A 56,023-nucleotide genomic window follows, 5' to 3' on the forward strand; every position below is an offset into this window, starting at 1 on the left:
CAGGTGGCGCCCGCGGTGGGCAGGGCGCTGTCGGGCATCAGGTAGAGCTCGGCGAGGCCCTCGCCGCCGCCGGCGTCCCGGTAGGGGGTGGTGCCGACCCACTCCTCGCCGGCCAGGGTGCGCTCCAGCCGGGTGCGGCCGCGCTGCCAGAGCTCGCGGGGGACGAAGGTGGTGATCGGGTCGGCGCCGACGGCCTCGGCGGCGGGGACGCCGAAGAACTCGGCGGCCCGCTCGCTCCACTGGCTGATCCGCCCGTCGGGGCCGATCGCGAAGGTGGCGACCCGGATGTAGTCGTAGATCGAGCCCGGATCCCCGGCACCCCACGGCCTGGCCTCGGCGTCGGGGTGGGCACCGCGGGCCGTCCCCGCGGCCCCGGTGCCCGGCAGGGCCGTCGACCCGGGCAGGTGCGGCGAACCGGCCTGCCCGGGTACAGCGGCATGACCGCTGCTGCTCGGCGCGTTCCGCGCCGGAGTGCTGTTCAACGGACCGACCCCTCCAACCCGCGACCGTCCGGATGTCGAGAAGACCGAGTATTCATCATCGAGGGGTGCGTTCACACGCCCTCAACATCACAACATCAGATCGGGCGAAGGTTTTTGTCCTACCGCCCGCGCAACCACAATGCCACGCTCGCGCCCCCTTCCGGAGCGCGCGCTCCCCCGGGGCGCCCCATGGCATGTGCAGCACGGTCCTCCTGCGGCTCTACTCGCGTCGCTACTCGTCCGCCTCATTACCCGGCAGCGACAGCTCGAACCAGACCACCTTGCCGATCCCCTCGGCCCGGGCGCCCCAGTGCAGCGCCAGCCGGTGGACCAGCTCCAGGCCCCGGCCGCCCTCGTCGGCCTCGGCCGCGTGGCGCTCCCGGGGCGGGTCCGGCAGCGGGTCGGAGATCTCGGCCAGCAGCGTCTCACCGAGCGTCAGCCGGACCCCGATCGGGGCGCTGGCGTACCGGACGGCGTTCGTGACCAGCTCGCTAACCAGCAGCTCGGCGGTGTCCGTGAGGTCCTCGACGCCCCACTCGGTGAGCGTGGCGCGGACCAGCCGGCGGGCCCGGGAGACGGCGGTGGGCTCCGCGGGCAGCGTCCAGCCGGCCGTCGGGGTGCCGGCCTGGCCGTGCCCGAGCCGGGCCAGCAGCAGGGCGACGTCGTCCGGCTCGCGGCCCTGCTCCATGGTGTCGAGCACCGCCTCGCAGGCGGCCTGGATCGAGGCGTGCGGCTCCTGGAGGACGGCGATCAGCCGGCCGAGGCCGACGTCGAGGTCCTTGTCCCGGGACTCCACCAGGCCGTCGGTGCACAGCGCGAGCAGGCTGCCCTCGGGGATCTTCAGTTCGACGGATTCGAACGGAACTCCGCCCACGCCGAGCGGGGCGCCGGAGGGCAGGTCGAGGATCCGGCCGGCGCCGCCGGGCAGCGGGCCGCCGGTGCGGGTCGGCTCCCCGGCCTCCTCGCCCGGCACCACCAGCACCGGCGGGATGTGCCCGGCCTTGGCCACCGTCAGATTGGCCGTGCCCGGGTCGAAGACCGCGTAGACGCAGGTGGCGAGCAGCGCCTCGTCCGGGCCCTGGGCGAGGTCGTCGGCCAGCTCGTGGACGTGCCGCAGCAGGACGTCCGGCGGCAGGTCGAGGGCGGCCAGCACCCGGACCGCGGTGCGCAGCCGGCCCATCGTGGCGGCGGCCCGCAGGCCGTGCCCCATCACGTCGCCGACCACCAGCGCGGTGCGGTCGCCGGGCAGCGGGATGACGTCGAACCAGTCGCCGCCGACCTCGGTGCCGCTGCTGCCGGGCACGTACCGGTAGGCGACCTCGACGCCGGTGGGCTGCGGGACCTGCTGCGGGAGCAGGGTGCGCTGGAGGGTGAGCGCGGCGGTGCGCTCGCGGGCGTACAGCCGGGCGTTGTCCAGCGAGCTGCCGGCCCGGTCGGCGAGTTCGACGGTGAAGGCGAGGTCGTCGCGGTCGAAGCCCTCGCGGTAGCCGGCCCGGCTGACCAGCAGCAGGCCGATCACGATGCCGCGGGCACGCAGCGGGACGACCAGCATCGAGTGCACGCCCAGGTCGTGCGCGGCCTGCATCTTGGGGTCGCCGGGGTAGGTGACGTCCTCCAGCTGGTCGCCGCCGGAGAGCAGCTCGGGCACCCCGGTGCGCAGCACCCGGCCGCAGGCGGAGTCCTCCGCGAAGGTGATCCGGGCGCCGCGCCGGAGCATCACCTCGACCTCGGGGCCGTCCTGGACGGAGGCGGTGCCGAGCTGGAGCAGCGAGGTGCGCCGGTCGTGGCCGTGCCGGGGCAGGTCGTCGCCGTGGGCAACGGCCTGGAGCAGGATCACCGCGGAGTGGTCGGTGAGCCGGGGGACGACGGAGCTGGCGAGTTCCTGGGCGATCCGGGCGGCGTCCAGCAGGTCGCCGACCCGTGAGCCGAACTCGTTGAGCAGCGAGAGCCGGCGGCGGGCGTGCTCGACCTTGGCCACCGCCCGGTAACGCTCGGTCACGTCCATCACGGTCCCGGAGATGCCGAGCACCCGGCCGGAGCGGTCGGTCATCCGGCTGTAGGAGATCGAGCGGTAGCCGGGCCGGGTGGTGACCGGCGAGGCGAGGGTGACGTCGATGACCGGCTCGCCGGTGGCCAGCACCTGGCGCTGGATCGCGGTGATCTCGTCGGCGGCCCGCTCGGGCAGGGTCTCGCCGGTGGTGCGGCCGACGTGGTCCTCCAGGGCGACGCCGTTCATCTCGGCCAGGGTCTGGTTGACCGCGGTGTAGCGCAGGTCGCCGTCCAGGATGGCGATGCCCAGCGGGGACTGCTCGAACAGCGCGTCGCGCACCGCGAGGTCCCGCTCGACGGCCCGGACGGCGGCCGCCTCGGCCAGGTTGACCTGCAGGAACGGGGTGCCGTCGCCGTCCACCAGGAGGGAGATCCGGGCGTCCACGGCGACCGGCAGGCCGTCCCGGTCGCGCAGCTCGGCGTTGCCGGCCCAGCGGCCGTTGCGCAGGGTGCCCTGGATCGCGGCCCGGATCCGGGCGACCTGCTCCTGGTCCGGGATCAGCTCGTCGATCCGGCGGCCGACCAGCAGCTCGCTCGGCCAGCCGAGCAGTTCCTCGGCGGCCGGGCTCCACAGCACCACCCGGCCCGAGGTGTCCAGGATCGCGATGGCGACCCTGAGCATGTCCAGCAGGCTGCCCCCGGGCGGCGCGGCGAGGCCGGGCCCGGCGTCGGCCGGCCCGCCGGGGAACGGCCGGCCGGGGCGACCGCGCAGCCCGGCCTGGACGCCGGACGCGGGATCGGCCAGGGTCGTCGCCGGCTGGACGGGCCCGGGGTCGGCGAGGCTGCCGCGCCGGCGGCCGGACGGCGGCTGCGGGGCGGCCGGAGGGGCTGCGCGGCGCAGCCGGGCGCGGGCGGCGGCGCCTCCCGCGGTGCCTGTCCGCCGCGCTCCCCCGCCACCGTTCCCGGTAGTCGACACCGACGGGGCCTCCGGCTCTGGTCGGGATCGGCGGCGCCGGCTGGGGCGGCTCACCGATGGTGACGAATAGTGCCGAAAAGTGACATACCCAGCAGGACCCAGGCTATCCCGGCTGCCGGGTCGGCTTGTCCGATTGACCTATCCGGCGGCTTGCGCGTCGTCCGTCGGCGCGAGCAGCCCGGCGACGTGCGGCAGCACCTCGCGGTCGTGCTCGATCCAGTCCACCGAATCCAGCTCGGCCGCGCGCAGCCAGCGCAGCTCGTCGTGGTCCGCCAGCGGGCTCGGCTCACCGGACAGCAGCTCGGCGGCCCAGAACCGCAGCTCCAGCCCCGGGCGCACGGTCCACGCGCCGGGCAGCCGCCGCAGCGCCCGCGCCCGTACGCCCAGTTCCTCCAGCAGTTCGCGCTCCAGCGCCTGCGCCTCGGTCTCCCCGGGCTCGGCCTTGCCGCCGGGGAACTCCCAGCGCCCGGCCACCGGGGCGGGCGCGCTGCGCCGGGCGGCGAGCACCCGGCCGTCGCGGATCAGCGCGCCACCGACGACGATCCGCAGCGGGGTGGCTTCGGGGGTCCGGGCGGTCTGTTCCATGCCGTGACCCTACGGGGCGGGGTCGGCGGACTCCGACTCGACCCAGTACATCTGCTTGTGGCCGCGCGCCTCGAACTCGGCGGCGAGGCGTCGCGCCTCGGCCTCGGCCAGGCCCTTGTCGACCGGGAAGCGGTTGCCGTTGTCGTCCTGTCGCATCACCCGAAAGGTGCCCATGCGGGGAGAGTACCGGCCTGCCCGCCCCCTGGTCTGCCCGGCCCGGTGTGCCTGCCCGGTGTCCCCGGCCGGCGTGGGGGTCGGGCCGGGGACACTCGGTCACCGTACGGGCCTTGCGCTACCGGCAGGTACGGGCGGTGTTAACGCTGCGTAACCGGTGATCCGGCTCAGGCCCGGGGCTCGGAACCGGCTCAGGCCCGGAGGTCGGGCACCTGCTCACCGGTGGACAGGCCGAGCGAGCGCCGGATCTCCACGCTGACCGGCACCGTCTTGGCGATCAGCGCCCGGGCCCGGCGCAGGTCGCCCGACACGTCGGCGCCGGAGGCCGCGGCGTCCCAGACGGCGGCCGCCTGGGTCTGGGTCGTGGCCAGCTTGTCGACCTTCGGCCGGATGTCGGTCGGCCACTCGGCGGTCGGCTTGCCCAGCGCGGCGGCCTCGGCCCGGGAGGCGGCGGCCATCCGCCGGGCCCAGGACCGGTACTCGGCCTCGGCGACGGTCACATCCTTCTTCGGCTCGTCCGCGTAGACCGCGCCGAAGCCCCGGACGGCGTCGAGATAGGCCAGCTGGACCGAGGTCAGGGTGCGGCGGTCGGTGCGGACCGTCCCCAGGTGCTGGTCGTCGCGGTCCTCGAAGGCGCAGGTGACGTACCGCTCGCCGGCCGCCCAGTTGCCCGCGCTCGGGTAGAGGTAGACGTCGTCCATGCCGTCCGGGACGGCCCACTGGTCCAGCGCGTAGTCGTCGAGCACCGTGCGGCACAACGTCGTGGCGCGCTCGCGGACGACGGTCGCACCCGGGTACGGGCCACTGCTGTCGGGGATCCTGGCGGTGCCGGCCACCTCGCCGTGGTGCGGGTCCGAACAGGCCACCCGGCGCACCCAGAAGACCGTCTCGTCGCCGTTCTCGTCCGTCTTCCCGACCGGATCGGACGAGTTGTAGCAGTCCCCGGCCTTCAGCGCGGACCAGCGGACGGATCCGGCCGGCTTCTGGGCGTACCCGCCGCGCCCGTCCCGCGCGGGGCCGAAGTTCCCGGCGCCCAGGGCGAGCGACAGCAGCAGCGTGCCCGCCACGCCCAGCACCAGACCGGTCACCGCCATGCCGCGGCCGCGCTGCCCGCGGCGGTTGATCTGGACCAGGGCGACGATCCCGAACACCAGGGCCACCGGTGAGAGCAGGCTCAGGCCGGTCGCCAGGGAGCCGACGGCGAAGCCGTTGGTGCGCGGCTCCGGCTGCGGGTTGTACGGGTGGAGGTACTGGGGGTGCTGGACGTACGGCGGGTGCGGGTCCGGATTCGCGTTCGGGGCCGGACTCGGGTTCGCGTACGGGTGGCCGGGCCGGGAACCGGACTCGGCGGAGGGCGACACCGACGCCCAGCCGCCGGCGGGCAGCGGCGGGGGCGGCGGCTGGGGCGGGACCTGCGAGGAGGCCGGGGAGGCCTGCGCGGGCCGGTCGGCCGGCGGGGCCCAGGGGTCGGCGGGCTCCCGCGGCTCCGCCGGCTCCGGGCCCTCGGCCTTCGGCTCCGCGGGCGTCGGCGCCTCGGGCTCACGGTCCCCGGCCGTCGGCTGCCCGGCGTCCGGCTCCTTGCGGAAGTCCACCCGCGGGTCCGGCCCCGGAGCGGCGGGCAGCTCGGACTCAGGCTTGGACACGTGGACTCCCCCGGCCCGCCGGGGCGGGCCTCGACTCGGCGTTTCGGCTTCGGCGCCGCCGCCCGGGCCGGACGGGCCCGATGCGAACGGTCGCGCGACTTTACCCGATCTTTCCGAACACCCGCCCGGGCGTGAGCGCCCCCGCCCGTCCGCTCAGACCCGGGCCAGGATCTCGCCGTGGATCATCGAGAACCACCCGTCTTCGGCAGCACTCCACTCCCGCCAGCCGTCGGCGATCCGCGCCAGCTCGGCCCGGTCCGCGAAGCCCCGTTCCACCGCCGTCCGGCCGAAGGCCGTGCCGGTCACCCGGTCCGCCCACATCCCGCCCCACCAGTCGCGCCGCTCGGGCGTCGCGAAGGTCCAGGTGCCGGCGCTCACGGTGACGTCGGTGAGGCCGGCCGCGCGGGCCCAGGACAGCAGCCGGCGCCCGGCGTCCGGCTCGCCGCCGTTGGCGCGGGCGGTCCTCCGGTACAGCTCCAGCCAGCTGTCCAACGCGGGCACCTCCGGGTACCAGGTCATCGAGGCGTAGTCGACGTCCCGGGCCGCGACCACCCCGCCGGGCACCGTCACCCGGCGCATCTCGCGCAGCGCGGCCACCGGGTCGGCCAGGTGCTGCAGCACCTGGTGGGCGTGCACCACGTCGAACTCGCCGTCCCGGTAGGGCAGCCGGTGCACGTCCGCGACCTCGAACACCACGTTGGACAGGCCGCGCCCGGCGACGTACCCGGCCGCCTGCTCCAGCACCTCGGCGGAGGTGTCCACGGCCACCACCCGGCCGCCGGGGCCGACCAGCTCGGCCAGATCGGCGGTGATCGTGCCGGGGCCGCAGCCGACGTCCAACAGCGCCTGCCCGGGCCGCAGTCGGTCCAGCAGATAGGCGGCCGAGTCGGCGGCGGTACGGGAGCGGTGCGAGCGCAGCACGGCCTCCTGGTGGCCGTGGGTGTAGGCGGCGGGCTGTGAGCCGGACATAGATCCCCCAGAGGCGTGGTCGGTCTTCCGTTTCCGCGACACCTCGGACGCTACGCCTCATCCCACATGTCAAGAAGAACCGTCTCACATTCCGACCACTGCGCGCCCCCGCCGCACCCGGGCGCCGTACCGTGGAGGCGCCCGACCGAACGACCCGACAGAACGGCCCCGACAGATCGGCTCCGCCCATGCCCGGCCCCGGCCAGCGCCCCTTCGTCCTGCTGAGCGCCGCCGTGTCGCTCGACGGCCACCTCGACGACGCCTCCCCCGAGCGCCTGCTGCTCTCCAACGCCGCCGACTTCGACCGGGTCGACGAGGAGCGGGCGGCGGCCGACGCGGTCCTGGTCGGCGGCAACACCCTGCGCGCCGACAACCCGCGGCTGCTGGTCAACGACCCCGCGCGCCGGGCCGCCCGGCTGGCGGCCGGGCGGCCCGAGTACCCGCTGAAGGTGACGCTCAGCGCGAGCGGTGCGCTCGACGCCGGCCTGCGGTTCTGGCACACCGGCGGCGCGAAGCTCGCCTACACCACGGCGGCGGGGGCGGCCGCGCTGCGGCCCCGGCTCGACGGGCTGGCCGAGGTGGTCGCCCTCGGCGGCTCGGTGGACCTGCGCGCGGTGCTGGACGACCTGGGCGCGCGCGGGGTGCGCCGGCTGATGGTCGAGGGCGGCGGCGGCGTGCACACCCAGTTCCTCGCGCTGGGACTGGCGGACGAGCTCCAGCTGGCCGTCGCCCCGCTGCTGGTCGGCCAGGCCGAGGCGCCGCGGTTCGTCCGCCCGGCCGCGTTCCCGGGCGGCCCGGCCCGGCGGATGCGACTGCTGGAGGCACGTACGGTGGGCGACGTCGTCCTGCTCAGGTACGCCCCGAAGGAGCCCGCGCCGTGAACCGCCCAGCGACGAACCACTTCTCGACCGCCGACCTCGACCACCTGCGCCGGGCCGTCGAGCTGTCCCGCCGCTGCCCGCCCTCCGGGACCGCCTTCTCGGTCGGGGCGGTGGTCGTCGGCGCCGACGGCCAGGTGCTGGCTGAGGGCTTCAGCCGGGAGACGGACGCACACGACCACGCCGAGGAGGCCGCCCTGGCCAAGCTTCCAGCGGGCGACCCCCGGCTGCACGGGGCGACCGTCTACAGCAGCCTGGAGCCCTGCGGCCAGCGCGCCTCGCGGCCGGTGCCCTGCGCCCGGCTGATCATCGCGGCGGGCGTGCCACGGGTGGTGGTCGCCTGGCGCGAGCCGGACCTGTTCGTCACGGACTGCCAGGGCACGGCGCTGCTGGAGGCGGCCGGGGTCGAGGTGGTGGAGCTGGCGGAGCTGGCGGAGGAGGCCCGGGCGGTCAACGCCCATCTGCTCGGATGATCTTTTGTATCATCTAGAAACAAAAGGCTCGTCCTTGCGGACGCCCACCGCCATTCTCCTCCCAGGAGCCGCCTCGTGCCCGCCACCCCCGTCCGGTTCACCGCCCACGCCCTCCTCCTCGACATGGACGGCACCCTGGTCAACTCCGACGCCGTGGTCGAGCGCTGCTGGAGCCGCTGGGCCGAGCGGCACGGCCTCGACCCGGTCGCGGCGCTCGCCGTCGTCCACGGCCGCCAGGGCCACGCGACCATGGCCGAACTGCTGCCGGACCGCCCGGTCGAGGTCAACCTCGCGGAGAACGAGCAGATGCTCGCCGAGGAGCGCGCCGACACCGAGGGCGTCGTCCAGGTCCCCGGCGCCGACGTCTTCCTCGCCTCGCTGGCCGGCCTGCCGCACGCCCTGGTCACCTCCGCCGACCTGCCGCTCGCCCGGATCCGGATGGACGCCGCCGGCCTGCCGATGCCGCCCGTCCTGGTCACCGCCGAGTCCGTCGGCGCCAGCAAGCCCGACCCCGAGGGCTTCCTGAAGGGCGCCGCCGCCCTCGGCTTCGCCCCCGCCGACTGCCTCGCCTTCGAGGACTCCGGCGCCGGCATCGCCGCCGCCCGCGCGGCCGGCATGCGCGTCATCGGCATCGGCCCCCGCGCCGCCGCCCACCACCCCGATGCCCTCGCCCTGACCCTCGACGCCGTCACCGTCACCACCGCCCCCGACGGCACCCTGACCCTCACCGTCCGGGCCTGACCCGGGAACGCCGCAGGGGCCGGACTCCGCGAGGAAGTCCGGCCCCCGGGGCGGGAGTTGGGAGGGCCGGTCACACGTTGAAGCGGAACTCCACGACGTCGCCGTCCTGCATGACGTACTCCTTGCCCTCGATGCGGGCCTTGCCCTTGGCGCGGGCCTCGGCGGTGGAGCCGGCCTCGACCAGGTCGGCGAAGGCGATCACCTCGGCCTTGATGAAGCCCTTCTGGAAGTCGGTGTGGATGACTCCGGCGGCCTCGGGGGCGGTGGCGCCCTTCTTGATGGTCCAGGCGCGGGTTTCCTTGGGGCCGGCCGTCAGGTAGGTCTGCAGGCCCAGGGTGTCGAAGCCGACGCGGGCGAGGGTCGCGAGGCCGGGCTCCTCCTGGCCCATGGACTGGAGGAGTTCGAGGGCCTCGGCGTCGTCGAGCTCGATCAGCTCGGACTCGATCTTGGCGTTGAGGAAGATCGCCTCGGCCGGGGCGACCAGCTCGCGCTGGGCGTTCTTGAACTCCTCGTCGGCCAGCTCGTCCTCGTCCACGTTGAAGACGTAGAGGAAGGGCTTGGCGGTCAGCAGGTGCAGCTCGCGGATCGGCGTGGTGTCGAAGCCCGCCTCGAAGAGGGTCTTGCCGGTCTCCAGGATCGCCTGCGCGGCCTCGGCGGCGGCCAGCACGGAGGCGGTCTCCTTCTTCAGGCGCGCCTCCTTCTGGAGCCGCGGCAGGACCTTCTCGATGGTCTGGAGGTCCGCGAGGATCAGCTCGGTGTGGATGGTCTCGATGTCGTCCTTGGGCGACACCTTGCCGTCCACGTGCACCACGTCCGGGTCGGTGAAGGCGCGCACGACCTGGCAGATCGCGTCCGACTCGCGGATGTTGGCGAGGAACTTGTTGCCCAGGCCCTCGCCCTCGCTGGCGCCGCGCACGATGCCGGCGATGTCGACGAAGTCGACGGTGGCCGGGAGGATGCGCTGCGAGCCGAAGATCTCGGCGAGCTTGGCCAGCCGCTCGTCCGGGACGCCGACGACGCCGACGTTCGGCTCGATGGTGGCGAACGGGTAGTTGGCCGCCAGCACGTCGTTCTTGGTCAGGGCGTTGAACAGGGTCGACTTGCCGACGTTCGGCAGGCCGACGATTCCGATCGTGAGCGACATGAAGCGCAGTCCCGTGGGCTTGGAGGAGTTGGGTCGGCACCGTACGGGCCGACCCCCAAGTCTACGGGCAGCTCCTCCGCTCCCTCACGCCTCGGTCGGGGCCGGCAGCGGCTCAAGGAACTCCAGCCGGTTGCCCAGCTTGTCGGCGGAGTAGAAGCGGCGGTGGCCTGGGTGGTTGTCGTCCCAGGTCACCTCGTGGCCGTGCGCGGTGAGCCGCTCGGCCAGCGCGTCCAGCGAGCGCACCAGGATGCCGGGGTGCCCCTTGCGGGCCGGGCGGAAGTCCGGTGTGACGCCCAGGTGCACCTCGACGCCCCCGCCGCGGAACCAGCAGCCGCCGCGCGCCGCCAGCACCGGCGGCTTCTGGAGCTCGGTCATGCCGAGCACACCGACCCAGAAGGCCCGGCACTCGTCCTCGGCGCCGGCCGGGATGTCGAGCTGGAAGTGGTCCAGGCGTTCGAAGGTGAAGTCGGCGGTCATGCCAGTCCCCCGTGCGGTCATCAGATGATCATTGCGTCGACTCGGCCGCGCAGGTCGGCGCCTTGAGCGACGATCACAGGAGTACGCCATCCGGAGACACGGGACAAGGCCTGAACGGTCCATTACACAGTGTGGCGATGATCGGACCGTACGTTGGGCGGGTGGAGCAGAGCATCCGTACCCAGCCGCCAGCGCCCAGACGCCGCCCGCCGAACGGCGCGGCCCCGGCCGCCGTCCCCGGTCCCGGCCGGGCTCCCGAGACCGCCCGGGGCCCCGGCACCGCCCCCGCCCGGCTGCGCCCGGTGGCCGACCGGCCCGCGGTGGCACGCCCGCCCGCCCGGCGCCGGCTGCGGGTGTACGGGCGGCGGCGGACCGGCCGGCCGACCCGGCTGACCGCGGTCGGCACCGGCGTGGTCGCGGTGCTGGCCACGCTGGCGGTGGCGGGCCTGGACCGGCTGCTCTCCGGCGACCTCGGCTGGCTGTTCGGCCTCGGCTACCTGGCGGTCTGCTTCCAGTTGGCCGTGCGGGTCCGCTACGCCGACCTGCTGGCCGCCCCGATCAGCGGACCGATCGGCTTCGCGCTGGCCCTGCTGGTGCTCGCGCCGGTCGGCTCATCGGGCATCACCGCCCAGGTGGTGGGGCTGGCGACCGGGCTGGCGCTGCGGGCCGGCTGGCTGTTCTCCGGCACCGGGCTGGCGGCGCTGATCGTGCTCGCCCGCTTCGTCGCCCAGCGCCGGATCCACCGCTCCCGCTGACCTCCCGGCCGCCGGGGGCGCGCCCGTCAGCGCGCCGCCCGGGCCGCCGCCATCGCGGCCCCGACGATCCCCGCGTCGTTGCGCAGCTCCGCGGGCACCACCCGCGCCTCGCGGTCCTTCAGCAGCGGCAGGAACTTCTCGTGCTTGCGGCTCACTCCGCCGCCGATCACGACCAACTGCGGCGAGAACAGCATCTCCACCAGGTCCAGGTACTCGTCGACCCGCCCGGCCCACTGCTCCCAGCTCAGGTCGTGCCGCTCCTTGGCGGCCGAGGAGGCCCGGCGCTCGGCGTCCTTGCCGTGCAGCTCCAGGTGGCCCAACTCGGTGTTGGGCACCAGGGTGCCGTCCACGAACAGCGCGCTGCCGATGCCGGTGCCGAAGGTGAGCACCAGGACCACGCCCGGCTCGCCCCGCCCGGCGCCGTGCACGGTCTCGGCCAGGCCGGCCGCGTCCGCGTCGTTGAGGACGGTCGCGGGCAGGTCCAGCGCCTCGCGGAACAGCCCCGCGGCGTCAAGGCCGATCCAGCCCTTGTCCACGTTGGCCGCGGTTCTGGTGTGCCCGCCGACCACCACCCCGGGGAAGGTCAGCCCGACCGGGCCCTGGTGGCCGAAGTGCCGGACCACCTCGCGGACGGCGGCGACCACGGCCCCGGGCTCGGACGGCTGCGGGGTGAGCACCTTGTGCCGCTCCTGGGCGAGCACACCCCGGACGAGGTCCACCGGGGCGCCCTTGATGCCCGAACCGCCGATGTCCACGCCGAATACCGCCGTCATCGCTCCACCCTCCGCCGTCCGGCCGCGGACCGGGTCGTCCACGGCCCGTGCATGAAAGCAGTCTGGACACAAAACTACGAGAGCCCCGGCGGGCGCGCACAGCAGAGGACCCGGTGCCCGCACCGGGCACCGGGTCCGTCGCGTTCGGCTTACAGCTTGCCGGCGGCCTCGGCGCGCAGGTCGCGGCGCAGCTCCTTGGGCAGCGAGAAGGTCAGGTGCTCCTCGGCGGTCTTGACCGTCTCGACCGTGTCGTAGCCGCGGGCGGCCAGGAACTCCAGCACGCCGTCGACCAGGATCTCCGGCACCGAGGCGCCGCTGGTCAGGCCGACCGTGGTGACGCCCTCCAGCCAGGACTCCTGGATCTCCTCGGCGAAGTCGACCAGGTGGGCCGCCTTGGCGCCGTACTCCAGGCCGACCTCGACCAGGCGGACCGAGTTGGAGGAGTTCCTGGAGCCGACCACGATCAGGAGGTCGGTCTCCGGGGCCAGCTGCTTGACCGCGACCTGGCGGTTCTGGGTCGCGTAGCAGATGTCGTCGCTGGGCGGGCTGACCAGCGCCGGGAAGCGCTCCTTCAGCTCGCCGACGGTGGCCATGGTCTCGTCCACCGACAGCGTGGTCTGGGACAGCCAGACGATCTTGGACTCGTCCCGCACCTGCACGTTGGCGACGTCCTCGGCCCCGTCCACCAGGTGGATCCGGTCCGGGGCCTCGCCCATGGTGCCGATGACCTCCTCGTGGCCCTCGTGGCCCACCAGCAGGATGTCGTAGCCCTCGTCGGCGAAGCGCACGGCCTCCTTGTGCACCTTGGTGACCAGCGGGCAGGTGGCGTCGATGGTGGCGAGCCTGCCGGCCCGGGCCTCGTCGTGGACGGCCGGGGCGACGCCGTGCGCGGAGAACACGACGATCGAGCCCTCGGGCACCTCCTCCGTCTCGTCGACGAAGATCGCGCCCTTCTTCTCCAGGGTCTGCACCACGTACTTGTTGTGGACGATCTGCTTGCGGACGTAGATGGGCGCCCCGTACTGCTCCAGGGCCTTCTCCACGGCGATCACGGCGCGGTCGACGCCCGCGCAGTAGCCCCGGGGGGCGGCGAGCAGGACACGGCGCTGCGCGGTGTTGGACATGGCTCCATCGTACGGGCGAGCGGGAGGCCCGCCTCCCCTGGAGGGAAGCCGCGCCGCTGGCGGGCACTTTCCGGTCGTGATGGATCGCGAATGCTCAAGTGTGGTGCCTATGAGCGCTGCGATCGACCAGCCGACACCGAGCGGCCTGCGCCGCACCCTGGGCGTCCGCGACCTGATGGTCTACGGACTGCTGTTCATCGCCCCGATGGCCCCGGTCGGCGTGTTCGGCGTGCTGGACGCCAAGAGCCGCGGCGCCGTCGCCACGGTCTACCTGGCGGCGACGGTGGCGATGGGGTTCACCGCCTTCTCGTACGCCCAGATGGTGCGCGCGGTGCCGCAGACCGGTTCGGTGTTCGCCTACGCCCGGGCGGGGCTGGGCGAGGGGCCCGGGTTCATCGCCGGGTGGATGGCGATGCTGGACTACCTGCTGATCCCCGCGGTGGCCTACCTGTTCTCCGGGATCGCGCTGAACTCGCTGGTGCCGGGGGTCTCCCGTTGGCTGTGGACGGCGATCGCGGTGGTGGTGACCACGGCGCTCAACCTGATCGGGGTGCGGACGGCGGCCGCGGTGGGCTTCGCGGTGCTCGCGCTGGAGATCGCCGTGCTGGCGGTGTTCGTGGCCGCGGCCGCGGTGGTGCTGGCGCAGGACGGCACCCGGCGCGGCTGGGACACCCCGTTCACCGCCGTCGGGGACTTCTCGCTCACCGCGGTGCTCTCCGCGGTCTCCGTGGCGGTGCTCTCCTACCTGGGCTTCGACGCGATCGCGACCTTCGTCGAGGAGGCGGTCGGCGCCTCGGCCGCGGTGGCCCGGGCGGTGCTGTGGTGCCTGGTGCTGGCCGGGCTGCTGTTCGTCGCCCAGACCTACCTGGCCGCGGTGCTGGAGCCGACGACCCCGCAGCGACTGGCCGCCGACCCGGCCGCCCAGGGCTCGGCCTTCTACGACACCGTGGAGGGCGGCATCGGCCACTGGCTGCACGTGCTGGTGGCCACCAGCAAGGCGATCGGCGCGGCCTTCGCGGCGCTGGCCGGGCAGGCGGCCGCCGGGCGGCTGGTCTTCGCGATGGGACGGGACGGGCGGCTGCCGCGCCTGCTCGGCTCGGTCGACCCGGGCAGCGCGGTGCCGCGCCGGGCGCTGCTGACGGCCGCGGTGATCACCATGGCGGCGGCCGTCTGGGCGGCCGACCGGGACGACGGGCTGGACCAGCTGACCTCGGTGGTGAACATCGGCGCGCTGACCGCCTTCGCGCTGCTGCACGCCTCGGTGGTCGGCTGGTACACCGTCCGGCACGGCTCCCGGGACCGGCTGCGCCACCTGGTCGTCCCGGTGCTGGGCATCGCGGTGATCGGCGCGGTGGTCCACGAGGCCTCGCCGACCGCGCAGCTGGGCGGGCTGGTCTGGCTGGCGGCCGGCCTGGTGGTGCTCGGCGTCCAGGGCAGTACGGCGCACGGCGCGGGCGGGCGCCGCTGAGCCGACGGGGCGTCTCCGGCACGGGCGGGCACCGCCGGGCCCGTACGGCGGACGGTGTCGGCGGGCGCCGCTAGCCTCGTACGCATGGCCAACACCAGCTCCCCCGAAGCCCCGCTCCCGGTCGGCAAGGTCTCCGCGCTGATCGGCGGCTGGATCGACCGGCTCGGCGCGGTGTGGGTCGAGGGGCAGATCACCCAGCTCAGCCGCCGGCCCGGGGCGGGCGTGGTGTTCCTGACCCTGCGCGACCCGCAGGCCGACGTGTCGCTCACGGTGACCTGCTTCCGCTCGGTGTTCGACCAGGTCGCGGACGTGGTGCAGGAGGGCGCACGGGTCGTCGTGCACGCCAAGCCGGAGTGGTACGCGGCCCGCGGGCAGCTGTCGATGCGGGCCTCGGAGATCCGGCCGGTGGGCCTGGGCGAGCTGCTGGCGCGGCTGGAGCAGCTGAAGCGGCGCCTCGCTGGGGAGGGCCTGTTCGCGGCCGAGCGCAAGCGGCGGCTGCCGTTCCTGCCGCAGTGCGTCGGGCTGGTGACCGGGCGCGGCTCGGCGGCCGAGCGGGACGTGCTGGAGAACGCCCGGCGGCGCTGGCCGGCCGTGCGCTTCGAGGTGCGCAACGTCCCGGTGCAGGGCCTCAGCGCGGTGGAGCGGGTGAGCGCGGCCGTCCGGGAGCTGGACGAGCACCCCGAGGTGGACGTGATCATCGTGGCGCGGGGCGGCGGCAGCGTGGAGGACCTGCTGCCCTTCTCGGACGAGGGCCTGGTGCGGCTGGTCGCGGCCGCCCGTACGCCGGTGGTCAGCGCGATCGGGCACGAGCCGGACCAGCCGCTGCTCGACTTCGTCGCCGACCTGCGCGCCTCCACCCCGACCGATGCCGCCAAACGGGTGGTGCCGGACGTCGGCGAGGAGCTCGCCAAGGTCCGCCAGCTGCGCGACCGCGCGCGCCGGCACGTGCAGTCCCGAATCGAGCGCGAGCAGCACGGGCTGGACGGGCTGCGCAGCCGTCCGGCGCTGGCCGCCCCGCACCGGATGCTGGACGGGCGCGGCCAGGAGGTCGAGGGGCTGCTGGAGCGGGCCCGGCGCACCCTGCGCCACCGGCTGGACCACGCCCAGAGCGACCTCGGGCACACCCTGGCCCGGGTGGTCGCGCTCTCCCCTGCGGCCACCCTGGAGCGCGGCTACGCGGTGCTGCAGCGGGCCGACGGCACGGTGGTGACGGCCCCGGCGCAGGTCACGGCCGGGGAGGGGCTGCACGCCCGGGTGGCGGGCGGCGGCTTCGACGTGGCCGTCGCGGGCGACTGACCGTCACCCAGGGCGGCCGGGACTCAGTAGGAGCGCTGCCGGGAGAGCGCGATCGAGTGCTCGCCGAAGCCGAGGCTGCGGTAGAGCGCCTCGCCGCCGCTGCTGGCGTGCAGGTCGATCCGGCCGGCCCGGCGGGCGTCGAACCACTCCATCAGCGCCTCGGTGCAGGCCCGGGCGTAGCCGCGAAGGCGGTGGTCGGGGTCGGTGCAGATGTTGAAGACGAAGCCGAACAGGCCGTCCGGGTTGCCGGGGGCGGGCAGCCGTTCCTCCAGGGTGCCGACGGCGCAGGCGGCGAGCCGTCCGGGCCGCTGCGGGTCGTCGACCACGAAGGAGGGCATGGTCAGCTCCCCCGGCGGGACGGCGAGGCGCTCGCGCAGGATCCGCTCGGCGTTGGCCTGCCACGGCCCGGGGCCGGCCAGGACGGCCGTGCCGGGCATCGCCTCGAACATCAGGTTGCGCAGCCGGACGAGTTCGGGCGCGTCGGCGGGGACGGCGGGTCGGACCTCGGTCATGCGGCGGAGGCTAGCGCCGCCGGCCGGCCGGACGCACCCGGATTTCGGGCCGTGCGGGGCCCTCCCTGTCGGCGCCAGCCCCTACGCTGGCTCGCATGGCAGAGCAGCAGGAGCAGCAGGACGCGACGGCGCCGACCCCCGACGACGCGCTGGGCTACGAGCACGCCCGGGACGCGCTGCTGGACGTGGTCCGGCAGTTGGAGAACGGCGGGACCTCCCTTGAGGAGTCGCTGGCGCTGTGGGAGCGTGGCGAGCAGCTGGCGAAGGTCTGCCAGCGGTGGCTGGACGGCGCCCGGGCCCGGCTGGACGCCGCGCTGGCCGCCGAGGAGGGCACGGGCCAGACCGGGGAGTGACGCGGGTCACATCCCCTTGGGGAATCGTTGAATCTTCACCTATGTTGGAGGAACTGATCGGCCGCGCCGGTCACACCGACGAACCCCCTCCCGCATGAGGTGCAGAAGCATGACCACCGACGCCCTGGTACTCGACGCCGCCGCTCAGGACCTGCTGTTCCGCGAGGCCCGCACCGCGAACACCTTCACCGACGAGCCGGTCACCGAGGAGCAGGTCCAGGCCATCTACGACCTGGTCAAGTACGGCCCGACCGCCTTCAACCAGCAGCCGCTGCGCGTCGTCCTGGTCCGCTCCGCCGAGGGCCGCGAGCGCCTCGTCCAGCACATGGCGGACGGCAACAAGCCCAAGACCTCCACCGCGCCGCTGGTCGCCATCCTGGCCGCGGACAACGAGTTCCACGAGGAGCTGCCGACCCAGTTCCCGCACTTCCCGCAGGCCAAGGACGTGTTCTTCTCGGAGCGCGCCGTCCGTGAGCAGTCCGCCAAGCTGAACGGCGCCCTGCAGGCCGCCTACTTCATCATCGGCGTGCGCGCCGCCGGCCTGGCCGCCGGCCCGATGACCGGCTTCGACGCCGAGGGCATCAACAAGGAGTTCTTCGGCGACGGCGACCACTCGGTGCTGGCCGTGGTCAACATCGGCAAGCCGGGCGAGGACGCCTGGTTCCCGCGCTCCCCGCGCCTGGAGTACGACCAGGTCGTCACCACGGTCTGATCGCACCCCGCGACGGCGGAGGGCCCGCACCGGTTCGTCCGGTGCGGGCCCTTTCGCGTGCCCGTGGGAGGCCCCGCCGCTACTTGAGCGCCTGGGCCAGCTCGGCCAGCTCCTCGTAGGAGGCGGTCCCGGTGACCAGGGTGGTCGCCGAGCCGTTCTGGGCGGTCAGCGCACGGGCCTTGTCGCCCTGCACCCGCTCCCAGGTGCGCCCGGCGGTGTCCGAGGTGCCGTCCGGCTGGGCGCCCGTGACCTTGTCGGCGAGCAGCTTGTCGCGCGGGACGTCGGCCTGCTCGACCGCCGCGTACTGGCCGGAGGGCGTCACGAAGCCCAGGTGCCAGGTGTTGCCCTTGCCGCCGCTGAGGTCGGCCGGCGTGTAGCCGACCGAGGTCGCCCGCCACTTGTCGGACAGCCCGTCCGGGGACAGCAGCGGATAGGGCGCGGCGCGCTTCGCGGAGGCCGCCGCCACCTTGTACTCGACCACGTGCACCGGGTCGCTGTTCGCGTCGTGCGGGAGGAACAGGTACCCGACCCAGACGACGAAACCGACCGCCAGCATCGACAGGACCATGTCCCGTACGGTCTGCCGACCCCTCATGCCCTTGCTCTCTGCAGCCACCCCCTCATGGTGACTCATCCACATCCCGGCACGGCCACCCGGGGTGCGCACGAACGGGTGAAGCCGTACGAATCGTCGCTTTTCGCCACAGGGTGGCGACCCGCGCCACAGACAGTCATCTCGTGGGCAGATACGATCGCATCACCCTCACCACGGCGTTCGACCAGGCAGTAGTCGGGCGCTCACTGGCCGTCGCGTACAGAGAGGTAACGACGATGACCACGCAGTACCCGCACCACCTTCCCAGTGCCCTGGAGGTCGCGCCCGAGGCTCCGGACCGGAACCTCGCGCTCGAACTCGTCCGGGTCACCGAGGCGGCCGCGATGGCCGCCGGCCGGTGGGTCGGCCGGGGCGACAAGAACGGCGCGGACGGTGCCGCCGTCAAGGCGATGCGCACCCTCGTCTCGACCGTCTCGATGAACGGCGTCGTCGTCATCGGCGAGGGCGAGAAGGACGAAGCCCCGATGCTGTACAACGGCGAGCGGGTCGGTGACGGCACCGGCGCCGAGTGCGACGTCGCGGTCGACCCGGTGGACGGCACCACGCTGACCGCCAAGGGCATGAACAACGCGGTGGCCGTGCTGGCCGTGGCCGACCGCGGCACCATGTTCGACCCCAGCGCCGTGTTCTACATGGACAAGCTGGTGGCCGGCCCGGAGGCAGCCGAGTTCGTCGACATCACCGCCCCGGCGGCCGTCAACATCCGCCGGGTCGCCAAGGCCAAGGGCAGCGCCGTCGAGGACGTCACCGTCGTCGTGCTCGACCGCCCGCGCCACGACGGGCTGGTCCGGGAGATCCGCGAGGCGGGCGCCCGGATCAAGTTCATCTCCGACGGCGACGTCGCCGGCGCCATCATGGCCGCCCGCGAGGGCACCGGCGTCGACCTGCTCATGGGCATCGGCGGCACGCCGGAGGGCATCATCGCGGCCTGCGCGATGAAGTGCATGGGCGGCGTGATCCAGGGCCGGCTGTGGCCCAAGGACGACGCCGAGCGGCAGAAGGCCCTCGACGCCGGACACGACCTGGACCGGGTGCTCACCACCAACGACCTGGTCAGCGGCGAGAACGTGTTCTTCGTCGCCACCGGCATCACCGACGGCGAACTGCTGCGCGGTGTGCACTACCGCTCGGAGACCGCCACCACCAGCTCGCTGGTGATGCGCTCCAAGAGCGGCACGATCCGCGAGATCAATTCCGTCCACAAGCTGTCGAAGCTGCGGGCCTACAGCGCGATCGACTTCGACCGCGCCAACTGACCCGGACGCGACACCGGCTCACCACGCGGCCCCGGCGGAATCCCCCTCCGCCGGGGCCGCGAGGCATTTCCAGCCGGTTTTCCGGCCAGGTCTCCGACTCGCCGTCAACCGGCTATCCGGCGCCCCGCCGTGGCGACCCTGGCCGCCTCGCGCAGCTCCGCGTCCCGGCGCCGCCGCCGGGCCAGCACCACCCGCCGCTCGGCGGCCGTCAGCCCGCCCCAGACCCCGTACGGCTCCGGCTGCGCCAGCGCGTGCTCACGGCACTCCAGCAGCACCGGGCAGCGGGCACACACCTGCTTGGCCTGCTCCTCGCGCGACAACCGGGCCGCCGTCGGCTCCTTCGAGGGCGCGAAGAACAGCCCCGCCTCGTCCCGCCGACAGGCCGCACCGGTGTGCCACGGATTGTCCTCACCCGCGGCGGCACCCGCCGTGCCGCCCGGGGGCTGCGACCGGGGGCGGACGGCCGGACGGCGCTCCAGCAACTGGGCGGCGGCGACTGGCGAGGTGGTGCGGGACTCGATCGGATGCAGCACGGCCGTACTCCTGACGAGGCTCTCGGACACGGGGAACCCCGCTCCCCCGCCCGGCTGCGAGCCCCCGCTGTCCAACGCCCGGGGCGGCCACTGGGCCACCACCGGTGCACAGCCGTACGAGAAGCGATGTGCGGAAGGAACTACCCCGTCCGGCCGCGATTCATGCACACTGCACGCAATCGACTACGGAGTGCACCGGGAACAACGTCGAGTGCCCGGCCGGGAGTTGATCCCCGGCCGGGCACTCGACACGTCAATTCGGGCTATTCCGTATCGAGTTGCTTGCGCACCCACTCCCTGAGCTTCTTGCCCCGGCGCGGCTTGGCGTTGCAACCGCCGAACAGGGCAACGCCCTTGACCCGCACGACCGGAGCGTACGGGTCCGCCACGGTCTGCTCGCGGACGTCGAAGCCGCCGAAGATGCCGACCCCCGAGCCGAGCAGGCTGACGTTCTCCGGCACCCGGATCTCCACCCCGCCGAAGATCGCGGTCACCGTGATCTCCACCTCGGGGGACTCGAACACGGCGTCCGTGAGGTCGATGTCCACCCCGCCGAACGCCGTGAAGGCCGTCAGGTGCGAGCCGACCCGCCAGCGGCCCTTCCGGGCCGCGCCGCCGAAGATCGCCACCACCGACGGGGCCTCCTGCCGCGCGGGCGGCAGCGGCCTGGCCGGCGCGGGGGCGGGCTCCTGGGCGCCCAGTGGCGGCTTGTCGAAGGACACCGAGCGGTGGGCGGGCAGGTCCCGGGTCAGCGGGGCCAGGTCACCGAAGGTCCTGGCGGCGTACGCGGCCTCGATCCGCTCCGCGTGCTCCTCCGCGTCCAGGCGCCCCTCGGCGTAGGCGTCCCGCAGAAGTTCCGCGATCCGCTCGCGGTCGGCGTCCGAGACCCGCATCTCGGCGTCCGCCACCGGGGCGGCCGACGGCCGCGGCGCGGCGACGGGCTCGGCCACGGGCTCGGCCACGGGCTCGGCCCGGGGCTTGAGTTCGGGCTTGGTCAGGGGCACGGGCGCCGGCACCGGCGGCTGCCCCGGGTCGTCCTGCGACGGCGAGTTGTCCACGGCCCAAGCCTAGTGGCTCGCACTCCTGGCCGAGTGAGCCCGGTCACGCAAGGCTGACCTGTCCGCGTGCCCGCCCCGACCGGGTCCTACCCTGGATGGTGCTTCGCCGACGCAGCCGGACCACTGGACACCTAAGGACCGCCCCGATGGCTCCCACGCCAGACTTCGAGTACAGCGACCTGCTCCCCCTGGGCGCTGACCCGACCCCGTACCGCAAGCTCACCTCCGAGGGTGTCTCCACCTTCGAGGCCGGCGGCCGCACCTTCCTCCAGGTCGAGCCCGAGGCGCTGCGCCTGCTCACGGCCGAGGCGATGCACGACATCTCGCACTACCTGCGCCCCGCGCACCTCGCCCAGCTGCGCCGCATCCTGGACGACCCGGAGGCCAGCCCGAACGACCGCTTCGTCGCGCTCGACCTGCTGAAGAACGTCAACATCTCGGCTGGCGGCATCCTCCCGATGTGCCAGGACACCGGCACCGCGATCGTCATGGGCAAGCGCGGCCAGAACGTGCTGACCTCCGGCGCGGACGAGTCCGCCATCGCGCGCGGCGTGTACGACGCGTACACCAAGCTCAACCTGCGCTACTCCCAGATGGCCCCGGTCACCATGTGGGACGAGAAGAACACCGGCAACAACCTGCCGGCCCAGATCGAGCTGTACGCCACCGACGGCGACGCGTACAAGTTCCTGTTCATGGCCAAGGGCGGCGGCTCCGCCAACAAGTCGTACCTGTACCAGGAGACCAAGGCCATCCTGAACGAGGCGAGCATGCTCTCGTTCCTGGAGCAGAAGATCCGCTCGCTCGGCACCGCCGCCTGCCCGCCGTACCACCTGGCCATCGTGATCGGCGGCACCAGCGCCGAGTTCGCGCTCAAGACCGCCAAGTACGCCTCGGCGCACTACCTGGACAACCTGCCGACCTCCGGCAACGCCAGGACCGGCCACGGCTTCCGGGACCTGGAGCTGGAGGCCAAGGTCACCGAGCTGACCCAGAAGATCGGCATCGGCGCCCAGTTCGGCGGCAAGTACTTCTGCCACGACGTGCGCGTGGTCCGGCTGCCCCGCCACGGCGCCTCGCTGCCGGTCGCGATGGCCGTCTCCTGCTCCGCCGACCGCCAGGCGCTCGGCAAGATCACCGCCGAGGGCGTCTTCCTGGAGCAGCTGGAGACCGACCCGGCGAAGTACCTGCCGGACACCACCGACGAGCACCTCGACGACGACGTGGTACGCGTCGACCTCAACCAGCCGATGTCCGCGATCCGCGCCGAGCTGTCCAAGTACCCGGTCAAGACCCGGCTCTCGCTCACCGGCACCCTCGTCGTCGCCCGCGACATCGCCCACGCCAAGATCAAGGAGCGTCTGGACGCCGGCGAGGGCATGCCCAAGTACCTCCAGGACCACCCGGTCTACTACGCCGGCCCGGCCAAGACCCCCGAGGGCTACGCGTCCGGCTCCTTCGGCCCCACCACGGCCGGCCGGATGGACTCCTACGTCGACCAGTTCCAGGCCGCCGGCGGCTCCATGGTCATGCTCGCCAAGGGCAACCGCAGCAAGCAGGTCACCGACGCCTGCGCCGCGCACGGCGGCTTCTACCTCGGCTCCATCGGCGGCCCCGCCGCCCGCCTCGCCCAGGACTGCATCAAGAAGGTCGAGGTGCTGGAGTACGCCGAGCTCGGCATGGAGGCCGTCTGGCGCATCGAGGTCGAGGACTTCCCCGCCTTCATCGTCGTCGACGACAAGGGCAACGACTTCTTCCGCGAGACCACCGAGGGCCCGCTGATCACCAACCTGCGGATCCGCTCCAAGGAGTAGCCCCTCCCGGCTCCCCCGACCGCCTCGTCGCGCCCCGCCGCGACGGGGCGGCTTTCTCGTGGCACCCGGTACCGAAACCTCGTACCATCGAGGTACCAGGGTCCGGTACGCATTGGAGGCACGTCGATGGCGATCAGCGCGAGCGAAGCACGCACCCAGCTCTTCCCGTTGATCAAGAAGGTCAACGACGACCACGCGCCGATAAGAATCACCTCGAAGAGCGGGGACGCGGTCCTCATGTCCGCCGAGGACTACGACTCGTGGCAGGAGACGATCCATCTGCTGCGCTCCCCTGCCAACGCCCAGCGCCTCATGGAGGCCGTTGCCCGCGACAAGGCCGGCCACCCCGGAGTCACCAGGACGATGGAGGATCTGGAAGCTCTGGCGGGTGAAGTGTGAGGAGCGTCCGATTCGACCCGGACGCCTGGGAGGACTTCCTCTTCTGGCTCGGATCGAACCGGAAGATGGCCCGGCGGATCGCTCGCCTCATCGGCGAGATACAGCGCGAGCCGTTCAACGGGATCGGGAAGCCGGAGCCGTTGAAGGGTGACCTGGCCGGCTACTGGTCGCGCCGGATCGACGACGAACACCGCTTGGTGTACCGGGCCGACGAGAAGGAAGTGAAGATCCTCAAGGCTCGCTACCACTACCAGTAGCACCGATCGGCCCCGCCGCCGTCCGGCTCAGGCGTCGAAGTCGTACTCCAGGACGTAGGAGGCGGCGTCGAGGATCATCTCGTTGAGTTCGACGACCTGGCCCTCGTCGGCGAAGGCGGTGCGGCAGATCAGGATGACCGGGGTGCCTGCGGAGAGTTCGAGGCGGGTCGCCTCCTCGGCGGCGGGCATCCGGGAGCGGACCTCCTCGCGGAAGTGCACGGGCTTGGCGCCGATCTCGGCCAGGCGGGCGTAGGTGCCGCCTGGGCCGGTGTCCTCGCGGGTGATCGCGGTGCCGGCGACCAGGACGGCCGGCAGGTAGGAGGTGGAGAGCAGCACCGGCTTGCCGTCCAGCACGAAGCGGCGGTGCCGCACGCACATCGGGGAGCCCGCGTCCACCCCGAGCACCCTGGCCACGTGTTCGGGGGCGCCCCGCTCGGTGACGGACACCTGGTCGACCACCAGGCTGCGGTTGTCGATGTCCGCCGACCATATCGACCGGCCGGAGCCCCACTGCCCCTGCGCCAGCCGCTGGATGCCGCGCCGGCGCAGCGGCCGGAAGTCCCGGACGAACACCCCGGCACCCCTGCGGGCCTCCGCGATGCCCTCGCTCTGCAGCACGCCCAGCGCCTGGCGGGCCGTCATCCTGGCCACGCCGTACTCGTCCATCAGGTCGTTCTCGCCGGGCAGCCGGTCGCCCGCGCGGTAGCGGCCGGTGTCGATGGCCGCCTTCAGGGAGTCGGCGATCCGCTGGTACTTGGGCTGCTTGTCGCCACTGCTGCCGGTCATCGCCGCTCCCTCTCCCCCGGACAATCGTAGGCGCGCCCGCGGTCGCCGGTAAGGAGATACGACCGTTGACATCTCTAGAGATATTAGCTTCTCTAGAGATGTCTGCCAGTCGCTGACGGAGCGAAGGAGCAGTGCGGTGACCATCCGACAGCGCAACACCCCGGCCTACCGGCCGCACGTGGGTGAACTCGTCTACGACCGCAGGACCGGACGCACCGGCATCTACATGGACACCATCGGCGGCGAGCACTACCTGCGCCCCGAGCACGGCGGCCGCGAATGGACCGCCGAACCCCATCACGTCTCACCGGCCCCCGAGCCCCGCGATTCGACTGAATGCCTCCAGCCCCGGTAATTGCGGCGAAACCCACGCAAACCATGGCATTCGGGCGCCCGTAATCTCCCCGGTGAATCCGGAATTCCGGAACGCTTCGGGGGGCGCCGCCGGGCACGTTACGGATGACCCCGGTCACCACGGGTGCGTCGAGGACGGGAATCGGCCACCGGCCGGCCCGCACACGAATTGGCGCGCACAAAACAGCAGTGCCCCGGCGCCCGGACGGGGGCGCGGGGGCACTGGGTCGGAACGACTTACGGGTGGCCCATGATGATGTTCTCCGGTTCGAACGTCTTGCCCGGCTCGCCGGTGGCCGGCGCCTTGGGGTCCTCCGCACCCTCGCCACCGAACAGGTCGTTCTCGATCGCCGTCTTCTGCGCGTCGGAGGGCGCGGCGTACTCGGTCGGGTTCGAGGACGCGGTCACCGCGCCCTCGACAGCCTTGCCCGCTTCCACAGCGGCGGCCGGAGCCTCAGTCGTCGTCCCGTTCTCGGGCGTCGACAGCACCGGGGTCTCGCTCTGGTCGTTGGCCATTGGGCGGCCGCCTTTCGGTCATCAAATGTGTTCAGCCCGACCTCCGTGGCGCGGGCGCGGGGACAGTATCGTAGGGTTGATTAAATGTCCGATAAACATCGTGCGGCTTGCGGTGCCGTCCGGCAGAGTCGGGCGTCCGCCTAAGCTGAAGCATCACGGCGGACCGCCGAGCGCCCATTCACGGAATCGACACCACAGGCCATCGGGGGACTTCATGGAGTTTCGGGAGACGCCGCAGGCACCTGCGCTGCGCTTCCAAGTCCTCGGTCCGGTCCAGGCCTGGCTCGACGGCAAGCCCCTTTCCCTCGGTTCTCCCCAGCAGCAGGCCGTGCTGACCACCCTTCTGCTGCACTCCGGGCGCCCGGTCACCACGCAGGACCTGGTCGACTCGCTCTGGGGCGAGCGTCCCCCGGCCCAGGCCGTGGCCGCGCTCCGCACGTACGTCTCCCGTCTGCGCTCGGTGATCGAGCCCCAGCGGGAGGTGCGCCGCCCCGCCGAACTCCTGGTCTCGGTCGCCGACGGCTACGCCCTGCGCATTCCCGGCGAGGCCCTCGACCTCTCGGTCTTCGAAAAACTCTCCGCCGAGGCCGCAGCGGCCCGCACCTCGGGTGACAAGCACAAGGCGCACCGACTGCTGGCAGAGGCGCTGGACCTGTTCAGCGGCCGTCCGCTCACGGGCATCCCCGGTCCGTACGCAGACGCCCAGCGGTTGCGGCTGGCGGAGCGCCAAGTCGCCGTCGCCGAGGAACTGTGCGCCGCCGCCCTCGACATCGGCCTGCACGCCGAGATCGTCGTCGAACTCAACAATCTGACGGCCGAGCACCCGTTGCGCGAGCGTCTGCGCGAGTTGCTGATGCTGGCGCTGTACCGCTGCGGCCGTCAGGCCGAAGCGCTCGGTGTCTACACCGACACCCGCAAGCTGCTCATCGAGGAGCTCGGGGTCGAACCGGGCGTCGGCCTGTCCTCGATGCACAACCGCATCCTGGCCGCCGACCCGACACTCGCCGTACCGGCCGCCCAGGCCTCGGTCACTCGCGAGGACAGTCCGGCCGCACCGCCCGCCCCGGCGCAACTCCCCGCCGACGTCTCGGATTTCAGCGGGCGATCGGAGCTGGTGGGGGACCTCTCGACGGTCCTGATGAACGCCACCGGCCAGGCCGTGGTGGTGACCTCGCTGGCAGGCATCGGCGGCGTGGGCAAGACCACTCTCGCCGTGCACGTCGCCCACCGCGTCCGCGCCGAGTTCCCGGACGGTCAGTTGTACGTCGACCTGCGCGGAGCGGGCGCCTCACCCGCCGACCCGGTGGTCGTCCTGGGCGACTTCCTGCACGCGCTCGGGGTCACGGAGACACCCGACTCACTCGAACAGCGCGCGGCTCTCTACCGCTCGCTGCTCGCCAGCCGGCGGATGCTGATCCTGCTCGACAACGCACGGGACGCCGACCAGATCCGGCCGCTCATCCCCGGTGTCTCCGGCTGCGCGGTGCTCGCCACCAGCCGTTCCCGGTTGGCCGGCATCCCCGGCGCCCAGCTGTTCGACGTCGAGGAACTAACTCCCGCCGAAGCGCTCACCCTCTTCTCGGCCATCGTGGGCGAGCAGCGGGTCGCCGCCGAGCCCGAGGCTGCCATGAAGGTGGTCACCGCCTGCGGCTTCCTGCCACTGGCGGTCCGCATCGCCGCCGCCCGGCTGGCCAGCCGGCCGCGCTGGAGCGTCTCCGACCTGGCCAGTCGGTTAGCCGACCAGCGGCGGCGCCTGGACGAACTCCAGCTCGGCAACCTCGCCGTGGAGACCACCATCGGGCTCGGCTACGGACAGCTGTCCGTGGACGAGGCCCGTGCCTTTCGGCTGCTCGCCCTGATCGACTCCCCCGACATCCCGCTGGTCGCCGCCGCGGCGCTGCTGGGTGTCGACGAGTACACGGCCGAGGACCTCGCCGAGGCGCTGGTCGAGGCGAACATGCTGGAGTGCTTCACCCCCGGCCGCTACCGCTACCACGACCTGCTCCGGCTCTACGCTCAGCGGAAGAACGAGCGGATCGGGGACACCGAGGAGCAGGAAAGGGCAGTGGCGCGGCTGCTCGACCTGCTGATCCCGACCGTCCGCAACGCTGCCCGAACCATCGAACCGGACGACGCCGAGCCCGAGCTGCTGACCACACCCTCCTCCCCGGGCATGGGCCTGCCAACCAGCGGCTCCGCCCAGGACTGGCTCCGGACCGAGGGCGCTCTGCTGCTCAGTGCCATGGCCACGGCGGCGAACGGACCCATCAGCTCGCAGCACGCGGCGATCGACCTGCTGATCCTGCTGTACGGTCTCGGCCCCGACCCCACCCACGGCCCGCAGGTCCGCCCGATCCTGGAGACCCTCAGCCAGGAAGCGGAGCAGCGGGGCGACTCCGCCGCTCTCGCACGGCTTCATTTCGCTCTCGGCGCTCTGAAGTCCGTCGCCAGCGACTTCCAGAATGCCGAGCACTCACTGCGGCGCAGCCTCGACCACCAGGCTCCGGACGAGCCGACCGTCCTGCTGCTGGCCACGGCCAACACGCTCGGCGTGATCCTCAGCGTCGGCAACCGACCGGCCGAGGCTCTGCCGTTCCTCGAACAGGCGCAGGCCATCAACCGACAGGTCGGCACGGCGTTCGGTGAAGCGCGGATCGTCAGCAACCTCGCCCGGGTCCAGCATCGACTGGGCATGACCGAGACGGCGATCAGCTCGGCCGAAGACGGTGTCGCAGCGGCTCGGGCGTCCAAGAACGGTCCGCTGCTCGCCCAGACCCTCTACCAGCTGGGCGTGGTGCTCTCCGGCGGCGAGGCCGTCCCCTACTTGCAGGAGGCGCACCGGCTCTACCAGTCCCAGCGGAATCCCCTGTGGGAGGGCTACACCCTGGCCCGCCTCGCCTCCGCGCTGCTCGCCGCCGAGCAGTACCCCGAGGCCGCCGAGGCCGCCGGTCAGTCACTCGCGATCGGGCAGGACATGGATTCCGTCTACTGCCAGGGCCTGGCCAACGCTGCCCTCGGCGAGGCGCTGCTCGCCCTGGCCCAGCCGGCCCGTGGCCTGGCCTGTCTCCAGGAGGCGCACGCGATCTTCACGCGGCTCGGTGTGCCGGAGGCCTCCCCCGTGGCGGACCTCATCTCCCGACAGCACACCGAGCCCTTCTCTTCTTCCCCCGCGCCGTGAGGCCTCCGCCCCCCCACGGAGAACCTCCCCCGATCCGCGCGTCGGCGCTCCCGCAGCCCCCCGGCTGCGGGAGCGCCCTCAACGCTTCCCCGGCGCTGGACTCAACTGTGCACTCCGCCGATTGACATTCGATAAACGTCCGATTGTCAGCCTGCGGACCGGCAAAACCGCAGGTCAGCGCCGTCGCCCCGGCGCTCCGCACGGCGTGCGGCACCGCACGCACCACCCTGCCCGCACCGAAGTGCTTCCGCGGACCCGACCCACTTCGGCCCAAGCATGACGAGTTGGCCGGAAAGGGACCCCATGGCGCAGTGATCGCGCATATTCTCAGATGCCAGTACGCACACGAGTGTCTGCCGACAACGTGTCGGGGTGCAGGCCGTCTGTGTGACGCGGGGAGCGTGACGTACCGCCACCGGCAGCGGCCCAGGAGGCTGCGGAGGAGCCGACCGGAGGCCACGGGTGGAAGGGTGCCTCTCAACGTGACGACCGGACAGATATCCGACCCGTTCCCCGTCGGCGAGGACGCTGGCGACGACGGGCCCGACGTGCGACGACGCCGGGCGGCACGGGCCTTGCAGGCGGTCGCCTTCGACACCATCGGAGCCGGGTACGGCGAGGCGTTCCCCGCCAAGGACGGGCAGCTGGAGTGCGGGCGGCGGCTGCTCGCCGCGCTCGAACCCGGGGCCCGGGTGCTGGACGTGGGCTGCGGCACCGGTGAGCCGACGCTCCGCCAGCTGACGTCCGCCGGGCTGCGGGTGACGGCGGTGGACCTCTCGGACGTGATGCTCACGCTGGCCCGTCGAGCCGGGGACACCGGCCCGTTTCCGGCCGAGTTCCACCGGATCGACCTGTACGATCTGGCCACCGAGCGCGCCGGCCGGGTCTGGGGCGCGCCCGGACTGGGCCCGGCGGGCCACGGCTCCTTCGCCGCCGTCACCGCGTTCTTCTCACTGATCCTGCTGCCGCAGGACGAGATCCCGACCGTGCTCGTCCGGCTGCGCGAGCTCCTGCGACCCGGCGGACTGCTGGCCCTCGGCATGGTCGAGGCCGACCTGGATCACGTTCCGCTTCCGTTCCTTGGCAGAGAGCTGCGGATCAGTGGGTATCTGCGGGAGGATCTGGAGCGGGTTCTGGTTGACGCGGGTTTCGCCGTCGAGGATCGCTCGGGGCATCCGTACGCGCCGGCCAGTACCACGCTGCCGCCGGAGGAACAGCTGTTCCTGCGCTGTCGACGCGTCGGCTGACCGACCAGCGGACCGGGCCAGCGGACCGGGCCCACCGAGCACACCTCCACACCACACCGAATCCAGGACAGGCAGCCGTGCGCGACCAGCTCAAGACCGAGGCGGAGCCGCCGTCCGCCGTCCCGGGCCAGCGCCGCCAGCTCCCGGCCCGGGCAGCGGCCCCGGCGAAGCCGCCGACGGCACGGCCGGACCGCGCGGGCGCGGCGGGCGGGGTGGCGGACCGCCTCGCCTACCTCGACGCGGCGACCCGGCGGATCAACAGCGCCCTCGACCTGGCCGCGACCCTGCGCAACATCGGCCGGGTGCTGGTTTCGACCCTCGCCGACGCCGCCGTCGTCCACCTGCGCGACCCGCTGCCCAACGTCGAACGCGAACCCGGCTTCCCGGAGGAGCTGCGGATCCACCACAGCACGGGCACCCGGATCGGCCGCCGCGGCCGCAAGAGCGGCGCGGACGACCGGCACCGCTCCCGGTACGGCTCCCGGTCGACCGCCGACACCGGCCCGGCCACCCCGGTCACCCGCGGCGGCGCGCTGGCGCACATCCTGCTGAGCCGCCGCCCCGCCGAGTCGGCGGTCCTCGGCACGCCCGCCGCCGAGCGCACCGAGGCGCTGCTGCGCGAGCTGTACGGCACCCGGGGGCTGGCGCGGCTGGCCCCCGGCACCTCGGTCGTCGCGCTGCCGCTGCGCGGGCGCAAGGCCGTCCTCGGTCTGCTGGTGCTGATCCGCCGGCCCCCTGAACGCACCGGCCGGTCGGCCTTCGACGCGGCCGACACCGCGACCGCCGCGCACCTGGCGACCCAGGCCGGGCTGGCGGTGGACACCGCGCTGCGCTACGCCCGCGAGTGGGAGATAGCCAACGAACTCCAGCGCAGCATGCTGCCGTTGCGCCTGCCCCAGTCGCACGGCGTCCGGCTCGCCCAGCGCTACCTGCCCGGCGAGCGCGGCGCGCAGGTCGGCGGCGACTGGTACGACGCGGTGCCGCTGCCCGGCAACCGGGTCGCCCTGATCGTCGGCGACGTGATGGGCCACTCGCTCACCTCTGCCGCCATCATGGGCCAGCTGCGCACCAGCGCCCAGACCTTGGCCGCACTCGACCTGCCGCCGCACGAGGTGCTCTACCACCTGGACGAGCAGGCCCAGCGGCTCGGCCGCGAACAGCACCTGGCCACCTGCGTGTACGCGGTGTACGACCCGATCGCCAACCGGGTGGTGCTGGCCAACGCCGGGCACGTCCCGCCGGTGCTGGTCCGCCCGGACGGCACGGCCGAGTTGGTGGAGCTGGACTCCGGGGCGCCGATCGGGGTCGGCGGCGTGGACTTCAACTCCGTCGAGCTGCCCGCCCCGCCCGGCTCGGCCCTGCTGCTGTTCACCGACGGCCTGGTGGAGACCCGCACCCGCCCGCTCAGCGACGGCCTGGAGGTGCTCCGCGCACGGATCGCGGCGGCCCGCTGGCAGTCCCCCGAGCAGCTGTGCCAGGAGGCCCTGCGCATCCTGCCGCCCGGCGACCGCGGCGACGACATCGCCCTGCTGGGCGCCTGCTTCGACGGCATCCCGGCCGGGGACGTCGCCCACTGGTACCTGCAGCCGCGCAACGAGACGCCGGGCCGGGCCCGCCGGCTGGCCGCGCACACGCTGCGCCGCTGGGGGCTGGACGAGCTGAGCGAGGCGACCGAGCTGATGGTCAGCGAGCTGGTGACCAACGCCGTCCAGCACGCGACCCGGCCGGTCACCCTCAGCCTGGTGCGCACCACCCGGCTGCGCTGCGAGGTCGGCGACGACAGCCCGCTGCTGCCGCGCCCGCGCCGCACCGGTCCGGAGGACGAGCGCGGACGCGGGCTGCAGATAGTGGCCCGGTGCGCGGACCGCTGGGGCGCGACCCGGCTGGGCACCGGCAAGGTGGTCTGGTTCGAGCAGCGCCTGCCCCAGGCCGCGGTCCTGCCCGTGAAGTGACCCCGGTGAGGCGGCCGCGCGCCCGGCGGGAGGGCTCCTGCCGGGGCGCGCGCGTGACCGGGTCTCAGACCCCGGCGGGCTGCCTCGTCTCCCGCTGCTCCTCCTCCAGCCGGGTGATCAGCCGCTCGCCCTCCATGTCCACCTTCGGCACGACCTTCTCCAGCGGCTTCGGGAACCACCAGGCCGCCTTGCCGAACAGTGCCATCGCGGCCGGCACCAGGGCCATCCGCACCACGAAGGCGTCCACCAGCACGCCCACCGCGAGGGCGAAGCCGATCGGCTGGACGATCGGGTCGTGGCCGAGGACGAAGGCGCCGAACACCGAGATCATGATCAGCGCGGCCGCCGTGACCACCCGGGCGCCGCCCTTCACCCCGCCGACGACCGCCTCGCGCGGGGCCTTGCCGTGGACGTACTGCTCCTTCATCCCGGAGACCAGGAACAGCTCGTAGTCCATCGCCAGCCCGAACAGCACGCCGATCAGCAGGATCGGTACGAAGCTGACCACCGGGCCGACCTTGGGCACGTCGATCAGGCCGCCCAGCCAGCCCCACTGGTAGACCGCGACCACCGCGCCGAGCGAGGCCAGGATGCTGAGCAGGAAGCCCAGCACCGCCTTGAGCGGCACCAGCACGGAGCGGAAGGCCAGCGCGAGCAGCACCAGCGCGATGCCCACGATCACCGCGACGAACGGCGGCAGGGCCTGGCCGAGCTTGGTGGAGACGTCGATGTTGGCGGCGGTGGTACCGGTGACGGCGATGGTCGCGCCGGTCGCGGACTCGATCCCGGCGCGCTGGTCGCGGATCTCGTTGACCAGCGCCCTGGTGTCCTCGTCGTCCGGGCCGGTCGTCGGGATGACCGGCACCAGGGCGGTGCCGCTGGCCCGGTCGACCTTGGGCGGCAGCAGCGTCCGGACGCCCTTCAGCCCCTGCAGCTTGCCCGCCACGCCCTGCACCGCCCGCTCCGGCTGCGGGGTGCCGTGGGCGTCCACGACGACCACCAGCGGCGCGTTGAAGCCCGGGCCGAAACTGTCGCTGACCAGGTCGTACGCCTTGCGGCCGTCCGTGCCGACGGCCTGTGAGCCGCCGCCCGGCAGACCGAGGTCCAGGCTCGCGGCGGGCACCGCCATGGCGCCGAGCCCGGCCAGGCCGACCAGCAGGACGGGCAGCGGGCGGCGGACCACGAAGCGGGCCCAGCGCTCGCCCATGGTGACCTTGCCGTGGGTGGCCAGTGCCCGCTTCCAGATCGGCAGCCGGTCGATCGCCCGCCCGGTGAAGCCGAGCACCGCGGGCAGCAGCGTGATCGCGACCAGGACGGCCACCACGACGGCACCGGAGGCGGCCAGACCCATCACGGTGAGGAAGGGGACGCCGGCGACGGCGAGTCCGGCGAGGGCCACCACCACGGTCAGGCCGGCGAAGACGACGGCGCTGCCGGCGGTCGCGGTGGCCCGGGCGGCGGACTCCTCCGGCTCCAGCCCCTCGTCCAGGTGGCGGCGGTGGCGGAACAGGATGAACAGCGCGTAGTCGATGCCGACCGCGAGGCCGACCATCAGCGCCAGCACCGGCGCGGTGGTGATGATCTCGAACGAGCCGGTCAGCGCCAGCAGTCCGGCCATCGCCACCGCGACGCCGACCAGCGCGGTCAGCAGCGGCAGCCCGGCGGCCACCAGGGTGCCGAGCGTGATCACCAGCACCACCGCGGCCACCACCAGGCCGATCGACTCGGAGCCGCCCTCGATCTGCGCGAACCGGTTGTACGCGTCGCCGCCGAAGGCGACGTCCAGCCCGGCCGCACGGGCCGGTTCGGCGGCGGCCCTCACGGCGTCGCGCTCCTGGTCGGTGACGTCGGCGAGCTTGTGGTCGAAGGAGACCAGTGCGATCGCGACCCTGCCGTCCGGGGACACCGCGCCGGTGGCGTACGGGTCGGGAACCGCGGCCACGCCGGGGACGTGGGCGATCCGGCCGACGGCCTCGCCGACCGCCGTGGTCGCCCCGGGCGAGGCGATGCCGCCGGACGCCGGGGCGGCGAAGACCACCTGGGCGGAGCCGTGGCCCTGCTCCGGGAAGGCGCCCTTGATCCGGTCCAGGGTGGCCTGTGCCTCCGTCCCCGGGACCTTGAACTCGTCGCTGGTCTTGCCCGCGAACGCGCCGGCGGCCCCGCCGATCGCGATCAGCAGCGCGATCCAGACGGCCAGCACGGCGCGCCTTCTCCTGAAGCAGTGGCGGCCCAGTCGGTACAGGTATGTGGCCAAGGTCTGACCCCTCGCGTGCGGTCGGCGGACAGGCGGGTGCCTGAGCGAACCCCTCCCACGGTAGACCCAACTTTGTCGAGTGACAAAGTTGGCCGACAAAATCAGACGACGCAGTTGCTCGACCATGGCGCTACCCTGGCTGGATGGCTCATGTCCCCGCCTCCGAACGCCGGCCGCAGCTGGTCCGGGCAGCGATCGACCTGATGACCCGGGAAGGGGTCGCCACCGCCAGCACCCGCGCGATCGCGGCCGAGCTGGGCGTGGCACAGGCGACGGTGCACTACACCTTCGGCACCAAGAAGGACCTCTACCGGGCCGTGGTCGAGGAGGTCGCCGCCCAGTTCATCGGCCAGGTGCGCGCCGCCTCCCCGGGCGACGGCCCGTTCGGCGAACAGGTCCGCACCCTGGTGTACGCGCTCTGGGACGCCGCCACCGGCGAGGACGGGCGCTGCGTACTGCTGAGCGAGTTCGAGACGCTGGCGATGCGCGACCCGGACGTGCGGGAGATCATGCTCGGGCTGCAGTGCGCGATCGAGGGCACCGCCACCGAGATGATCACCGCCCTCGCCGCAGCCCACGGACTGACCCTGGCCACCCCCGTCGACCGGATCGCCGTTCACTTCCTGAGCGGCTTCGACGGCCTGACCGCCCGCCACCTGATCCGGCGCCACCCGGGCGAACGGCCCGACCCGGAGACCCTGGAGGCGCTGGACGTGCTGGTGGCGACCACGGTCGGGCTCTGCCTCGGCGAGGCGGCGGGCCGGCCCTGACCGGCCCCTCCCCCGGCCCTCGGCCTCCCCGCCTCCGGCCCTCGACCTCCCGTCCCTAGCCCGCGTCCTCCCCGCCGACGATCCGCACCGGCAGCTCGGCCAGCACCTCGCGCAGCGCCGCCGCGAAGCGCTCGTACTCGGCACTGCGGGCCGAGCCCGGGCGGGTGGCCAGCCCGATCCGGCGGCCGGGCGCCGGGGCGGCGAAGCGGACGGCCGCCAGCCGGTCGGTGCGTCCGGCCTCCACGTCCAGCGCGGTGGCGGGCAGCAGGGTCACCCCGAGGCCCCCGGCGACGAGCTGGACCAGGGTGGACAGGCCGGCCGCCCGGGTGGTGGAGCCGGCCGGGTCGGCGCCGACCTCTCGGCAGATGTCGAGGGCCTGGTCGCGCAGGCAGTGGCCCTCCTCCAGCAGCAGCACGTCCAGGTCGAGCAGTACGTCGCGCGGGACGTCGATCCGCCCGGCGAGCGGGTGCCCGGGCGGGGCGACCAGGACGAAGTCCTCGTCGAACAGCGGGATGTCCCGGGTCGGCGAGGCCCCGCCGGCCGGGAGTGCCAGCAGCAGGACGTCCAGGCGTCCGGCGGCCAGGCCCTCCAGCAGCGAGGGGGTGCGCTCCTCGTGGACGTGCAGCTCCAGCTCGGGGAACCGGTCGCGGACCAGCCGCAGCACGGTGGGCAGCAGGTACGGCGCGACGGTCGGGATCACCCCGAGGTGCAGCGGCCCGGTGAACGGGCGCCGGGCGGCCTCCACCTCCTCGGTGAGGGCCTGCAGCGAGGCGAGCACCCGACGGGCGTGCTCGTGCACGCGCTCACCCAGGGGAGTGACGATCACCTTGCGCGTCGTACGCTCGACCAGCTGCGCGCCCAGCGACTCCTCCAGCGCCGCGACCGCCCCGGACAGCGCGGGCTGGCTGGTCCCGGTCGCGGCGGCAGCCTCCCGGAAGTGCCGGTGCTCGGCCACCGCGACGAAGGCCCTGAGCTGGGCGACCGTCGGGGTGCGCGGACTGCGGACTGTGGCGCTCCCCACAGCCGACTCGGGTTTGGCGGCGGCACCCCTGCGGGGGCCGCGGCGGGACGGGGACGGTTCGGCACTGATAGCAATCTCCGATCAGACACATCAAGTGTAGCTATTTCCCTGATCAGTCCACGATGTGGAATTGTTGAACGCGTCCGGAATCCGGACAAAATCCCGCAGTCTCATGTTCTGGAGAAGCGAACGTGCTCACGATCGGTGACAAGTTCCCCGAGTTCGACCTCAAGGCCTGCGTCGACCTGGACGCCGCGAGCGCCTTCGCCGACATCGACCACAAGACCTACGAGGGCAAGTGGAAGATCGTCTTCTTCTGGCCGATGGACTTCACCTTCGTCTGCCCGACCGAGATCGCCGCGTTCGGCAAGCTGAACGACGAGTTCGCCGACCGTGACGCCCAGATCCTCGGTGTCTCCGGCGACTCCGAGTTCGTGCACCACGCCTGGCGCAAGGACCACAAGGACCTGCGCGACCTGCCCTTCCCGATGCTGGCCGACATCAAGCACGACCTGATGCGCGCCTGCGGCGTCGAGGGCGAGGACGGCACCGCCCAGCGCGCCGTGTTCATCGTCGACCCGAACAACGAGATCCAGTTCGTCATGGTGACCGCCGGCTCCGTCGGCCGTAACCCCAAGGAGGTCCTGCGGGTGCTGGACGCCCTGCAGACCGACGAGCTGTGCCCGTGCAACTGGAACAAGGGCGAGGACACCCTCGACGCCCAGGCCCTGCTGGCGGGCTGACCCATGGCTCTCGACGACCTGAAGGCCGCCCTCCCGGACTACGCCAAGGACCTCAAGCTCAACCTGGGCTCGGTCATCGGCAACTCCGACCTCCCCGCCCAGCAGCTCTGGGGCACCGTGCTGTCCTGCGCGATGGCCACCCGCAGCCCCGGCCTGCTGCGCGAGCTGGAACCCGAGGCCAAGGCCAACCTCTCCCCGGAGGCGTACACCGCCGCCAAGGGCGCGGCCGCGATCATGGGGATGAACAACGTCTACTACCGGACGCTGCACCTGCTCTCCGACAAGGAGTACAGCACGATGCGGGCCGGTCTGCGGATGAACATCATCGGCACCCCGGGCGTCGAGAAGGTCGACTTCGAGCTCTGGTGCTTCGCGGTCTCGGCCATCAACGGCTGCGGCCAGTGCCTCGACTCGCACGAGGCCGTGCTGCGCAAGGCCGGCGTCGAGCGGGAGGTCATCCAGGCCTCGATGAAGATCGCCGCCGTGCTGCAGGCCGTGGCCGGCGTCCTCGACTCCGAGGCCGCCCTCGCCGCCGTCGACGCCTGACGCACCCCGTAACCCCTGACGGGCCCCTCCGCTTGCCGGAGGGGCCCGTCGGCGTTTCCCGCACCTCTCGGCATGTCCAACTCCGCTACAGTGCAAGGCGCCCGCCACCGCCCCGGCCGGCAACGACCACCCCGGCCGTCGCCCGCCGAGGCGGTCGTCAGTCGGCCGCCGCCGCGGGCTGGGCCGTCGGCGGCTGGGCCCCGGCCGGCTGGGCGGCCGCGGTGCGTTCGGCGGCTTCGCGGGCGGCTTCGAGGGCGGTGAAGACCGCCTGGCCGGCCTCGTTGCGGCGGCGCAGGTGGCCGACCACGGTGTTGGTGACGGCGATCAGCGGGACGGCGACGACCGCGCCGCCGATGCCGCCGATGATGCCGCCGGCCGCGACGCCGAGGACCACGCCGAGCGGGTGGACGCGGACGGCCCGGCCGAGGATGAGCGGCTGGAGGATGTGGCTCTCCACCTGCATCACCGCGATCAGCACCACCAGCACCATCAGGGCCGTCCACGGCCCCTGGGTGACCAGGGCGATCAGGACCGCGACCGTCCCGGTGACCAGGGCGCCGACGAGCGGGACGAAGGCGCCCAGGAAGATGATCACGGCCAGCGGCATGGCCAGCGGCACGCCCAGCAGGTCGATGCCGATCCCGATGCAGACCGCGTCGATGAAGGCCACGCACACGGTGCCGCGCACGTACGCGGTGAGGGTCGCCCAGGCCTTCGGGCCGGCGCCGGCCATCGCGAAGCGGGAGTGCCGGGGCAGCCCGCGCAGCGCCCAGTTCCAGATCCGCTCACCGTCGTAGAGGAGGAAGAAGGTGGTGAAGAAGGTCATCAGCAGCGAGGTCAGCACCTCGACGGCGATCTGCGCGCCGGTGATGGAGGCCGAGGTGAGCTGATCGGTGTTGGTGGTGATGGCCTTGGTGATCTGGTCTGCGAAGTCCTTGATCTGCTGCTGGGTCAGGTGCAGCGGCCCGTTGACCATCCAGTCCCGCAGCTGGTTGACGCCGTCCTTGACCTGGGCCGTGACGTCCGGCAGGTTGGTGGACACCTGCCAGACCACGAACCAGCCGACCAGCCCGATCCCGGCCAGGCCGCTGAGGAAGACCCCGCCCGCGGCGAGCGAGCGCGGCACCCCGCGCCGGCGCAGCCAGGAGACCGAGGGTTCCAGCAGGGCGGCGATCAGCAGCGAGGCCAGCACCGAGAAGGCGACCAGCCGCAGCATGTCGACGACGTAGAAGAGGACGTAGAGGGCGGCGCCGAGCAGCAGCAGCCGCCAGGTCGACTCGGCGGCGACCCGCAGGCCCCACGGCACCGCCTCGGCGGGGGTGGCGGGCCGACCGGGGTGGTACTCCCGGCCGAGTCCGGCGTGCGCGGTGGGGGCGGGCGGTGCGACGGCCGCGGCCGTCGGGGCCGCCGTCGCGGGCTCCGGTGCCTGGGACTCGGCCGCTGCCGCGGCGGCCACCGGCGCGGGGGCGGGCGCGGGATCGGCGCGCGGGACCGGGACCGGACCGGGCACCTCGGCGGGGAGCTCGTCCGGGTCGGCCGCCATCGCGGCGCGTCGGCGCCGTTCGATCACGGCGGCCGCGCTCGCCACCACGGCCATGCCCTTGGCCACGGCCTTGAAGGCCTTTCCGCCCCGCGCCATCCTCGCTACCACCGCTTCCCTGCCGGACCCGCCGAGTCCGGCGGTAACGCCGTGGGTCCCGCCACGGCCGTCAGGGATGACGCTACCCGGCGGGGACCGGGCCGGGCCGCCCGCCGGGGAGGTTCGATGCGATCGCTTCCTCCGCGGATCAGGACAAAACGCTAGGTTTCACAGGGTTTCGCCCACGTACGGTGGGGGAGGAGTTCGAACAGGGCGACCGGGTCGTCCCAGCCGTCCCACTCATCCTGTTCGACCGTCGAAGAAGCCAACCGCCGGCGGACCGGCCGGTGCGGAGAGCAACCAGGACCCCTCCCCGCGCCCCGCGTCCGCAACCAGGACCGCACCGCCCGCGGGCGCACTGGTCAGCGCAGCCCGGGCGGCGCGGCCCGCCCCCGTCGGCCACGAGCCGCGAACACCACGGCCCCCGGCCGCTCGTCGACGGAGGAGCGGCCGGGGGCCGTGCGGAGTGCGCCGCCCCTCGGGGCGGCGGGCCCTCCTAGTACCAGTTGTGGGCCTGCCAGAACGACCAGGCGCCACAGGGGCTGCCGTAGCGGCTGTTCATGTAGCTGAGGCCCCACTTGATCTGTGTGGCCGGGTTGGTGCGCCAGTCGGCACCGGCCGAGGCCATCTTGGAGCCGGGCAGGGCCTGGACCAGACCGTAGGCGCCGGAGCTGCTGTTGGTCGCGGTGTAGTCCCAGCCGCTCTCGCGCTTCACGATCTGGCTGAAGCACTGGAACTGGGCGTCGTTGCCGACGATCTGCCGGGCCATGTCCTGCACGGAGCCGGGGCTGACCGAGACGGCCGGAGCGCTGTCGTCCACCGCGGCCATCGCCGAACGCGACTTGGAGCGGTTGGCGGCGGCGGCATCGGCGGCACGCTGGTCGGCGGCGGCCTTGGCAGCCTTGTCCGCGTCGGCCTTGGCCTGGGCGTCGGCCTTCGCCTGGGCGTCGGCGGCGGCCTTCTGGCGCGCGGCCTCCTCGGCTGCCTTCTGCTCGGCGGCAGCCTTGGCCGCTGCGTCGGCAGAGGCCTGCTGGGCGGATGCCTGCTGGCCGATGTTGTCACTGACGGTCTGCGCCTGGGCGCCAGAGGGGACTTCGGCAAGCAGGGTCGCGCCGGCGACGTCGACCGTCTGCGTGGTCTTGCCCTCGCTGCCCGAGGCCATGCCGACGACGGCACCGACAGCGGTGACGGCGGTGGCGGAGGCCACAGCAACTCCCCGGACCGAGATCCGAGTCACATGCATTCCTTCCAGCATCGCCCACGCGTGACCGTGCGGACGCAACATGCCCCTTGGCACGGACCTCCGCACGGTGCTCTGGTCACGGGAGGTGCTGGCCCGGCGTCCGGCCGAGGTGAGGCGACCGGGCGTTGGAATCGGGCGGCGTACGGCTCAACGGTCTTCAATTGTGCGTCCACCGACCGGAGTTGGTGGACCTTCCGGGGCCTTACTTCCGAGCTCCGGAAGCCCTGCCGCGCCGTACGCGGGGCCTGACAGAACCCTCACCATGCCGCACCGGGCACTGTCGACGCAATTCCCGCCTGCGTGGCGCATGTCACATTCACCGCGCGGGAGTTCTCCGGACAGAAAGCACTCGATGTGATGAAAGGGGCGGGGCCCGCTCCGTCAGGAACGGGCCCCGCGCCACGAGTTGACCGCATTGTCCGGCTTTGCCCCGATCAAGGGCGGTTCATGGGTGGATGTCCTCCAGCATCTCCGTGACCAGCGCCGCGATCGGCGAACGCTCCGAGCGGGTGAGCGTGATGTGGGCGAAGAGCGGATGCCCCTTCAACTTCTCCACCACCGCCACGACCCCGTCGTACCGGCCGACCCGGAGGTTGTCCCGCTGCGCCACGTCGTGGGTGAGCACCACCCGCGAGCCCTGGCCGATCCGGGACAGCACCGTCAGCAGCACGTTGCGCTCCAGGGACTGGGCCTCGTCCACGATCACGAACGCGTCGTGCAGCGAACGCCCCCGGATGTGGGTGAGCGGCAGCACCTCCAGCATCCCGCGGGAGATGACCTCCTCGATCACGTCCGGGGTGGTGACCGCCGAGAGGGTGTCGAAGACCGCCTGCGCCCAGGGGCCCATCTTCTCCGCCTCGGAGCCCGGCAGGTAGCCGAGTTCCTGGCCGCCGACCGCGTACAGCGGCCGGAAGACCATCACCTTGCGGTGCTGCCTCCGCTCCAGCACCGCCTCCAGCCCCGCGCACAGCGCCAGCGCCGACTTGCCGGTGCCCGCCCGGCCGCCCATCGACACGATGCCGATGTCCGGGTCGAGCAGCAGGTCCAGCGCCACCCGCTGTTCGGCGCTGCGCCCGCGCAGCCCGAACGCCTCGCGCTCGCCGCGCACCAGTCGGACCCGCCCGTCGCCGGTCACCCGGCCGAGCGCCCGGCCGCGCACCGAGGTGAGCACCAGTCCGGTGTGCACCGGCAGCCCGTCGGCCCCGTCGACGTCCACTGCGGCGTCGTGGCCGGCCGCGAACAGCGCGTCCACCTGGTCGGCGGCGACGTGCAGTTCGGACATGCCCGTCCAGCCGGAGGTGATCGCCAGCTCGGCCCGGTACTCCTCGGCGAGCAGGCCCACCGAGCTGGCCTTGATCCGCAGCGGGAGGTCCTTGGAGACGACGGTGACGTCGTAGCCCTCAGCCTGGAGGTTGCGGGCGACCGCCAGGATCCGGGTGTCCGCCTCGCCGCCGCCGGCCCGGTAGCCGACCGGCAGTATCGAGACGTCCGAGTGGTTGAGCTCGACCCGGATGGTCCCGCCCAGTTCGCCGACCGGGATCGGCTCGTCGAGCCGGCCGTGGCGGATGCGGTAGTCGTCGAGCAGACGTAGCGCCTGGCGGGCGAAGTAGCCCAGCTCCGGGTGGTGCCGTTTGGCCTCCAACTCGGTGACGACCACCACCGGAAGGACGACCTCGTGCTCCTCGAAGCGGGTCATGGCGAGCGGGTCCGCCAGGAGCACGCTGGTGTCGAGAACGTACGTGCGCCGGTCTGGTGTCCGGCGGCTCTTGGAACTGACCACTAGGCCTCCAGAGCGGATGACCCTGCGTCATCCGCGGCAAGCCGGCCCCCGCTGCCCCAGTGGCCTCGGGGCCGGACTGACCGGAGTATTCCCAGGCGGGGAGCGGTGCATTCGCGCGCCCGGCGAACTGACGGATCATTGCCGGTGAACGTTTGGCCTCGCGCGCGGCCCGGGTAGGCCAGGCCTACGGCGGTCATTCCACACGGATCCATCCCGGGCCCGCCCCGGAGCCGTCCGGACGCAGCCCCGGGTCAGGGGTCAGAGACCCATCCGCCGGTGCCGCTGCTCGAAGGCGCGCAGCGCACGCAGGAAGTCGACCTTGCGGAAGGCCGGCCAGTACGCCTCGCAGAAGTAGAACTCGCTGTGGGCACTCTGCCAGAGCAGGAATCCGGACAGCCGCTGCTCGCCCGAGGTGCGGATGATCAGGTCCGGGTCGGGCTGGTTGGCGGTGTAGAGGTGCTCCGAGATGTGCTCGACGGTCAGGATCTCGGCGAGTTCCTCGATCGGGGTGCCGCGTCCGGCGTGCTCCTGGAGCAGCGAGCGGACGGCGTCGGCGATCTCGTGCCGGCCGCCGTAGCCGACGGCGACGTTGACGGTGATGCCGTCGATCGCGGCGGTCTCCTCGGCGGCGCGCTTGAGCACGTCGGCGGTGTGCTGCGGGAGGAGGTCCAGCGCGCCGACCGGGTTGACCCGCCAGCGGCGGGCGGCGGCCAGGCCGGTGACGGCGTCCTCGATGATGCCGAGCAGCGGGACCAGCTCGTCGGCGGGGCGGTCCAGGTTGTCGGTGGAGAGCATCCACAGGGTGACGACCTTGACGTGGGTCTCGTCGCACCAGCCGAGGAACTCGCTGATCTTGTCGGCGCCGCGCTGGTGGCCGTACGCGGTGGAGCCGCCGGTGGCCCTGGCCCAGCGGCGGTTGCCGTCCAGGATCACGCCGATGTGGTGCGGGGTGCGCGCGAGGTGGACCTCGACCCGGCGGCCGTAGAGCCCGTACATCCCGTCCAGCAGGGTGCGCAGCACCGGCGTCCGTTCGGCGACATCGCGCAGACCCATGGTTTCCCGGCCCCTCCGTGCTCGTTCAGGCTGGTGCGTCACCGCCCCGGCGCAGCCTACTCCGGCGCGCAGGCGCACGGTAAAGCCCCAGGTAGCGGTCTGGTCACGGTCCTGTACGAAGTCTGTCGCGACGGGTGTGTCGCGGCCTGCCGGGCGGTGCGCCCGGCGTGGACACGGAACGGTCTCCGAATCCTTAAGGGGGCCGTAAGCCGGTCGTCCGATGCTTGACGACCGGTAATGGTCTAGTCCAGGTTTTGACCGGGGCGGAACGGAACGGCCCGCCCCGGTCGAGTCGAGTCACCTGCGGACCCCTCCCCCACACGCGGCCGCCGCGCCCCCACCGCGGCGGCCGCTCCTTACCCAGGAGCGTCACCCATGGCCCGTACGCTGAACGAGCCCGCGCACAAGCGCCGGCGCAGCCCCCTCCCGGCCCTCGCGGCCGGCGCCACCGCCCTCGCCCTGGCCGGCGGCGGCCTCGCCCTCTTCGCCGGCGGCGCCGGCGCGGCGGTCGGCAACCTGGTCACCAACGGCGGCTTCGAGAGCGGGCTGGGCGGCTGGTCCTGCACCGGCGGCGCGACCGCGGTGTCCTCGCCGGTCCACTCCGGCAGCGGCGCGCTGCAGGCCGCCCCGGGCGCGGGCGACACCGCCGAGTGCTCCCAGACGATCAGCGTGCTGCCCAACAGCAGCTACACGCTCAGCGCCTGGGTGCAGGGCCCGTACGTCTACCTCGGCGCGCGCGGCACCGGCGGCACCGACCCGTCCACCTGGTCGAACCAGACCGGCTGGAACCAGCTGTCCACCGGCTTCACCACCGGGGCGAACACCACCAGCGTCACCGTCTACCTGCACGGCTGGTACGGGCAGGGCGCCTACCTCGCCGACGACGTGGCGCTGATCGGCCCGGGCGGCACCTCCACCCCGTCGCCGACGGCCACCCCGACGCCGACGGCCACCGCCACCGCCACCGCGACGCCCACCCGGACCGCGACGCCGACCCCCACCACGACGCCGACGGCCACGGCCACGCCGACCTCGACCCCGACCACCCCGCCGGCCACCGGCCTGCCCGCTCACGTGGTCACCGGCTACTGGCAGAACTTCGACAACGGCTCGACCCCGCAGCGCCTGAGCGACGTCCAGAACGCCTACGACATCATCGCGGTCTCCTTCGCCGACGCCGTGCCGACCCAGACCGGCGCGATCAGCTTCACCCTGGACCCGGGCCTGTCCAAGGCGCTCGGCGGCTACACCGACGCCCAGTTCCGCGCCGACGTCAAGGCCAAGCAGGCGGCCGGCAAGAAGGTCGTCCTCTCCATCGGCGGCCAGAACGGCGCGATCAGCGTCGGCGACGCCACCGCCGGGGCGAACTTCGCCAACAGCGCCTACGCGATCATCAAGGACTACGGCTTCGACGGCATCGACGTCGACCTGGAGAACGGCGTCCAGCCCGGCCCGCTCGGCAGCGCGCTGCACGCCCTGCAGGCCAAGGTCGGCCCCGGCTTCGTGCTGACCATGGCCCCCGAGACCATCGGGATGTACAGCACCTCCGGTGCCTACTTCCAGCTGGCGCTGAACACCAAGGACATCCTGACCGTCGTCAACACCCAGTTCTACAACTCGGGCGGCATGAACGGCTGCGACGGCAGGGTCTACGACCAGGGCACGATCGACTTCATCACCTCGCAGGTCTGCACCCACATCCAGGGCGGCCTGCGGCCCGACCAGGTCGGCATCGGCGTCCCCGCCTCCAGCCGGGCGGCCGGCGGCGGCTACGTCGACCCGTCGGTGGTGAACAACGCGCTCAACTGCCTGGCCACCGGCGAGAACTGCGGCAGCTTCGTGCCGCCGGCCAAGTGGCCCACCATCCGGGGCGCGATGACCTGGTCCACCAACTGGGACGCCAACAACGGCAACGCCTTCTCGAACGCGGTCGGCCCGTTCGTGCACAAGATGCCGTGAGCGGCCCCCGGGCCCGGGGCTTGCCCGACACGCTCCATTCCCTCCGGCGCGCCGCTCCTTGAGGGCGGGGCCCGCGCGCCGACGGCGGGGCCCGCCGTACCGGTTCCGGTACGGCGGGCCCCTTCCGTCACCGGCTCACCGGACGAGCACCGCGGTGAGCGCGCCGAGCAGCAGGAACGGACCGACCGGGACCTCGACTCCGCGCCACGGGCGCCGGCGGACCAGCAGGACGGCGGCCCGCAGGGTGCCCCAGAGCCCGGCGAGCACCACCGCGGCGAACAGCCCGCCGATCGCGACCCACCAGCCGTACCAGCCGAGCAGCCCTCCCAGGGCGAGCCCGAGCGGGGAGTCCCCGGGGCCCAACGCACCTGCCTGGACGGCGACTTCGAGCAGCGCGCCGACGGTCAGCGCGACCAGCAGGCAGCGCAGCAGCACCCCCGGGCGCCCCTCGGCCAGTGCCGCCACCGCCAGCAGCGCGGCCACCCCGGCCAGCAGCGGCACGCTCAGCCGGTACGGCAGTCGGCGCACCCGCCCGTCGGTGAAGCCGAGCGCCACCCCGAGCGCGCCCGCCCAGGCGAGCGCCGCCGCCTGCGGCCCGTCCGCCGCGTACGCCACCGCGACCGCGACCGCCGCCGCGACCGCCTCCACCGCCCCGGCCCCGGCCCCGAGGCGCCCGCGGCAGCCCTGGCAGCGGCCGGTCGGCGGCAGCAGCCGTCCGACCGCGCGGCCGCACAACGGGCAGGCCTCGCACCAGGGTTCGCCCTCGGGCACGGCGAACCGGGCGATCAGCCCGCGCAGCAGCGGAGCCAGCAGGAGACCGACCAGCACCGCCCCGGACACGACCGCCACCACCGGCCCACCCCCTCGTCGTCGACGCACCGGGCCCATCTTCCCGTCCACGGCGGCCGGGCGGTGTGCCGTCCGTCTCGTTCCGCACGGGAAGCCGGCCGCGTTCCCCGCGTACGCGGGCATTCCGGACACACGACCAGGGGTTTGGAAGGCCGTTCGATCCCGACACCTGCCAATCCAAGGACGGCCTTCCGGCCCCGCGAGCCGTCTCCCCGGATGCCCGACGCGGGGCCCCTGCGTGCCCCTAAAGTAAGCAGGCATGCAGGTCATCCAGTCCAGCAAGCTCGCCAATGTCTGCTACGACATCCGCGGCCCGGTTCTCGACGAGGCGATGCGGCTGGAGGAACAGGGCCACCGCATCCTCAAGCTCAACACCGGCAACCCGGCCACCTTCGGGTTCGAGGCGCCCCCGGAGATCCTCCAGGACATCCTGCGCAACCTCGCGAACGCGCACGGGTACGGCGACTCCAAGGGCCTGCTCTCGGCCCGCCGCGCGGTGGTCATGCACTACGAGGACCGCGGGCTGCACGGACTCTCCGTCGACGACGTCTTCCTCGGCAACGGCGTCTCCGAGCTGATCCAGCTGGCCATGACCGCGCTGCTGGACGACGGCGACGAGGTGCTCGTCCCGGCGCCGGACTACCCGCTGTGGACCGCCTCGGTCTCGCTGGCCGGCGGCTCCGCGGTGCACTACCGCTGCGACGAGCAGGCCGAGTGGTACCCGGACCTCGCCGACATCGAGGCCAAGGTGACCGACCGGACCAGGGCCATCGTGGTGATCAACCCGAACAACCCGACCGGCGCGGTCTACCCCCGCGAGGTGCTGGAGGGCATCGTCGAGATCGCCCGTCGGCACGACCTGGTGGTCTACGCGGACGAGATCTACGACAAGATCCTCTACGACGACGCCGAGCACGTCCCGCTGGCCACCCTGGCCCCGGACCTCTTCTGCGTCACCTTCAACGGACTGTCCAAGTCGTACCGGGTCGCGGGCTTCCGCTCCGGCTGGATGGTGCTCTCCGGCGACCGCCAGCGCGCCCGCAGCTACATCGAGGGCCTGACCGTGCTCGCCTCGATGCGGCTGTGCGCCAACATGCCCGCCCAGCACGCGGTGGCCGCCGCGCTCGGCGGACGGCAGTCGATCAAGGACCTGGTGCTGCCCGGTGGCCGGCTGCTCGCCTCGCGCGACGCCGCGTACGAGCTGCTGAACCGGATCCCGGGGGTGAGCTGCGTCAAGCCGAAGGGCGCGCTGTACGCCTTCCCCCGGCTGGACCCGAAGGTCTACAAGATCAGGGACGACGCCCAGATGGTGCTGGACCTGCTGCGCTCCCAGCGCATCCTGCTGGTCCAGGGCACCGGCTTCAACTGGCCCGAACCGGACCACTTCCGGCTGGTGACGCTGCCCCGGCCGGAGGAGATCACCGACGCGGTGACCCGGATCGGCGACTTCCTCAGCGGCTACACCCAGCCCTGACCCCTCGCCGCGGAGGGGGAAACACTACGGCCGGAGTCCCGGCCCGGGTGGTCTCCTTGGTCGGGGAAAGACCACCCGGCGGAACTCCGGCCGTCCCGTCACTCGGCCGGCGCGCGGTTCGTGCCGCGCGCCGACCTCTCGCTCGGCTGAGGCTCAGGCTCAGCCGAGGCGCGCGACCAGGCTCCGGTACTCGTCCCACAGCTCCTTCGGGGTGTGGTCGCCGAACAGCTCCAGGTGGGCCGGCACGAGCGCGGCCTCCTGGCGCCAGATGTCGGCGTCCACGGTGAAGAGCAGGGCGAGGTCCTCCTCGGACAGCTTCAGGTCACCCAGGTCGAAGCCGTCGACCTTCGGCAGCACGCCGATCGGGGTCTCGACGCCCTCGGCGGTGCCCTCCAGGCGCTCGACGATCCACTTGAGCACGCGGCTGTTCTCGCCGTAGCCGGGCCAGACGAACTTGCCCTCGGCGTTCTTGCGGAACCAGTTGACGTAGTAGATCTTCGGCAGCTTGGCGGCGTCCGCGTCGGCGCCGACCTTCAGCCAGTGGGCGAAGTAGTCGCCCATGTTGTAGCCGCAGAACGGCAGCATCGCGAACGGGTCGCGGCGCAGCTCGCCGACGGTGCCCTCGGCGGCGGCGGTCTTCTCGGAGGCGATGTTGGCGCCCAGGAAGACGCCGTGCTGCCAGTCGAAGGACTCGGTCACCAGCGGGACGGCGGTGGCGCGGCGACCGCCGAACAGGATCGCCGAGATCGGCACGCCCGCCGGGTCCTCCCACTCCGGGGCGATGGTCGGGCACTGCGCGGCCGGGACGGCGAAGCGGGCGTTCGGGTGGGCGGCCGGGGTGCCGGACTCGGGGGTCCAGTCGTTGCCGCGCCAGTCGGTGAGGTGCGCCGGAGGCTCCTCGGTGAGGCCCTCCCACCACACGTCGCCGTCGTCGGTGAGGGCGACGTTGGTGAAGACGGTGTTGCCCCAGAGGGTGTCGATGGCGTTGGCGTTGGTGTCCACGCCGGTGCCGGGGGCGACGCCGAAGAAGCCGGCCTCGGGGTTGATGGCGTACAGGCGGCCGTCCTCGCCGAAGCGCATCCAGGCGATGTCGTCGCCGATGGTCTCGACCTTCCAGCCCGGGATGGTCGGCTGGAGCATGGCCAGGTTGGTCTTGCCGCAGGCCGACGGGAAGGCGGCCGCGACGTACTTGACCTCGCCGGACGGCGGGGTGAGCTTCAGGATCAGCATGTGCTCGGCCAGCCAGCCCTCGTCGCGGGCCATGGTCGAGGCGATGCGCAGCGCGTAGCACTTCTTGCCGAGCAGGGCGTTGCCGCCGTAGCCCGAGCCGAAGGACCAGATCTCCTTGGTCTCCGGGAAGTGCGAGATGTACTTGGTGCTGTTGCACGGCCACGGCACGTCCGCCTGGCCCTCGGCCAGCGGGGCGCCGACGGTGTGCACGGCCTTGACGAACTCCCCGTCCTCGCCGAGCTGGTCGAGCACGGCCTGGCCCATGCGGGTCATCACGCGCATCGACACGGCGACGTAGGCGGAGTCGGTGATCTCGACGCCGTACGCGGCCAGCGGGGAGCCGACCGGGCCCATCGAGAAGGGCACGACGTACATCGTGCGGCCCTTCATCGCGCCGCGGAACAGGCCCTGCTCGCCCTGGAAGAGCTCCCGCATCTCGGCGGGGGCCTTCCAGTTGTTGGTCGGGCCGGCGTCCTTCTCCTGCTCGGAACAGATGAACGTGCGGTCCTCGACGCGCGCCACGTCCGAAGGGTCCGAGGCGGCGTAGTAGGAGTTGGGGCGCTTCTCCTCGTTCAGCTTCTTGAAGGTGCCCTGAGCCACCAGCAGGTCCGCGAGGCGCTGGTACTCCTCGTCGGAACCGTCGCACCACTCGATGCGGTCCGGCTGGGTGAGCTCGGCGATCTCGCTCACCCAAGCGAGCAGCTGCTTGTGGCGGGTGGGCGCGGATGCGCTGAGAGCAGAGATCTCGTACGACACGATCGCTCCGTTTCACGCCGTCTCGTCGAGGAGACGGCGTCGCGGGGGTCTGAGGGTGCTTGCAGCGTAGCTCCGGGTCCGAGGCCGGAACGCGGCACCTAGGCGAAATTGACGCATCTTTTACTACGGAAAGTATGATTACCGGCCAGTAAGGGGTCGGTCACGTCCGAGCCCGAGTGGGCGGCGCCACACTTCAAATGCTCCAAAACGTCCAAGAGTGACGATCGCCACTTCCTTACGCGTCAGTAACCTACGGTTCCGTAGGTCGCCGGTAGCATGCTGCCCATGACTGCTGCTGCGCTCGCGGAGAGCATTGGGGAGGACCCGGTCGAGGACCGGGAGGGCAAGCCGAAGTGGCGCGGCTGGCTGCACGCCGGGATGTTCCCCGCCACCGTCGCCGCCGGGATCGTGCTGATCTGCCTGGCCGACTCCACGCCGGCCAAGGTCGCCTGCGCGATCTACTCGGTCAGCGCCTGGCTGCTGTTCGGGGTCAGCGCGGTGTACCACCGCTTCGACTGGGGCCCGCGCGGGGACGCCGTGCTGCGGCGACTGGACCACGCGAACATCTTCCTGATCATCGCGGGCACCTACACGCCGTTCACGATCCTGCTGCTCAAGGGCGCCGACCAGCAGCTGCTGCTCTGGGTCGCCTGGGGCGGGGCGCTCGCCGGAATAGCGTTCCGGGTGTTCTGGGTCGGCGCGCCGCGCTGGCTGTACACGCCCGTGTACATCGCGCTGGGCTGGGCCGCCGCGTTCTTCCTGCCGGACTTCCTGCGCACCGGCGGGGTCGCCGTCCTGGTGCTGATGATCGTCGGCGGGGTGCTCTACAGCATCGGCGGCGTGGTGTACGGGCTCAAGCGGCCCAACCCCTCACCGCGCTGGTTCGGCTTCCACGAGGTGTTCCACGCCTTCACCCTCGGCGCCTTCATCGTCCAGTACGTCGGCGTCTCACTGGTGGCGTACAGCGCGGCCGGCTGAACCCGGCACACCCCGACGGGCGGTCGACCGGTCCACGGACCGGGCGGCCGCCCGTTCGGCCGTCCAGGGCCGCTCGTACGGGGCCCTGCCCTGCGGGCGGTGCGGGGACGGCGGGTGGTCGGCGGCGCCGGGCTCCGGCTGGGGGGAGCGCGCCGCGTCCGACGCCCCTGCCGCCTCCGCCGACTCCGGCCGGGACGTCCGCCCGGGCAGCTCCGAGGCGATCCCGGGGCGCGCGGCGCGCGGCGTGCGGGCGCCCGCCCCGGCGGACCCGCGCCCCTGACGGGCGTCCAGCGCCTCCCTGGCCCGGCGGCAGCGCTCGCAGTGGGCGGCGTCCGGGCCGCCGCGCCGCGGCCGGTGCCAGGCCGGGGACGTCTGCTGGTGCAGGGCGCGCCAACGGCGGCCGACGTACACCATGACCAGCAGGGTCTCGATCCCGGCGACCACCAGGACCAGCGGGGCACCGTTGATCAGGTAGGCCGTGACCACGGCCAGCGCGGAACCCACCACCACGGCCGGACCCCACACCTGGGCACTCGCCCGCCTGTCGTCACTGTCGGCCACTTCGGCTCCCCTTTCCCGGCGCCGGGCTCGTGGTCGGCTCCTGCCGCCCCACCCCTTCTCCGCTCTCGGCACGCGTCCGGCCAGCACTGACCGATTGCCACATGGTATCTACCCACAGTCACCCGGCACCGCCCCGTGGCGGCGAACGACAGATCAACGTTGCGTCAATTCCTCGTGCGGAAGCAGCACTTCCCGGACGCGCCGCGGAGAGTCATCAGATGGTCACCATTCCTTTGTATTGACGGTCGAGCTCTTTTGAGAGTTACTGTCATTTGACAGAGACTTTCAAAGAAGGCCCTGGAGGCCGTCGTGCCCGCCGCTCCGCCCCCACCCGCTCCCCCCGCTCCCGAGCCGTCCGGTGCGCCCGCCGACCCGCGCCGCAGGCTCGCCCTGGTCGCCGTCGCGCTGAGCGTCCTGGTGATCAGCTTCGACATGACGATCCTCAACGTCGCCCTGCCCACCCTGGCCGCACAGCTGCAGGCAACCACCGGTCAGCAGCAGTGGATCGTCGACGCCTACACGCTGGTCTTCGCCGCCGTGATGCTCCCGGCCGGCCTGCTCGGCGACCGCTACGGCCGCCGCCGAACCCTCACCGCCGGCCTCGCCCTGTTCGGACTCGCCTCGGCCATCGGGATGCTCGCCGACTCCCCCGGCACCCTGGTCGCCGCCCGCGCCGCGATGGGCCTGGCCGGGGCGCTGGTCATGCCGATGTCGCTCGCGGTGATCCCCGCGATCTTCCCTGCCGCCGAACGGCGCCGGGCCACCGCGATCCTCACCACCGCCATCGCCGGCGGCGCCCCGCTCGGACCGCTGATCGGCGGCCTGCTGCTCCAGCACTTCTGGTGGGGCTCGGTCTTCGCCGTCAACGTCCCGCTGGCCGTGATCGGCATCGTCGCCTGCGTCCTGCTGCTGCCCGAGAGCCGCAACCCCGCCGCGCCCCGGATGGACCTGCCCGGCACCGTGCTCGCCGCCACCGGGCTCGGTGCGCTCACCTACGGCATCATCGCGGGCTCCGACCGCGGCTGGACCGATCCGCTGGTGCTCGCCACCCTGATCGGCTCGATCGTCCTGCTCACCGCCCTGGTGCTGCGCAGCCGCCGCCAGCGCGATCCGATGCTCGACCTCGCCCTGCTCGCCGACCCGGCCTTCCGCTGGCCCTCGGTCGCCGCGACGCTGATCTCGCTCGTCCTGTTCGGCGCCTTCTTCGTCCTGCCGCTCTACTTCCAGAGCGTGCTCGGCACCGACGCCCTCGGCTCCGGGTTGCGGCTGATGCCGATGATGCTCGGGCTGATGGCCGCCGCCAGGTTCACCGAGCCGCTGGTGGCCCGGATCGGCGCCCGCGCGGTGATCGCCCTCGGCCTGGTCCTGCTCGGTGCCGCGCTGCTGTTCGGCAGCCGTACCGACGGCTCCGACGGGTACGGGCGGACCGCGGTATGGCTCACCGTCCTCGGCGTGGGCATGGGCCTGTCGCTGATCACCGCCCAGTCCTCCGCCCTGATCACCCTGCCGCCCGCCCGCGCCGGAGTCGGCTCCGGGCTGCTCCAGACCCTGCGGCAGGTCGGCGGTGCCATCGGGATCGCCGCCTTCGGCAGCCTGCTCGCCGGGGCCTACCGGGGCGCGCTCGACACCGGCGGACTGCCGGCCGAGGCGGTCCACCGGGCCGGGAAGTCGGTGGTCGCCGCCGACGCCATCGCCCGGGAGGCCGGACGGCCGGCGCTCAGCGCCGCCGCGCACACGGCGTACGTGCACGGCATGACGGTGGTGCTGCTGGTCGCCGGGCTGGTCGCGGTCGGCTCGGCGGTGCTGGTCGCCGCCCGGATGCCCGCCGTCGAGCCCGCGAGCGGGGACGCGGCGGAGGCCGGACCGGCCGCCCGACCCGCCGGCGCCGGAGATCGCCGATAATCGGGGACATGACGCCCGAGCAGCCGAACGCGACCCTCCCGGACGCCCCGACCAACCCGGTCCAGGCGCTGCTGGAGGCGCCGCTGTCGCTGCGCGAGCGCAAGAAGCTCAAGACCCGGCAGACCGTGCGCCGCGAGGCCTACCGGCTGTTCGTCGAACAGGGCTACGAGAACACCACGGTGGAGCAGATCGCGGCCGCCGCCGAGATCTCCCCCTCCACCTTCTTCCGGTACTTCGTCACCAAGGAGGACCTCGTCCTCACCGACGAGTACGACCCGGCGATGACCGCCTCCCTGATGGCCCGCCCGGCCGACGAACCGTTCCTGCGGTCCTGCCGGGAGGCGCTCATCGGTCTGATCCGAGCCCTGCTCCAGCACGAACGCCGGGAACTGCTGACCCGGATGCGGCTGGTCGCCCAGGTCCCCGCGCTGCGCGCCGGACTGTTCCGGACCGGCAACAGCCCGCACGAGCTCTACCTCGACGTCCTCACCCGACGGTCCGGCCTCGACGAACCCACGTACGCCATGCGGGTCACCGCCGCCGCCATCGGCGCCGCCACCACCGAGGCCGTGCTCCAGTGGGCCGCGGGCGACGGCCGGGAGGACATCGCCGACCTGGTCGACCGCGCCTTCGCGCTGCTGGAGAGCGGGTTCGCCGGGGTGTGAGCCGGTCTGCGCGGATCACGCCCCGGCACGACGCGGTTCGGGGCCCGGCCCGGTGAGCCGGGCCCCGACGGGTGTCCGCCCGATCAGCGGGTCGCCCGCCTCCGCCGCAGCACCACGGCCGCGCCTGCGGCCGCCAGCGCGGTGGCGCCCAGCGCCGCGGCCGCCGTCACGGCCGGGATCGCCGAGTCGTCGGCTGCCGCGGCCTGCGGTGCGGCGTCCGCGGCGGCGTCCAGCTGGTAGCCGCCGCCCTTGCCCTCCCGGTCGTACGCCGAGCCGGGCAGCTTGTCCCCGTACCGCTGGTGCACCAGCTCCTGGTACGCGGCCAGCGACACCCCGCCCGCGCCGACCGAGCGCCGGGCCTCGTCGTCCAGCGGCAGCACCCGGCCGTCTCTCAGCACGTACCAGGCGTTGACCTGCGGTTCCCGGAAGGCCGTACCGCCGCCGCCGTCCGCCGCCTTCGCCGCGTAGTCGCTCTCGTCGCCGCCGGAGGCGATGTTGACGACCCGCCAGGATCCGCCCTGCCGGACCGTCCAGACCGAGGCGGTCTGGCCGTCCGCCGCGACCACCTTGCTCGCCGTGAACTCGGCCTTCGCCACCGGGGCGCCCGGGGTCCCGGCCACGAAACCGGCGTCCAGGGTGTAGACCGGCACGGTGTCCCCGGCCAGGCGGGGCGCCGCGTCCTGGGCTGCCTTCGCCTCCTCCGCGGCGCCGATGCTCAGCTGCTGGGTCGGCGGCACGCCCCTGCGGGCGAAGAAGTGGCCCACCTTGTCGAGCACCGTCGGGTCCTGGACGGCGCTGTGGGCCCGGACCAGGTCGGCGGCCGGCACCGGTTCGGGGGCGCCCTGGGCGGAGGCGGCGCCCCGGGCGGCGGGGTCGGAGTGTGCCGCGGGGTCGGCGTGCGCGGCCTGGGCGGTCACCAGCGCGAGGCCGGTGGCGAGCAGGGCGGTGACGGCGGCCCGGCGGCCCTTGCTGAGCTCGGTCATGGTCGTCCTCACGCGCCGATCCGGTACAGGGAGTGGGTCCACGAGAACGTGTCGTTGTTCACGTAGTACCAGTAGTCCGCCCAGTTGTAGCGGTAGTTGGACGGCCACGGGTCGCCCCAGTAGACCCAGTTGTTGCCGGTGTCGTAGCCGTACAGGACGTGCATGTGCCCGCCGCCAGAGCTCCACTGGATGCGCGTCTCGACCGGCCGGTTGGCGTCCACCTCGGACTGCACGGTGCTGTAGCGCAGGTACCCGGTGACGTAGGAGCCCGGGTTGATGCCGACCCAGTCCAGCGCGTTCTGCACGTCGGCCAGCGAGGCCTGGCTGTTGGGGCAGCTGGAGTCGGTCGAACGGCCGAACGCGGCGTTGCAGAACTGGTTCTGGCTGTAGTTGTAGCCGAACCAGGTGGCGATGGTGTTGCCGCTCGCCGCCCAGCACCAGTTGGTCTGCTGTTGCTGCTGCATGGTGATGTTGAGCCTCTTGTACGTGCCGGCCAGGTCGGCCGTACTGCCGGGCGCTGCCGCCGGGCGGACCTGGTGCGCGGTCCGTTCCCGGGCGGCGGTGGGGGCGGTGGGGGCGGCGGCCGCGGGGGTGCTCGCCGCCGCGGTGAGCGCCGGACCCAGCACACCCAGGGCGAGCACGGCGACCGCACGGCGCAGCCGTATCCGTGGAACTGGCATGGGGGGATGCCTCCTTGCACGTGGAGCGAGGTGCTGTGTGGGGGTTGCGGTCCGGATCGCGCCCTGAGCATCGCGCCGTTGTCGGTGGCTGGTCAACGGCCCCGCACGGCCCCGATCACGGTGTGAACGGAGCGGCCCGGATGTGAACGGCGCCCGGGAAACCGCAGCGCGAGACGCCCGGGCCGATGACAAACCGGCGCACGGATGTGAATATTCACGGTCAAAACCCGGTCCGCGCCGGATCAGTACCAGCCAGGAGGCAGCCATCCAACGAAGCGAACCAGCCGACCTCGCCGCCGCCCTGCGCACCGGCCCCTTCCACCTCGCCCTGCGCACCGCCATCGCCACCCGCGGCCTGGCCCTCCACCGCATCCGCCGCCACCTCGCCCTGCGCGGCGTCAACATCGGTCTGACCAGCCTCAGTTACTGGCAACAGGGCCGTCGCCGCCCGGAACGCCCCGAGTCACTGCGCGCCGTCGCCGCCCTCGAAGACGTCCTCGACCTGCCCGAACACTCCCTCACCCGGCTCCTCGGCCCCCGCCGCGCCACCACCCCCGCCGGACCGCCCGTACGCCCGTACCGCGACCTGATCTCCCCGGCCACCGCCGTCGACCACCTGCTCGCCGGCCTGGCCAGCCCCCGCGACACCGCCCTGCACACCATCACGCACATCGAACGCGTCCGGATCGGCCCCGACCGCCAAGTCGCCCGCCGCGACTCCCAGCACGCCCTGCGCGCCCACCGCGACGGCATCGACCGCTACCTCGCCCTCTACCAGGGCGACCCAGGCAGCGACATCACCCTGGTCGGCGTCCGCGCCGAGGAGAACTGCCGCCCCGGCCGCGTCCGCCGCGACCGCACCCACCACCTCCTCGCCGCCGAACTCCTCCTCGACCGCCGCCTCCGGGCCGGCGACACCCACCTCCTCGGCTACGGCTTCGACGACGCCCCCTCCCCCGACCCCAGCTGCGAGTACGTCCGCGGCTTCAACTCCGGCGCCGGCCAGTACGTCCTCCAGATCACCTTCCACCCCGCCGCCCTTCCCGTTCGCTGCCACCGCTTCGCCCTCCGTTCGCCCGGCGAAGTTCCCTACGAAACCGAGGAGTTGACCCTCGACGGCCACCACTGCGTTCACCTGGTCGCGACGGCGGTACGGCCCTGCATCCTGGGGATCCGCTGGGACTGGGAGTGAGGGCGGCGGTCAGTGCGACCAATATGGGTCGTCGAGGTCGGGGACGGGCTCGTGTCCGGTCGGCCGCTCGCCGACCGGAGGGGCGCCGTAATCCCTTCCGGGCTGGTAGCGCACCATGAACGCCTCTGCGCTCATGAGCACCTGTACGGTCGAGTCCGTCGTCGAACTGACCACCGACAGCGTGAACAGGGTGTCTCCGTGCCCGGAACAGTCCAGATCCGTATAGCGCTTCGTCCCTGATTCCCCGCTGACTTC

General features: G+C 72.9%; 51 protein-coding genes and 1 pseudogene (2 of these 52 only partly in view). 24 read left to right on the forward strand and 28 right to left on the reverse strand.

Annotated elements, in window-relative coordinates:
- From ACFV1W_RS02395 to ACFV1W_RS02420, 6 genes are all read right to left on the reverse strand, one after another.
- On the reverse strand, positions 1-482 hold the start of the coding sequence (locus ACFV1W_RS02395; RefSeq protein WP_380412276.1) for a SpoIIE family protein phosphatase. Its footprint begins 2,134 nt before the window's first position; 482 of the gene's 2,616 nt are visible here — the first part of the coding sequence; it begins with the start codon at positions 480-482; its stop codon lies beyond the left edge, outside the window.
- Positions 483-714: 232 nt separating this feature from the next.
- Positions 715-3,447 carry a SpoIIE family protein phosphatase gene (locus ACFV1W_RS02400; protein ID WP_380412279.1) on the reverse strand — a complete coding sequence of 911 codons (2,733 nt, stop codon included), beginning with the start codon at positions 3,445-3,447 and terminating at the stop codon, positions 715-717.
- Positions 3,448-3,585: 138 nt separating this feature from the next.
- Entirely contained in the window at positions 3,586-4,032 is a 447-nt protein-coding gene (locus ACFV1W_RS02405; protein WP_380412281.1) for an NUDIX domain-containing protein, read from the reverse strand.
- Between the two features lie 9 nt (positions 4,033-4,041).
- Positions 4,042-4,206, reverse strand: a complete 165-nt coding sequence (locus ACFV1W_RS02410; RefSeq protein WP_380412284.1) for an SPOR domain-containing protein — start codon at positions 4,204-4,206, stop codon at positions 4,042-4,044.
- A gap of 191 nt (positions 4,207-4,397) precedes the next feature.
- The gene (locus ACFV1W_RS02415; protein WP_380412286.1) at positions 4,398-5,849 is read right to left on the reverse strand and encodes a DUF4190 domain-containing protein; all 1,452 of its coding nucleotides are present in this window, start codon (positions 5,847-5,849) and stop codon (positions 4,398-4,400) included.
- Positions 5,850-6,002: 153 nt separating this feature from the next.
- Positions 6,003-6,818 (reverse strand): methyltransferase domain-containing protein, encoded by an 816-nt coding sequence (locus ACFV1W_RS02420; RefSeq protein WP_380412288.1) that lies wholly within the window; start codon positions 6,816-6,818, stop codon positions 6,003-6,005.
- A gap of 188 nt (positions 6,819-7,006) precedes the next feature.
- Between ACFV1W_RS02420 and ACFV1W_RS02425 the strand changes: the two are divergent.
- A pseudogene (locus ACFV1W_RS02425) lies at positions 7,007-8,169 on the forward strand (dihydrofolate reductase family protein).
- Between the two features lie 123 nt (positions 8,170-8,292).
- The gene (locus tag ACFV1W_RS02430; protein ID WP_380412451.1) at positions 8,293-8,910 is read left to right on the forward strand and encodes an HAD-IA family hydrolase; all 618 of its coding nucleotides are present in this window, start codon (positions 8,293-8,295) and stop codon (positions 8,908-8,910) included.
- A gap of 70 nt (positions 8,911-8,980) precedes the next feature.
- Here ACFV1W_RS02430 and ychF read toward each other — a convergent pair whose 3' ends face one another.
- Both ychF and ACFV1W_RS02440 read right to left on the reverse strand, forming a co-directional pair.
- Positions 8,981-10,054: a redox-regulated ATPase YchF gene (gene ychF, locus ACFV1W_RS02435; protein WP_380412291.1), complete on the reverse strand. Its 1,074-nt coding sequence runs from the start codon at positions 10,052-10,054 to the stop codon at positions 8,981-8,983.
- Between the two features lie 84 nt (positions 10,055-10,138).
- Entirely contained in the window at positions 10,139-10,552 is a 414-nt protein-coding gene (locus ACFV1W_RS02440) for a VOC family protein (protein ID WP_380412294.1), read from the reverse strand.
- A gap of 140 nt (positions 10,553-10,692) precedes the next feature.
- On the opposite strand from ACFV1W_RS02440, the gene ACFV1W_RS02445 reads away from it, so the two are divergent.
- On the forward strand, positions 10,693-11,286 hold the full coding sequence (locus ACFV1W_RS02445; RefSeq protein WP_380412297.1) for a DUF6542 domain-containing protein: 594 nt from the start codon (positions 10,693-10,695) through the stop codon (positions 11,284-11,286).
- 26 nt (positions 11,287-11,312) lie between these two features.
- Here the strand turns inward: ACFV1W_RS02445 and ppgK are convergent, their stop codons facing one another.
- Both ppgK and ACFV1W_RS02455 read right to left on the reverse strand, forming a co-directional pair.
- Positions 11,313-12,059 carry a polyphosphate--glucose phosphotransferase gene (ppgK, locus tag ACFV1W_RS02450; RefSeq protein WP_380412300.1) on the reverse strand — a complete coding sequence of 249 codons (747 nt, stop codon included), beginning with the start codon at positions 12,057-12,059 and terminating at the stop codon, positions 11,313-11,315.
- 149 nt (positions 12,060-12,208) lie between these two features.
- Positions 12,209-13,183: a 4-hydroxy-3-methylbut-2-enyl diphosphate reductase gene (locus tag ACFV1W_RS02455; protein ID WP_380412303.1), complete on the reverse strand. Its 975-nt coding sequence runs from the start codon at positions 13,181-13,183 to the stop codon at positions 12,209-12,211.
- A gap of 109 nt (positions 13,184-13,292) precedes the next feature.
- On the opposite strand from ACFV1W_RS02455, the gene ACFV1W_RS02460 reads away from it, so the two are divergent.
- Both ACFV1W_RS02460 and xseA read left to right on the forward strand, forming a co-directional pair.
- Positions 13,293-14,651, forward strand: coding sequence for an APC family permease (locus tag ACFV1W_RS02460; protein ID WP_380412305.1), 1,359 nt, complete (start codon positions 13,293-13,295; stop codon positions 14,649-14,651).
- 84 nt (positions 14,652-14,735) lie between these two features.
- Positions 14,736-15,947: an exodeoxyribonuclease VII large subunit gene (gene xseA, locus ACFV1W_RS02465; RefSeq protein ID WP_380412308.1), complete on the forward strand. Its 1,212-nt coding sequence runs from the start codon at positions 14,736-14,738 to the stop codon at positions 15,945-15,947.
- 23 nt (positions 15,948-15,970) lie between these two features.
- On the opposite strand, the gene ACFV1W_RS02470 is transcribed toward xseA, so the two are convergent.
- Complete coding sequence (locus tag ACFV1W_RS02470) at positions 15,971-16,459, reverse strand: GNAT family N-acetyltransferase (protein ID WP_380412310.1); 489 nt, start codon at positions 16,457-16,459, stop codon at positions 15,971-15,973.
- A gap of 95 nt (positions 16,460-16,554) precedes the next feature.
- On the opposite strand from ACFV1W_RS02470, the gene ACFV1W_RS02475 reads away from it, so the two are divergent.
- Positions 16,555-16,812 (forward strand): exodeoxyribonuclease VII small subunit, encoded by a 258-nt coding sequence (locus ACFV1W_RS02475; RefSeq protein WP_380412313.1) that lies wholly within the window; start codon positions 16,555-16,557, stop codon positions 16,810-16,812.
- Positions 16,813-16,921: 109 nt separating this feature from the next.
- On the forward strand, positions 16,922-17,524 hold the full coding sequence (locus ACFV1W_RS02480; protein ID WP_380412316.1) for a malonic semialdehyde reductase: 603 nt from the start codon (positions 16,922-16,924) through the stop codon (positions 17,522-17,524).
- A gap of 79 nt (positions 17,525-17,603) precedes the next feature.
- Here the strand turns inward: ACFV1W_RS02480 and ACFV1W_RS02485 are convergent, their stop codons facing one another.
- Entirely contained in the window at positions 17,604-18,140 is a 537-nt protein-coding gene (locus tag ACFV1W_RS02485) for a DUF4245 domain-containing protein (RefSeq protein WP_380412318.1), read from the reverse strand.
- 215 nt (positions 18,141-18,355) lie between these two features.
- Between ACFV1W_RS02485 and glpX the strand changes: the two genes are divergently transcribed.
- The gene (gene glpX / locus ACFV1W_RS02490; protein WP_030286673.1) at positions 18,356-19,396 is read left to right on the forward strand and encodes a class II fructose-bisphosphatase; all 1,041 of its coding nucleotides are present in this window, start codon (positions 18,356-18,358) and stop codon (positions 19,394-19,396) included.
- 104 nt (positions 19,397-19,500) lie between these two features.
- Here glpX and ACFV1W_RS02495 read toward each other — a convergent pair whose 3' ends face one another.
- Both ACFV1W_RS02495 and ACFV1W_RS02500 read right to left on the reverse strand, forming a co-directional pair.
- Complete coding sequence (locus tag ACFV1W_RS02495; protein WP_380412321.1) at positions 19,501-19,929, reverse strand: WhiB family transcriptional regulator; 429 nt, start codon at positions 19,927-19,929, stop codon at positions 19,501-19,503.
- A gap of 263 nt (positions 19,930-20,192) precedes the next feature.
- Positions 20,193-20,987, reverse strand: a complete 795-nt coding sequence (locus ACFV1W_RS02500) for a DUF1707 domain-containing protein (RefSeq protein ID WP_380412323.1) — start codon at positions 20,985-20,987, stop codon at positions 20,193-20,195.
- Between the two features lie 146 nt (positions 20,988-21,133).
- Between ACFV1W_RS02500 and ACFV1W_RS02505 the strand changes: the two genes are divergently transcribed.
- The 3 genes from ACFV1W_RS02505 (at position 21,134) to ACFV1W_RS02515 (ending at position 23,457) form a co-directional block, all read left to right on the forward strand.
- Complete coding sequence (locus ACFV1W_RS02505) at positions 21,134-22,801, forward strand: fumarate hydratase (RefSeq protein ID WP_033347644.1); 1,668 nt, start codon at positions 21,134-21,136, stop codon at positions 22,799-22,801.
- A 126-nt stretch (positions 22,802-22,927) separates the two neighbouring features.
- Entirely contained in the window at positions 22,928-23,200 is a 273-nt protein-coding gene (locus ACFV1W_RS02510; RefSeq protein ID WP_033347643.1) for a type II toxin-antitoxin system Phd/YefM family antitoxin, read from the forward strand.
- On the forward strand, positions 23,197-23,457 hold the full coding sequence (locus tag ACFV1W_RS02515; RefSeq protein ID WP_380412327.1) for a Txe/YoeB family addiction module toxin: 261 nt from the start codon (positions 23,197-23,199) through the stop codon (positions 23,455-23,457). The genes ACFV1W_RS02510 and ACFV1W_RS02515 overlap by 4 nt, the downstream gene beginning before the upstream one ends.
- A 27-nt stretch (positions 23,458-23,484) precedes the next feature.
- Here ACFV1W_RS02515 and ACFV1W_RS02520 read toward each other — a convergent pair whose 3' ends face one another.
- Complete coding sequence (locus ACFV1W_RS02520) at positions 23,485-24,243, reverse strand: GntR family transcriptional regulator (RefSeq protein ID WP_380412330.1); 759 nt, start codon at positions 24,241-24,243, stop codon at positions 23,485-23,487.
- A 136-nt stretch (positions 24,244-24,379) separates the two neighbouring features.
- Here ACFV1W_RS02520 and ACFV1W_RS02525 point away from each other — a divergent pair, with 136 nt between their 5' ends.
- The gene (locus tag ACFV1W_RS02525; protein WP_380412333.1) at positions 24,380-24,598 is read left to right on the forward strand and encodes a hypothetical protein; all 219 of its coding nucleotides are present in this window, start codon (positions 24,380-24,382) and stop codon (positions 24,596-24,598) included.
- Between the two features lie 236 nt (positions 24,599-24,834).
- On the opposite strand, the gene ACFV1W_RS02530 is transcribed toward ACFV1W_RS02525, so the two are convergent.
- Positions 24,835-25,113, reverse strand: a complete 279-nt coding sequence (locus ACFV1W_RS02530) for a hypothetical protein (protein ID WP_380412336.1) — start codon at positions 25,111-25,113, stop codon at positions 24,835-24,837.
- 214 nt (positions 25,114-25,327) lie between these two features.
- Here ACFV1W_RS02530 and ACFV1W_RS02535 point away from each other — a divergent pair, with 214 nt between their 5' ends.
- From ACFV1W_RS02535 to ACFV1W_RS02545, 3 genes are all read left to right on the forward strand, one after another.
- Positions 25,328-28,291: a BTAD domain-containing putative transcriptional regulator gene (locus ACFV1W_RS02535; protein ID WP_380412339.1), complete on the forward strand. Its 2,964-nt coding sequence runs from the start codon at positions 25,328-25,330 to the stop codon at positions 28,289-28,291.
- 482 nt (positions 28,292-28,773) lie between these two features.
- The gene (locus ACFV1W_RS02540; RefSeq protein WP_380412342.1) at positions 28,774-29,538 is read left to right on the forward strand and encodes a class I SAM-dependent methyltransferase; all 765 of its coding nucleotides are present in this window, start codon (positions 28,774-28,776) and stop codon (positions 29,536-29,538) included.
- A gap of 77 nt (positions 29,539-29,615) precedes the next feature.
- Positions 29,616-31,490 (forward strand): SpoIIE family protein phosphatase, encoded by a 1,875-nt coding sequence (locus ACFV1W_RS02545; protein WP_380412345.1) that lies wholly within the window; start codon positions 29,616-29,618, stop codon positions 31,488-31,490.
- 64 nt (positions 31,491-31,554) lie between these two features.
- Here the strand turns inward: ACFV1W_RS02545 and ACFV1W_RS02550 are convergent, their stop codons facing one another.
- Complete coding sequence (locus tag ACFV1W_RS02550) at positions 31,555-33,744, reverse strand: MMPL family transporter (protein WP_380412348.1); 2,190 nt, start codon at positions 33,742-33,744, stop codon at positions 31,555-31,557.
- A 143-nt stretch (positions 33,745-33,887) separates the two neighbouring features.
- Between ACFV1W_RS02550 and ACFV1W_RS02555 the strand changes: the two genes are divergently transcribed.
- Positions 33,888-34,514 (forward strand): TetR/AcrR family transcriptional regulator, encoded by a 627-nt coding sequence (locus tag ACFV1W_RS02555; protein WP_380412351.1) that lies wholly within the window; start codon positions 33,888-33,890, stop codon positions 34,512-34,514.
- Positions 34,515-34,569: 55 nt separating this feature from the next.
- On the opposite strand, the gene ACFV1W_RS02560 is transcribed toward ACFV1W_RS02555, so the two are convergent.
- Complete coding sequence (locus tag ACFV1W_RS02560; protein WP_380412354.1) at positions 34,570-35,535, reverse strand: LysR substrate-binding domain-containing protein; 966 nt, start codon at positions 35,533-35,535, stop codon at positions 34,570-34,572.
- A gap of 191 nt (positions 35,536-35,726) precedes the next feature.
- Here ACFV1W_RS02560 and ACFV1W_RS02565 point away from each other — a divergent pair, with 191 nt between their 5' ends.
- Together ACFV1W_RS02565 and ACFV1W_RS02570 are read left to right on the forward strand one after the other, a co-directional pair.
- Positions 35,727-36,278 (forward strand): peroxiredoxin, encoded by a 552-nt coding sequence (locus tag ACFV1W_RS02565; RefSeq protein WP_030286645.1) that lies wholly within the window; start codon positions 35,727-35,729, stop codon positions 36,276-36,278.
- Positions 36,279-36,281: 3 nt separating this feature from the next.
- Positions 36,282-36,824 (forward strand): alkyl hydroperoxide reductase, encoded by a 543-nt coding sequence (locus ACFV1W_RS02570; protein WP_363382179.1) that lies wholly within the window; start codon positions 36,282-36,284, stop codon positions 36,822-36,824.
- A gap of 157 nt (positions 36,825-36,981) precedes the next feature.
- On the opposite strand, the gene ACFV1W_RS02575 is transcribed toward ACFV1W_RS02570, so the two are convergent.
- From ACFV1W_RS02575 to ACFV1W_RS02590, 4 genes are all read right to left on the reverse strand, one after another.
- A complete protein-coding gene (locus ACFV1W_RS02575) occupies positions 36,982-38,463 on the reverse strand; it encodes an AI-2E family transporter (RefSeq protein WP_380412358.1) in 1,482 nt (493 codons plus the stop codon).
- 496 nt (positions 38,464-38,959) lie between these two features.
- Positions 38,960-39,718 (reverse strand): transglycosylase SLT domain-containing protein, encoded by a 759-nt coding sequence (locus ACFV1W_RS02580; protein ID WP_380412361.1) that lies wholly within the window; start codon positions 39,716-39,718, stop codon positions 38,960-38,962.
- Positions 39,719-40,151: 433 nt separating this feature from the next.
- The gene (locus ACFV1W_RS02585; RefSeq protein ID WP_380412364.1) at positions 40,152-41,486 is read right to left on the reverse strand and encodes a PhoH family protein; all 1,335 of its coding nucleotides are present in this window, start codon (positions 41,484-41,486) and stop codon (positions 40,152-40,154) included.
- Positions 41,487-41,744: 258 nt separating this feature from the next.
- Positions 41,745-42,539, reverse strand: coding sequence for an isoprenyl transferase (locus tag ACFV1W_RS02590; RefSeq protein ID WP_380412367.1), 795 nt, complete (start codon positions 42,537-42,539; stop codon positions 41,745-41,747).
- Between the two features lie 375 nt (positions 42,540-42,914).
- On the opposite strand from ACFV1W_RS02590, the gene ACFV1W_RS02595 reads away from it, so the two are divergent.
- Positions 42,915-44,498, forward strand: coding sequence for a chitinase (locus tag ACFV1W_RS02595; protein WP_380412370.1), 1,584 nt, complete (start codon positions 42,915-42,917; stop codon positions 44,496-44,498).
- A 135-nt stretch (positions 44,499-44,633) separates the two neighbouring features.
- On the opposite strand, the gene ACFV1W_RS02600 is transcribed toward ACFV1W_RS02595, so the two are convergent.
- The gene (locus tag ACFV1W_RS02600; RefSeq protein ID WP_380412373.1) at positions 44,634-45,347 is read right to left on the reverse strand and encodes a prepilin peptidase; all 714 of its coding nucleotides are present in this window, start codon (positions 45,345-45,347) and stop codon (positions 44,634-44,636) included.
- A gap of 259 nt (positions 45,348-45,606) precedes the next feature.
- On the opposite strand from ACFV1W_RS02600, the gene ACFV1W_RS02605 reads away from it, so the two are divergent.
- Positions 45,607-46,821, forward strand: coding sequence for a pyridoxal phosphate-dependent aminotransferase (locus tag ACFV1W_RS02605; protein ID WP_380412376.1), 1,215 nt, complete (start codon positions 45,607-45,609; stop codon positions 46,819-46,821).
- Between the two features lie 159 nt (positions 46,822-46,980).
- Here ACFV1W_RS02605 and ACFV1W_RS02610 read toward each other — a convergent pair whose 3' ends face one another.
- Positions 46,981-48,807, reverse strand: a complete 1,827-nt coding sequence (locus tag ACFV1W_RS02610; RefSeq protein WP_380412379.1) for a phosphoenolpyruvate carboxykinase (GTP) — start codon at positions 48,805-48,807, stop codon at positions 46,981-46,983.
- A 285-nt stretch (positions 48,808-49,092) separates the two neighbouring features.
- On the opposite strand from ACFV1W_RS02610, the gene ACFV1W_RS02615 reads away from it, so the two are divergent.
- Positions 49,093-49,785, forward strand: coding sequence for a hemolysin III family protein (locus ACFV1W_RS02615; protein WP_380412382.1), 693 nt, complete (start codon positions 49,093-49,095; stop codon positions 49,783-49,785).
- Here the strand turns inward: ACFV1W_RS02615 and ACFV1W_RS02620 are convergent.
- Entirely contained in the window at positions 49,756-50,346 is a 591-nt protein-coding gene (locus tag ACFV1W_RS02620) for a hypothetical protein (protein WP_380412384.1), read from the reverse strand. The two genes, ACFV1W_RS02615 and ACFV1W_RS02620, sit on opposite strands and share 30 nt — an antisense overlap.
- Positions 50,347-50,655: 309 nt before the next feature.
- Between ACFV1W_RS02620 and ACFV1W_RS02625 the strand changes: the two genes are divergently transcribed.
- Both ACFV1W_RS02625 and ACFV1W_RS02630 read left to right on the forward strand, forming a co-directional pair.
- Positions 50,656-52,248 carry an MFS transporter gene (locus tag ACFV1W_RS02625; RefSeq protein WP_380412387.1) on the forward strand — a complete coding sequence of 531 codons (1,593 nt, stop codon included), beginning with the start codon at positions 50,656-50,658 and terminating at the stop codon, positions 52,246-52,248.
- Between the two features lie 8 nt (positions 52,249-52,256).
- Positions 52,257-52,913, forward strand: a complete 657-nt coding sequence (locus ACFV1W_RS02630; RefSeq protein ID WP_380412390.1) for a TetR family transcriptional regulator — start codon at positions 52,257-52,259, stop codon at positions 52,911-52,913.
- An 83-nt stretch (positions 52,914-52,996) separates the two neighbouring features.
- On the opposite strand, the gene ACFV1W_RS02635 is transcribed toward ACFV1W_RS02630, so the two are convergent.
- Together ACFV1W_RS02635 and ACFV1W_RS02640 are read right to left on the reverse strand one after the other, a co-directional pair.
- A complete protein-coding gene (locus ACFV1W_RS02635) occupies positions 52,997-53,896 on the reverse strand; it encodes a hypothetical protein (RefSeq protein WP_380412392.1) in 900 nt (299 codons plus the stop codon).
- A gap of 8 nt (positions 53,897-53,904) precedes the next feature.
- Positions 53,905-54,576 carry a papain-like cysteine protease family protein gene (locus ACFV1W_RS02640; RefSeq protein ID WP_380412394.1) on the reverse strand — a complete coding sequence of 224 codons (672 nt, stop codon included), beginning with the start codon at positions 54,574-54,576 and terminating at the stop codon, positions 53,905-53,907.
- Positions 54,577-54,841: 265 nt separating this feature from the next.
- Between ACFV1W_RS02640 and ACFV1W_RS02645 the strand changes: the two genes are divergently transcribed.
- Complete coding sequence (locus ACFV1W_RS02645) at positions 54,842-55,768, forward strand: hypothetical protein (RefSeq protein WP_380412453.1); 927 nt, start codon at positions 54,842-54,844, stop codon at positions 55,766-55,768.
- 9 nt (positions 55,769-55,777) lie between these two features.
- On the opposite strand, the gene ACFV1W_RS02650 is transcribed toward ACFV1W_RS02645, so the two are convergent.
- A protein-coding gene (locus ACFV1W_RS02650; RefSeq protein ID WP_380412395.1) for a hypothetical protein crosses the window boundary here: on the reverse strand, positions 55,778-56,023 show its final stretch. It continues 330 nt past the right edge of the window; the window shows 246 of its 576 coding nt (coding positions 331-576); the start codon falls outside the window, past its right edge; it ends in the stop codon at positions 55,778-55,780.

This window comes from Kitasatospora sp. NPDC059648, from assembly GCF_042734825.1.
Classification (GTDB): domain Bacteria; phylum Actinomycetota; class Actinomycetes; order Streptomycetales; family Streptomycetaceae; genus Kitasatospora.

Excerpts from the sequence above, each read along its gene's own strand:
- xseA (WP_380412308.1), top strand. The coding sequence starts at position 14,736 with ATGGCCAACACCAGCTCCCCCGAAGCCCCGCTCCCGGTCGGCAAGGTC.
- ppgK (WP_380412300.1), bottom strand. The coding sequence starts at position 12,059 with ATGACGGCGGTATTCGGCGTGGACATCGGCGGTTCGGGCATCAAGGGC.
- ACFV1W_RS02480 (WP_380412316.1), top strand. The coding sequence starts at position 16,922 with ATGACCACCGACGCCCTGGTACTCGACGCCGCCGCTCAGGACCTGCTG.
- ACFV1W_RS02635 (WP_380412392.1), bottom strand. The coding sequence starts at position 53,896 with ATGACCGAGCTCAGCAAGGGCCGCCGGGCCGCCGTCACCGCCCTGCTC.
- ACFV1W_RS02595 (WP_380412370.1), top strand. The coding sequence starts at position 42,915 with ATGGCCCGTACGCTGAACGAGCCCGCGCACAAGCGCCGGCGCAGCCCC.
- ACFV1W_RS02570 (WP_363382179.1), top strand. The coding sequence starts at position 36,282 with ATGGCTCTCGACGACCTGAAGGCCGCCCTCCCGGACTACGCCAAGGAC.
- ACFV1W_RS02580 (WP_380412361.1), bottom strand. The coding sequence starts at position 39,718 with ATGCTGGAAGGAATGCATGTGACTCGGATCTCGGTCCGGGGAGTTGCT.
- ACFV1W_RS02520 (WP_380412330.1), bottom strand. The coding sequence starts at position 24,243 with ATGACCGGCAGCAGTGGCGACAAGCAGCCCAAGTACCAGCGGATCGCC.
- glpX (WP_030286673.1), top strand. The coding sequence starts at position 18,356 with ATGACCACGCAGTACCCGCACCACCTTCCCAGTGCCCTGGAGGTCGCG.
- ACFV1W_RS02640 (WP_380412394.1), bottom strand. The coding sequence starts at position 54,576 with ATGCCAGTTCCACGGATACGGCTGCGCCGTGCGGTCGCCGTGCTCGCC.
- ACFV1W_RS02440 (WP_380412294.1), bottom strand. The coding sequence starts at position 10,552 with ATGACCGCACGGGGGACTGGCATGACCGCCGACTTCACCTTCGAACGC.
- ychF (WP_380412291.1), bottom strand. The coding sequence starts at position 10,054 with ATGTCGCTCACGATCGGAATCGTCGGCCTGCCGAACGTCGGCAAGTCG.
- ACFV1W_RS02535 (WP_380412339.1), top strand. The coding sequence starts at position 25,328 with ATGGAGTTTCGGGAGACGCCGCAGGCACCTGCGCTGCGCTTCCAAGTC.
- ACFV1W_RS02630 (WP_380412390.1), top strand. The coding sequence starts at position 52,257 with ATGACGCCCGAGCAGCCGAACGCGACCCTCCCGGACGCCCCGACCAAC.
- ACFV1W_RS02530 (WP_380412336.1), bottom strand. The coding sequence starts at position 25,113 with ATGGCCAACGACCAGAGCGAGACCCCGGTGCTGTCGACGCCCGAGAAC.
- ACFV1W_RS02475 (WP_380412313.1), top strand. The coding sequence starts at position 16,555 with ATGGCAGAGCAGCAGGAGCAGCAGGACGCGACGGCGCCGACCCCCGAC.
- ACFV1W_RS02590 (WP_380412367.1), bottom strand. The coding sequence starts at position 42,539 with ATGGGTCTGCGCGATGTCGCCGAACGGACGCCGGTGCTGCGCACCCTG.
- ACFV1W_RS02455 (WP_380412303.1), bottom strand. The coding sequence starts at position 13,183 with ATGTCCAACACCGCGCAGCGCCGTGTCCTGCTCGCCGCCCCCCGGGGC.
- ACFV1W_RS02575 (WP_380412358.1), bottom strand. The coding sequence starts at position 38,463 with ATGGCGCGGGGCGGAAAGGCCTTCAAGGCCGTGGCCAAGGGCATGGCC.
- ACFV1W_RS02410 (WP_380412284.1), bottom strand. The coding sequence starts at position 4,206 with ATGGGCACCTTTCGGGTGATGCGACAGGACGACAACGGCAACCGCTTC.
- ACFV1W_RS02615 (WP_380412382.1), top strand. The coding sequence starts at position 49,093 with ATGACTGCTGCTGCGCTCGCGGAGAGCATTGGGGAGGACCCGGTCGAG.
- ACFV1W_RS02460 (WP_380412305.1), top strand. The coding sequence starts at position 13,293 with ATGAGCGCTGCGATCGACCAGCCGACACCGAGCGGCCTGCGCCGCACC.
- ACFV1W_RS02605 (WP_380412376.1), top strand. The coding sequence starts at position 45,607 with ATGCAGGTCATCCAGTCCAGCAAGCTCGCCAATGTCTGCTACGACATC.
- ACFV1W_RS02430 (WP_380412451.1), top strand. The coding sequence starts at position 8,293 with ATGGACGGCACCCTGGTCAACTCCGACGCCGTGGTCGAGCGCTGCTGG.
- ACFV1W_RS02505 (WP_033347644.1), top strand. The coding sequence starts at position 21,134 with ATGGCTCCCACGCCAGACTTCGAGTACAGCGACCTGCTCCCCCTGGGC.
- ACFV1W_RS02420 (WP_380412288.1), bottom strand. The coding sequence starts at position 6,818 with ATGTCCGGCTCACAGCCCGCCGCCTACACCCACGGCCACCAGGAGGCC.
- ACFV1W_RS02555 (WP_380412351.1), top strand. The coding sequence starts at position 33,888 with ATGGCTCATGTCCCCGCCTCCGAACGCCGGCCGCAGCTGGTCCGGGCA.
- ACFV1W_RS02470 (WP_380412310.1), bottom strand. The coding sequence starts at position 16,459 with ATGACCGAGGTCCGACCCGCCGTCCCCGCCGACGCGCCCGAACTCGTC.
- ACFV1W_RS02510 (WP_033347643.1), top strand. The coding sequence starts at position 22,928 with ATGGCGATCAGCGCGAGCGAAGCACGCACCCAGCTCTTCCCGTTGATC.
- ACFV1W_RS02405 (WP_380412281.1), bottom strand. The coding sequence starts at position 4,032 with ATGGAACAGACCGCCCGGACCCCCGAAGCCACCCCGCTGCGGATCGTC.